General features: G+C 35.7%; 35 protein-coding genes, 4 pseudogenes and 1 CRISPR repeat array (2 of these 40 cut by a window edge). Of the genes and pseudogenes, 15 read left to right on the plus strand and 24 right to left on the minus strand.

Features of this window, described 5'->3' with window-relative positions:
* Positions 1 to 988, plus strand: a pseudogene (locus LEP1GSC049_RS2000000226995) (WG repeat-containing protein) (it extends 930 nt beyond the left edge of the window).
* A gap of 302 nt (positions 989 to 1290) precedes the next feature.
* Positions 1291 to 1691: a CRISPR direct-repeat array (repeat unit 36 nt; unit sequence GTGCTCAACGCCTTACGGCATCAAAGTTAAGTTCAG).
* A gap of 366 nt (positions 1692 to 2057) precedes the next feature.
* Here the strand turns inward: LEP1GSC049_RS2000000226995 and cas2 are convergent.
* Both cas2 and LEP1GSC049_RS209375 read right to left on the minus strand, forming a co-directional pair.
* Positions 2058 to 2342, minus strand: a complete 285-nt coding sequence (gene cas2, locus LEP1GSC049_RS0207290) for a CRISPR-associated endonuclease Cas2 (RefSeq protein WP_016748530.1) — start codon at positions 2340 to 2342, stop codon at positions 2058 to 2060.
* On the minus strand, positions 2342 to 3967 hold the full coding sequence (locus LEP1GSC049_RS209375) for a type I-MYXAN CRISPR-associated endonuclease Cas4/Cas1 (protein ID WP_004762644.1): 1626 nt from the start codon (positions 3965 to 3967) through the stop codon (positions 2342 to 2344). The genes cas2 and LEP1GSC049_RS209375 overlap by 1 nt, the downstream gene beginning before the upstream one ends.
* A gap of 57 nt (positions 3968 to 4024) precedes the next feature.
* Here LEP1GSC049_RS209375 and LEP1GSC049_RS2000000229175 point away from each other — a divergent pair, with 57 nt between their 5' ends.
* A complete protein-coding gene (locus LEP1GSC049_RS2000000229175) occupies positions 4025 to 4228 on the plus strand; it encodes a hypothetical protein (protein ID WP_004756555.1) in 204 nt (67 codons plus the stop codon).
* A 311-nt stretch (positions 4229 to 4539) separates the two neighbouring features.
* Here the strand turns inward: LEP1GSC049_RS2000000229175 and cas5 are convergent, their stop codons facing one another.
* The 8 genes from cas5 to LEP1GSC049_RS209330 all read right to left on the minus strand — a co-directional run bounded on the left by cas5 (position 4540) and on the right by LEP1GSC049_RS209330 (position 17371).
* Positions 4540 to 5274 carry a CRISPR-associated protein Cas5 gene (cas5, locus tag LEP1GSC049_RS209365; RefSeq protein WP_004755767.1) on the minus strand — a complete coding sequence of 245 codons (735 nt, stop codon included), beginning with the start codon at positions 5272 to 5274 and terminating at the stop codon, positions 4540 to 4542.
* Between the two features lie 4 nt (positions 5275 to 5278).
* Complete coding sequence (gene cas7i, locus LEP1GSC049_RS209360; RefSeq protein WP_004755829.1) at positions 5279 to 6220, minus strand: type I-B CRISPR-associated protein Cas7/Cst2/DevR; 942 nt, start codon at positions 6218 to 6220, stop codon at positions 5279 to 5281.
* Positions 6221 to 6240: 20 nt separating this feature from the next.
* Entirely contained in the window at positions 6241 to 8163 is a 1923-nt protein-coding gene (gene cmx8, locus LEP1GSC049_RS209355) for a type I-MYXAN CRISPR-associated protein Cmx8 (RefSeq protein ID WP_016561177.1), read from the minus strand.
* Positions 8160 to 10457 (minus strand): CRISPR-associated helicase/endonuclease Cas3, encoded by a 2298-nt coding sequence (locus LEP1GSC049_RS209350; RefSeq protein WP_004756542.1) that lies wholly within the window; start codon positions 10455 to 10457, stop codon positions 8160 to 8162. The genes cmx8 and LEP1GSC049_RS209350 overlap by 4 nt, the downstream gene beginning before the upstream one ends.
* Positions 10457 to 11071 (minus strand): type I-MYXAN CRISPR-associated protein Cas6/Cmx6, encoded by a 615-nt coding sequence (gene cas6, locus LEP1GSC049_RS209345; protein WP_016561175.1) that lies wholly within the window; start codon positions 11069 to 11071, stop codon positions 10457 to 10459. Before cas6 ends, LEP1GSC049_RS209350 begins: the two co-directional genes overlap by 1 nt.
* 502 nt (positions 11072 to 11573) lie before the next feature.
* Positions 11574 to 13070 (minus strand): ABC-F family ATP-binding cassette domain-containing protein, encoded by a 1497-nt coding sequence (locus LEP1GSC049_RS209340; RefSeq protein WP_004755856.1) that lies wholly within the window; start codon positions 13068 to 13070, stop codon positions 11574 to 11576.
* Between the two features lie 584 nt (positions 13071 to 13654).
* Positions 13655 to 14491, minus strand: a complete 837-nt coding sequence (locus LEP1GSC049_RS209335) for an aldo/keto reductase (RefSeq protein WP_016750937.1) — start codon at positions 14489 to 14491, stop codon at positions 13655 to 13657.
* Between the two features lie 1113 nt (positions 14492 to 15604).
* Positions 15605 to 17371 (minus strand): GAF domain-containing SpoIIE family protein phosphatase, encoded by a 1767-nt coding sequence (locus LEP1GSC049_RS209330; protein ID WP_016561172.1) that lies wholly within the window; start codon positions 17369 to 17371, stop codon positions 15605 to 15607.
* Positions 17372 to 17522: 151 nt separating this feature from the next.
* Here LEP1GSC049_RS209330 and LEP1GSC049_RS209325 point away from each other — a divergent pair, with 151 nt between their 5' ends.
* Both LEP1GSC049_RS209325 and LEP1GSC049_RS209320 read left to right on the plus strand, forming a co-directional pair.
* Entirely contained in the window at positions 17523 to 18728 is a 1206-nt protein-coding gene (locus LEP1GSC049_RS209325; protein WP_016561163.1) for a metallophosphoesterase, read from the plus strand.
* 122 nt (positions 18729 to 18850) lie between these two features.
* Complete coding sequence (locus tag LEP1GSC049_RS209320; RefSeq protein WP_004755758.1) at positions 18851 to 19510, plus strand: MORN repeat-containing protein; 660 nt, start codon at positions 18851 to 18853, stop codon at positions 19508 to 19510.
* A 992-nt stretch (positions 19511 to 20502) separates the two neighbouring features.
* Here LEP1GSC049_RS209320 and ispG read toward each other — a convergent pair.
* Positions 20503 to 22494: a (E)-4-hydroxy-3-methylbut-2-enyl-diphosphate synthase gene (gene ispG, locus LEP1GSC049_RS209315; RefSeq protein ID WP_004755752.1), complete on the minus strand. Its 1992-nt coding sequence runs from the start codon at positions 22492 to 22494 to the stop codon at positions 20503 to 20505.
* Positions 22495 to 22776: 282 nt separating this feature from the next.
* Here ispG and LEP1GSC049_RS2000000227005 point away from each other — a divergent pair.
* From LEP1GSC049_RS2000000227005 to LEP1GSC049_RS209305, 3 genes and pseudogenes are all read left to right on the plus strand, one after another.
* A pseudogene (locus tag LEP1GSC049_RS2000000227005) lies at positions 22777 to 23006 on the plus strand (hypothetical protein).
* Between the two features lie 4 nt (positions 23007 to 23010).
* Positions 23011 to 23244, plus strand: coding sequence for a hypothetical protein (locus LEP1GSC049_RS209310; RefSeq protein ID WP_004755766.1), 234 nt, complete (start codon positions 23011 to 23013; stop codon positions 23242 to 23244).
* Positions 23245 to 23376: 132 nt separating this feature from the next.
* Complete coding sequence (locus LEP1GSC049_RS209305) at positions 23377 to 24390, plus strand: zinc-dependent alcohol dehydrogenase family protein (protein ID WP_004755748.1); 1014 nt, start codon at positions 23377 to 23379, stop codon at positions 24388 to 24390.
* A 1111-nt stretch (positions 24391 to 25501) separates the two neighbouring features.
* Here LEP1GSC049_RS209305 and LEP1GSC049_RS209300 read toward each other — a convergent pair.
* Positions 25502 to 26869 carry a flavin-containing monooxygenase gene (locus LEP1GSC049_RS209300; RefSeq protein WP_004756549.1) on the minus strand — a complete coding sequence of 456 codons (1368 nt, stop codon included), beginning with the start codon at positions 26867 to 26869 and terminating at the stop codon, positions 25502 to 25504.
* A gap of 1765 nt (positions 26870 to 28634) precedes the next feature.
* Here LEP1GSC049_RS209300 and LEP1GSC049_RS02000000224940 point away from each other — a divergent pair.
* Positions 28635 to 29166 (plus strand): annotated as a pseudogene (locus LEP1GSC049_RS02000000224940) (DUF1564 domain-containing protein).
* A 493-nt stretch (positions 29167 to 29659) separates the two neighbouring features.
* Here LEP1GSC049_RS02000000224940 and LEP1GSC049_RS209295 read toward each other — a convergent pair.
* The 4 genes from LEP1GSC049_RS209295 to LEP1GSC049_RS209280 form a co-directional block, all read right to left on the minus strand.
* Positions 29660 to 30034: a hypothetical protein gene (locus LEP1GSC049_RS209295; protein ID WP_004753758.1), complete on the minus strand. Its 375-nt coding sequence runs from the start codon at positions 30032 to 30034 to the stop codon at positions 29660 to 29662.
* A gap of 10 nt (positions 30035 to 30044) precedes the next feature.
* Entirely contained in the window at positions 30045 to 32378 is a 2334-nt protein-coding gene (locus LEP1GSC049_RS209290; protein WP_016561188.1) for a TonB-dependent receptor, read from the minus strand.
* 42 nt (positions 32379 to 32420) lie between these two features.
* A complete protein-coding gene (locus tag LEP1GSC049_RS209285; protein WP_016561158.1) occupies positions 32421 to 32753 on the minus strand; it encodes an LIC10965 family protein in 333 nt (110 codons plus the stop codon).
* Positions 32754 to 33733: 980 nt separating this feature from the next.
* Positions 33734 to 34567, minus strand: coding sequence for an alpha/beta fold hydrolase (locus tag LEP1GSC049_RS209280; protein WP_004754529.1), 834 nt, complete (start codon positions 34565 to 34567; stop codon positions 33734 to 33736).
* A 77-nt stretch (positions 34568 to 34644) separates the two neighbouring features.
* Here LEP1GSC049_RS209280 and LEP1GSC049_RS209275 point away from each other — a divergent pair, with 77 nt between their 5' ends.
* Positions 34645 to 35019: a DMT family transporter gene (locus LEP1GSC049_RS209275; RefSeq protein ID WP_004755198.1), complete on the plus strand. Its 375-nt coding sequence runs from the start codon at positions 34645 to 34647 to the stop codon at positions 35017 to 35019.
* 1294 nt (positions 35020 to 36313) lie between these two features.
* Here the strand turns inward: LEP1GSC049_RS209275 and LEP1GSC049_RS209270 are convergent.
* Positions 36314 to 37390, minus strand: a complete 1077-nt coding sequence (locus tag LEP1GSC049_RS209270) for an NHL domain-containing protein (protein ID WP_016561168.1) — start codon at positions 37388 to 37390, stop codon at positions 36314 to 36316.
* A 543-nt stretch (positions 37391 to 37933) separates the two neighbouring features.
* On the opposite strand from LEP1GSC049_RS209270, the gene LEP1GSC049_RS209265 reads away from it, so the two are divergent.
* The 4 genes and pseudogenes from LEP1GSC049_RS209265 to LEP1GSC049_RS209255 all read left to right on the plus strand — a co-directional run bounded on the left by LEP1GSC049_RS209265 (position 37934) and on the right by LEP1GSC049_RS209255 (position 43030).
* Positions 37934 to 39034, plus strand: coding sequence for a CaiB/BaiF CoA transferase family protein (locus LEP1GSC049_RS209265; RefSeq protein WP_306292769.1), 1101 nt, complete (start codon positions 37934 to 37936; stop codon positions 39032 to 39034).
* Positions 39031 to 39125 (plus strand): annotated as a pseudogene (locus tag LEP1GSC049_RS2000000229180) (ABC transporter ATP-binding protein). Before LEP1GSC049_RS209265 ends, LEP1GSC049_RS2000000229180 begins: the two are co-directional and overlap by 4 nt.
* A gap of 173 nt (positions 39126 to 39298) precedes the next feature.
* A complete protein-coding gene (locus LEP1GSC049_RS209260) occupies positions 39299 to 40462 on the plus strand; it encodes an acyl-CoA dehydrogenase family protein (protein WP_002152868.1) in 1164 nt (387 codons plus the stop codon).
* 1617 nt (positions 40463 to 42079) lie between these two features.
* Positions 42080 to 43030, plus strand: a complete 951-nt coding sequence (locus LEP1GSC049_RS209255; protein WP_004768737.1) for a cytochrome-c peroxidase — start codon at positions 42080 to 42082, stop codon at positions 43028 to 43030.
* Between the two features lie 138 nt (positions 43031 to 43168).
* On the opposite strand, the gene LEP1GSC049_RS209250 is transcribed toward LEP1GSC049_RS209255, so the two are convergent.
* The 3 genes from LEP1GSC049_RS209250 to LEP1GSC049_RS209240 form a co-directional block, all read right to left on the minus strand.
* Positions 43169 to 44131 carry a porin OmpL1 gene (locus tag LEP1GSC049_RS209250; protein ID WP_004753552.1) on the minus strand — a complete coding sequence of 321 codons (963 nt, stop codon included), beginning with the start codon at positions 44129 to 44131 and terminating at the stop codon, positions 43169 to 43171.
* A gap of 1038 nt (positions 44132 to 45169) precedes the next feature.
* On the minus strand, positions 45170 to 46381 hold the full coding sequence (locus LEP1GSC049_RS209245; RefSeq protein ID WP_004753655.1) for an acetyl-CoA C-acetyltransferase: 1212 nt from the start codon (positions 46379 to 46381) through the stop codon (positions 45170 to 45172).
* An 850-nt stretch (positions 46382 to 47231) separates the two neighbouring features.
* The gene (locus tag LEP1GSC049_RS209240; protein WP_004754200.1) at positions 47232 to 48407 is read right to left on the minus strand and encodes an AraC family transcriptional regulator; all 1176 of its coding nucleotides are present in this window, start codon (positions 48405 to 48407) and stop codon (positions 47232 to 47234) included.
* 2128 nt (positions 48408 to 50535) lie between these two features.
* On the opposite strand from LEP1GSC049_RS209240, the gene trhO reads away from it, so the two are divergent.
* Positions 50536 to 51627: an oxygen-dependent tRNA uridine(34) hydroxylase TrhO gene (gene trhO, locus LEP1GSC049_RS209235; RefSeq protein WP_004755431.1), complete on the plus strand. Its 1092-nt coding sequence runs from the start codon at positions 50536 to 50538 to the stop codon at positions 51625 to 51627.
* A 4-nt stretch (positions 51628 to 51631) separates the two neighbouring features.
* Here the strand turns inward: trhO and LEP1GSC049_RS209230 are convergent, their stop codons facing one another.
* The 4 genes from LEP1GSC049_RS209230 to LEP1GSC049_RS209215 all read right to left on the minus strand — a co-directional run bounded on the left by LEP1GSC049_RS209230 (position 51632) and on the right by LEP1GSC049_RS209215 (position 57455).
* A complete protein-coding gene (locus LEP1GSC049_RS209230; protein ID WP_004763285.1) occupies positions 51632 to 52534 on the minus strand; it encodes a bile acid:sodium symporter family protein in 903 nt (300 codons plus the stop codon).
* Positions 52535 to 52538: 4 nt separating this feature from the next.
* Entirely contained in the window at positions 52539 to 53693 is a 1155-nt protein-coding gene (locus tag LEP1GSC049_RS209225; RefSeq protein WP_016561156.1) for a TauD/TfdA family dioxygenase, read from the minus strand.
* Positions 53694 to 55026: 1333 nt separating this feature from the next.
* Positions 55027 to 55935, minus strand: a complete 909-nt coding sequence (locus LEP1GSC049_RS209220) for a DMT family transporter (RefSeq protein ID WP_004755423.1) — start codon at positions 55933 to 55935, stop codon at positions 55027 to 55029.
* Positions 55935 to 57455: a M14 family zinc carboxypeptidase gene (locus LEP1GSC049_RS209215; protein WP_016561157.1), complete on the minus strand. Its 1521-nt coding sequence runs from the start codon at positions 57453 to 57455 to the stop codon at positions 55935 to 55937. Before LEP1GSC049_RS209215 ends, LEP1GSC049_RS209220 begins: the two co-directional genes overlap by 1 nt.
* A 154-nt stretch (positions 57456 to 57609) precedes the next feature.
* Here LEP1GSC049_RS209215 and LEP1GSC049_RS209210 point away from each other — a divergent pair, with 154 nt between their 5' ends.
* Positions 57610 to 57671 carry the 5' portion of a formylglycine-generating enzyme family protein gene (locus LEP1GSC049_RS209210; RefSeq protein ID WP_004759463.1) on the plus strand. 823 nt of this gene lie beyond the right edge of the window, so 62 of the gene's 885 nt are visible here — the first part of the coding sequence; its start codon is at positions 57610 to 57612; its stop codon lies off the right edge, out of view.

Genomic DNA, 57671 nt, shown 5'->3' on the forward strand with positions numbered 1-57671 from the left:
TGCTGATCTTCTTCAAGATATAAAAGAAAAATCGAATATAATCGTTTCGGATTTTTCCAAAAGCGACGAAGTAATACGTAAATCGATTTCTCAACTAACACAAATTTCATGGGAAGAAGTTTTTATAAAGACCGTGGATCAGTTGGATACGAATTGGAAAGAGTTAGGGACGGATCTCTCCGGAGAACTAAGCGGTGTTCTTTTCTTTTGGGATGATACGCAAGGAGATATCGGTCTTTCTGTGTGTTTTGCGACCGACAACAACGATCTGGAGGATCTACTCAACGAATTCGACGGAGGCGAAAGTGCGGTCGATTTCGATTTCGTTTTTTCCAAGGTTGTTCCCGCGTGCGAAGAATCGGAACGGATTCATTTACAAGTTAAAAACGAACTGCTCGATATTCTTTTTGAAAAAGCGGTCGCACATTCGCTGACGCGAACCGAGTTTTTAAAGATCAAAAAAACGGATCCGCTTTATATTTATCGAGCGTATGCGCACGACGAACCGCCAACGATCCTGTTCAAAGTGGGGAAAGGAGAATCCAAAATACTCGGCGCTGAAGAGTTCATCCAACGGAGAATTCTGAAAGACCATCCGTATTTTTCCAAAATCTTCGGCAAAGAAGAATGGGTCGAGCACTACGAAGACGAGTTCAACGAAATATCACAGGACGATCTCGCAGAAACGTTGAATCTTTTTTTATTCATTTATTGGAAAGAACAATCAAAACCGGAGTATATCGAAACGATCGCCGAACGCCTGCCTCGCTCGTCGAAGACGGTTCGAACCAACCGTTTAAGACTCGTGCTTGCCGGATATTTTGCGATTAACAAACAACCGGAACTGGCACTACAACATTTGCGGGAACTCCAGGAGGAAGAGTATTTAAGCGCTCATTTCTTATGGACGAGAGAATATTTTTCCTCCCTCGAGGAAAATCCTGAATTCAAAAACATTGCACATTGGGTTGCGACCATGAAACGTTAAAAAATACGATTTGATTCAAGGTCGAAAAACATTCTCGATCAAAAAATAAAACGAAGGATTTTCCAAGAAGAAGTTCCTATTTTTATAATATTCGAATTGCGGTATAATTCTATTCAGCTTTCGGTCATTCGGAAAATAAAAGGCGGGGCGAATTTTTCTTCGCCTCCGCGAAGAAAAACCGCGCTCTCCGTTTCAATCTGCAACGCAACATGTTATAAATTCAGTATATTCGAATATTTATAGTGAAATCATGTTGCATTGCAGGAGATCGCTTTCGCATCGGCCGATTTTTCTGTCCTTTTGTGCTTAGCGCCTAACGGCATCAAAGTTAAGTTCAGAATACCCTTTGAACAAACTTCCATGGCTGATCGGCCCGTGCTCAACGCCTTACGGCATCAAAGTTAAGTTCAGAAATTACAAACCACTATAGATGAGGCTGTGAGTTCAATGTGCTCAACGCCTTACGGCATCAAAGTTAAGTTCAGAAATTACAAACCACTATAGATGAGGCTGTGAGTTCAATGTGCTCAACGCCTTACGGCATCAAAGTTAAGTTCAGGTTAGAGATATTTGATAGAATCAAAGACGAACTGAGGGTGCTCAACGCCTTACGGCATCAAAGTTAAGTTCAGTTATTATTAACAGTTTTCGTTAGCAAAATTGTTGTGTGCTCAACGCCTTACGGCATCAAAGTTAAGTTCAGAGCATTTTAATCTTATAGCTTTTAGGTGTAGAGATTGTCGATACAAAGGAAATTATAGAGGGTGAACAAGAATATTGCTTTTTATAACTTTTTTTCATTTCGAATTTCTTTAATAAATTATATTTTGAGTCAATCCGCCTTTACGATTAGGAAATAGCAATTCAAGTATGTTCTGATCCGTATTTGATAATAAATTGGACCAGAATTTTCGCAAGAAAGAAAATAACTTCAACTAACTGCTATTAGAATGCGGTTATTTCTGAATCTCTATAAAGATGGACGAATACGAAGTTATGTTTGGACTAAGACGCTAATTTTGATGCTAAAAAAAGGGAATTATGTCTATGCCATAAATAGATACTTGAATTATAGAATTTTGAGTGTTTTGGGAGCCTCTGGCCAGGCCGATTTTTTCTCTTGGGTGTGAGCTCCGGAGGCACATTTAGCGCAAAGAGTCAGGTAAAATACGTCGTCTTCTTTTTCGATAACTTTAGCCAATTTCCATCTAAGTTTTTCTAACTCTCTATCGGTAGAGTGGATTCGAAAAACACTATATTGAATTCGTTCTCCGAACCCTTCCATAATTTTGGCCACTTGTCGAAGTCGCTTCGGTTCTCTAATATCGTAAGTCACCAATCTCCAATGTTTCATTATCGTAACCTCGCTTGAGCAAATATTCCTGCTTCACCATTCCACTCTTTTTCTAAAAGCCTTGTTTCCAATTCAATCATCCTATAATAGGAAAGTGAATAGTTTACGACGGGATGTTTCCATGTGTCGTCTAACCTCGTTTCGTAAAGTTGTGTCGCTTTTTTACGTCCGGACTCAGATAACCATACTTTATTTTTTGAGATTTCAAAATCTTCATCGATCCATGATTTACGATTGATGCTTCCGACAAGAGGGATATCGCAAACACTAACTCTAAAAAGTTCCATTAAGTCCAATACAAGAGGTTCTGCGGAAGATCGTGGAGTATGATAAAAACCAAAACTTGGATCGAGGCCAACCGAAATGATCGCCTGACGAACGGACTTATAAAGTAAGGAGTATAAAAAACTTAGAGCAGCGTTGAAGGGATCTTTAGGAGGTCTTTTACTTCTTCCATTGGGAACTAAGGAAGAATCGGAATTTTTAATCAATGTTGGGAGAGCGGAAAAATACGCCCTTGCGGATGAACCTTCGATCCCTAAAAGTTGACTTGCAGAATCCGCAAGTTCAATATTTTTAAGTCCGGATCGAATCGTTTCTAAATAACCTTCCGTTTTATTTCTGATTTCGTTGTTACCGCGGGTGGATCTGAGTAAATAACGGAGTTGAGATTCACATTTTGCGAACACTAATTTTTTCGCCAAACTCAAACGATTTGTATCTACAGTGAGAGCTTTAAATTGTCTGATTCTTCTTTGAACGCCAGAAGGGTTGATGTTAATCCCGCCGATATAATTTCCTCCACCCGAAAACCAATGCACCGGAATTTCTTCCGAAGCTAAAAACTTGATCATTTGACTTGAAATTTGACAGTTCCCATGGATATTTACGGATTCAATTTCTTGAATAGGAATCTTTTCCGATTTCGATTTTTCTCCGGTTTCAGAAGCCTTTTCCACAAGAAGGACGTTCGCCGATTTTTTGATTCTTGAATCGTGACCAAAAACATGTATCGTAGCTTTTTCCCTTTTCTCCGGGAAAAGTCGAACAGGTTCATATTCATCTTCTGTAATAATCCGTGTTTCTTCCGGTAAACAGACCGGAGCTAAAGAACAGTTTTTACATAAATTTTCATTTTCCGCGATAGGAGGTCTTTCCGTGCTGCCGGATAACTCTTTCGCGCGGTCGATTGCTTTCAAGGCTTTCGAACGTAATTCTTCGTTGATTTCGATTCTTACAAGATCTTTGCTTCCGTGGTATCGAATCTTTCCTTCAGTAATGGTCCTTCCGCTCGCTTCTTCTAAAAGCAGAGCGTAGACCGCAACTTGACATTGATCCGATTCCCAAGCCTCAGGACCGTCCTTACCGATTTTGGCTCTGCCACGTTTATGTTCGTAAGGAATCCAATCGCCATCTCGTTTCTGAATGCGATCTACTTTACCGGAAATTTCCAATGTTTCGCTCGTATAATGAAAGGATTCGATTCTTCCGGAAGATTCCTCATTGGGTTCTAATTCTTCGTGTAACGTTCGTCCCGCAAAAACACGATCGTCCGCGATTAAGACTCCTTCGACTTCTTCTAAATAAAAAAGCCTCTCGCAGTAAAGTAGGGAATGAATCCCCATTGCTCTTATGTTACCGTATGAATCCATAATCGATACCAATTAACGTGAGTTCAAAGGTTGAATTTTGGGCGAATCCGGCCTCGGGAAGGCCGGACCGCGCTTTCCGCTCCGATCAACAAATTGATCAAACGTCTGAAAAACCGAATCTTTTCGCAGTTTCAATTTGTTGATCACGCTTCAATCGCTTTCGCGTTGTTTAACAACGCTCAAGTTGTAATAGTATCGATTTTGAATATTCTAAAAATGAGTATAAATTTATAGAATATTCAAAATTTATTTTATAATAATAAAATACATAATTTGAATTCAAGGTTCTTAGAAATCGTTTGGTTTTAAAATTGATTTATGGATTTTATGAAAGTCAGAGGATGAGAAATCGCCTTACGGCATCAAAGTTAAGTTCAGCTCGTCGAAATGCCAAACATAAGATTTAAGTGTGACGTGCTCAACGCCTTACGGCTTTCAATGAAGAATCGAAGTATAATTCTCGCAATTAGATTTTAAGTCGCTCTTTACGGAACCATTGTTCGGAAATCTGAATGGACCGAGGGTTTCTGAAAACCTTGTAATCCTCAAATTGATTCGGGTTCTTTCGGCGTCCAAACCCACGCGTTAGGTGGAGGTTGGAGCGATTTCTCTTTTGTAGTGGCAAAGAGAGGGGCGGTGGTTTTGCTATTGTTCAGTCGATCAATTCCAACCGTCAAACGAACCGTTTCTGTTTCAGGAATTTCATCCTCTGTGACGGGATAATACCATGTAGCCGGATAAATCGCTTCCTCATAAATCTCTAAAAAATTAAAAAGTAAGTTATTATCTCCTGCAAAAGGAAGACCGTACCGATTTTCAATATCTCCATTCAGTCCACTCTGAATTTTCTTCATGAATCCAGATAGATTCGTTCGAACTCCGATCATCGTATTCAAGCCGACTAAAAATTCTCGTCGTGTTGGAATGATATGGTATTTTGCTCCTTTCGTACCTTCCCTAAATCCTTTGCTTGCATCACCTACTGGATAAGTATGCAATTGTTGATACACTGATCCTTTCTTCGCGTTCTCAATATCTCCAATTGCGATTTCTAAAGAGGGAATGAAATCCTCGTTTTCAAAAGAATAGTCTTTAACTACATTTTTTATAAGAGTAGTCATTTCATTTACCGCTGTTCTCATTTCAATGCCGGCAAAGTTGAGAATAAGACCATACGCTGCAGAATGCGGTATCGTGGGCATAGTCGTTCGATAATTTCCTGCCTGAAAATACCGATAAGCGGCAAAAGGAGCTTTTATATGAATGAAAAATTCTTCCATTACGTTAACCTAAAAAATCAGTTTTGATTTTTTCGATTAAATGATCCGGGTTTTCAAAAAGATTTTTTGGGTTAAGTCTTGCTTTATCTGCTTCCTTCATATTACGAACTATTTCTCCGGCAAAATAAAATTCGTCACGAGGTAAATCGTTTTCATTGATTCTGCTTAATTCGCTCCAAGAACCATCTTCTTTAAATCCATAAGTATCATATCCTGCTGCAAGTTTTGGTGTTAGTCTAATCACTACACTTTTTGGGGCAAAGTCATATAAGTTTCTCGTATGACCTCCTCCTACATTGTTTAGCTCCCCGATAGAATCTAACAAAGTTTTAACCCATTGAATCGTTTTTTCATTTTTTCTACAGTCATTTCCCGACAAGGCGAAAGGATACTGCACCGCAGTATGAGAAATTTCTTTATTTAAAAGAATCGAATTCTTTTTTTCGGTATTACTCCAAGGACTGTCTACGTTTCTCGGAGATTGATGAAAGGTTGCCTCTATTCTAAAAGGACTTAAGGCCACAGCGTTATTTCCCTTAAAAACCGAATCTTTTTTAGCAACCCATTCTTTACCATGTTTTTCAACTGCTTTTACAATATCTTCTTTCATTGCAATCATATAACCGAATAGAAAATCATCGGCATATAAATCTGCATTACAATAGTCATAGAATTGAACGGATAATTGTGATTTACCGTCTTCATCGATTAGATCGTCGCGTCTTTTGCGGTTGATGTCTTTTCCCCAACCTTCTAACTTTGTCGCGACAATTTCTCTTAGGGCAAAACGAATGGATTCTGAACTAAAAATAATGTAGTCTTTTCCGTTTTTATTAATCCTTTGGAGTACCGGGCGATTTTCTTCATTTTCTCCTCTGTAATTAGAAGTTGGAGCAGCATGAGTAAGAATGGTGCAGAATAAATTTTTATTGTTTTTCGTAGTCATAATTTTTTCCTTTAATTTGGTTAGCTATTTGCAGATAACGCAAGCATAGATAATGCTCTTATTTTTTCCCAGCCTGTATCTTCTTCTGCGTTATACAAAGATTCCGCTAATTTAATATATTCCTCCTCACCAAGTTTGTGCGGAACAGAGCATATCGTTGAAGTGAAGTAATTTATAAAATCTTCTCTATCTTTTCTACTTCGAATTGCAAGAAAGGCGTCCTTTGCAATTTTAGACTTATTTTTGTAATCGTCATCGTTTGCGGGTGTGTTCCTTGACTTTGACCATAATACTTTTTTATCTTTATCCCAAATTATTTGATGTTTAAATTCCAGTTTACTAAAAATATAAGTTCTAATAATTTGATGAACTAACAGTTCTATTGTTTTTGGAACATTTCCATCCTCTGACATTTTCTGTTCTCCTTTAAATTTAATTTCCTGTTCTTCAAAATATGTCTTTGCATCTGTTTTAAATCCGATTTCACCACGCACATTGGCGCCAAATTTAAAAAATTCTTCATATGGATAATTCTTAAATAGTTCATAGAAGCCATTAAGTTCTGATTTGTTTAATAAGAGATTTTGAATAATCTCCTTTTGAAAATGATAATTATGATAAAGCTTTTTATATTGCATGACTTTATTCTCAAAGTCAAAGTTTGGCTTTATGCGGATACTATTTCGTATTCTTATATTCTTATCATCTTTTTCGCAATGTATAATGTCTTGTGCATGAAGAATTTCATGAAACGAATTACCTAACGTTCTCTTTAAGATTAAATGAAATTTGTTTAAAGAATCTAAGCCTGCTATCTGCGGTAGAAATGTAATGGCTTCTCTGGGCCTGTATCCCGCCTTATCCAAACTTCTCTGATTCATATAATCGGGGAAATATTCGCAGAATGATTTCAATCTTAATATATCTGGAATGCAGACAATGTAACCATTATCTGCTAACTTATAGTCTTTAATATTGCTATCATATTCCATTTTTCGGGAAGCATAGGTTTGTATAGTGAAAGGAAAAAAATTTAGTAAAAAGAAATGTTTATGAATATCTTGAAAATTTATTGATTCAGCATTTACTTTCTGAGCACCTATGAAATATTGACTTTTAAGAGTTTTAAAATCAGTTAAACTAGATAAGATTTTCCACTGTTTTATTATGTTCGGATCATTCTCTGATTCATATTTTTTATATTCGTTTCTAGTGGTAGGGATACCTCTAATTGTACTCCACATCATATCTCGCCAAAGTTTAATCCAGAGACCATTCTCTTTATTCTTATCATATTGAGAAAGAAATGAGCCAAACGGGTATTTGTCGTCATAAATATAAACTATCTTTTCTTCTTCTATGGAATAAGTTTTTATTGGTTCAATATCAATATTATTTGGATACTTTCTTTTCTTTTTAGTTTCTTCTTCGTATATATATAGTTTTCTATTTTTTTTAGAGCTGGGGTTTGGATTATCGATTTCTTGAATTAAAACTTTATTAGGTTCTAATTTTGCTTTTGGTTTAGATGGATAAATAAAAATTTTTGTTTCGAATTTTTTAGAATACAAATCGAGAGGAGGAATATCTTTTTTATTTTCTCCTTTACCTTTAGTTCTGATTTTATCATCTTCCACTCTTATAAAAATAGGCTTATAAATCTCATCAAACAAGTCCTTCACATCTTTTTTCGTAAGAGTTACCTTGAGTCCCGCCTCGCTAATTTGCGTTCTTTTTATAAGCTCCTTATTTATATCCTGTTTATCTAACCAATCTATGATTAGATAAAGTCCGGCAAGCCCAGCTTTGTGTTGAGAGGATGGGAGTTCATGAAGTTTATATTCTAAAGTAATTTCTTTCAGGTTTTCTTTAGATTCTTTTTCATTTTTGAATTTTGGAGAGGAAGACAAATTTTCATTATCCTTAGTCATTTGCTTTTTCATAATGCAAACCCTCTTTTATTATTATAATATTTCCTGCTCACTATCTTTAAGTATTTGGGTAAAAGCGAATGTTCTTCGTTACGTAAATTGAGTTCCCGCTTATCGGGAACGGGTAGAATATAGGGGTCAATCGGTTTCTTAGATTGTAAAAGTTGACTTACTTCCGGAAAATCTTCATCCAAAATAGCCTGCGCTGTGAACTCTTCGATGTCTCTGTAGTCGCTGGGTAAGGCGAAATATCCTCCGTCAATAAAGGATGCGGATGGAAGTGTTTTATACTCTTGTGCGGAACATTCCTCTAATTTCGTCGCTAATAAATTTTGACTTATATCTTTTTCTGGAAGATTGTTTAAGAAATTTTTTGCCGCATTTATTTCATCCGAAGAATATGGTTTTAAACTTCCGACTACTTCGTATAAATAAAGTTCTGCCCTAAATTCGTCTCCTTTTTTAAGGTGTCGATTCGCTCTGCCGAATCTTTGAACCATAGAAGACACCGGTGCAAACTCGGAAATCAACACATCTGCGTCTAAATCCAAACTCATTTCGCAAACTTGAGTAGTGACCGCGATAGAATTTAGGTTGCTACCTTGAAAAGCATTTACCGTATTTTCATGAACAGTTTTTCTGTCTGATAATTTAAATCGGCTATGATAACAATGAACTTCTGTTTGTAATTCTTCCGTTAATTCTTCATACGTTTTTTGGCATCTATCCACTGTATTCAAAACCCAAAGGACTCGCTTTCCTTCTCGAAAACTTTTAATTGCAATTTCTTTTGCTTGTTCTGCATTTTCTAAAACGGTTTTATTATATCTAGGATGATTTTCTAAGTTTATTAAGTTTTCTAGTTCTTTTCTATCTTCTTCTTTAGGATATTGTTCTAAATCTAGTTCTAATAAACTTTGTTTATTCTTAGGTGTTAAAGTTGCAGTCATGCAAAGAATTGGTAAGTCAAAATACTTTAAAAAACTAAGTAGCGATGAAAACATTGCTTTGTCGAAACTATGGACCTCGTCTACTATCAATGCGCATTCAGAAAGAACGGGTAATAGGCATATGCCTTTATAATTATTCTGTAAGAAACTTAAGAATTGATCCGCTGTTGCGCTAAAGAATTTCTTTGACCAAAAAGCTATGGCAAATAACCGTTCATCCGCCTCTGAAATACGAAAATCTCTTTTTGATTTTTCATCGTCAGGATTTTGAAACATAGAATCCAATTCGTAGTCGGAAGTTCCATGCATTAAGGTTGCATCCGCTTCTGGAGCCCAAGATGCGTAGTCCTTGAATCCTTCTGTTGCAGTTCCGCGAGTAGGATAAAGAAAAATGACCTTGCTAATTTTTTGCTTTTTAGAAACTTCATTCGCCCAATTCCAGGCTGCTAATGTCTTACCCATGCCACAACCGGCCATCAGTAGGACTCGATCACCTTTGGTTGCTACTTGCTTTTGAAACTGGTGAAGTTCGAGAATTTTTTTATCATCCATTCTTTTTTGAATGATTTCTTTTAAAATTTCATTTTCTTTAATTTCATCGGAATGAATGGCCTTTGATATCCACTTTTCGATTAAATGATTTTCTCTTACAAGACCGGACGAGGCGCTATCCGAAACAATCAGCGCTGCCTTAATTGCAAGGTGAAGTTGTTTTCTGTTTTCATCCAATCTAAAACCAAGTATTCCAGATTCTTTTGCCCCAGATTGAAATGTTTTTTTCCAATTTTCGTCTTCTGGACTGAAGGTTTTATAGTTCAACTGAGGAATGTCTATATCGCTTTTTAAGAACTGGTTTACTTTTTTTAGAATTATTTTTACTTCTTCATGGAAAAGATTTAATATTACAAAATCACGAAGTGGATCTGTTAACCATTTATATTGATGGTCGTTTTTATCCGTGGCTTTTAAATGGTGGCACAGTACTGCTGATGTAATTATTGGAATATCTAAATCTTTGTTTTGAGAAAGCCATTTTCTAATTTCAGGTAAGTGCAATACAAAAGCGCTCAAATGCTCATGTCTGATCCCTTGATGAAAGAATCCTTTCTCCCTTACTGCTTTCTGAAAGTCATCGTTCGCTTTTCCAATATCATGAAAAAGACAAGTCACACGAAGATTTAAAAGAAATTTTTCTTCGTCTTCTTTTCTTATTTTAAAAAAACGAAGCCAGTTATTTAAGAATCGCGATTCTTTTCTAAAAATTGAAATCGCCGCATTTTCCGTATCAAACGAATGTTCTTGAAGGGAGATTTCTCTTCCGTCTTGAGTTCTACTCTTCGCCAGCAACTTCTCCATCAAACCCTGATTCCTACAAAGTGGCCGCAACCCATCTTTCTTCTTCCGCCTAAACCTTGAGTTTGTAAAAGAATCGAAGCTTCCGGTGTTAAATTGTGTAATAGAACTGGAAAGCCGACGACTTCCTTATCGTGAATGCGAATCGTTTTGCGTATGATTTTTTGATTGTTCTCAGAGATCCTTCCCCTAAATAAAAGAACTTCACAGGATACTTCAAGTTTTTGTAATTTATCTTGAACCGACTTCAAAAAGGCGTCTTCTTCCGTATAACCTTTGATCGTTACTAAGCGACTGTACAAGATTTTATGAGGTTTCAATAGGTTAATCGTAGGAATTCCCAAGCGTATTTTATCTTGCGATAATTCCAAACTTTTGCCGGCCAATTTTAATAAGTGAGGCAATAAAGATTGTGAAGCGCGAATTCTTAATTTACTTGCAACGTTTAAATGTAAGGTTCTATTTTTATCGGGAATTCCAGATATTCCGCAGATCGAAAGGGCTTCCGTTTCATGGATAATTCTTTCCTGTTTGCAAAGTGCTGAATAGAGTTTATACCCGTGATCTGCCGGAATGGATTTGCCATGCACCGGAAATTTAAGTTCAAGATATTGCATATTTTAATTTACGAAATTATGATTTTACTAATTAAGAGAATGAATTTGTAAAATTCTATCTCATTTTTGAAAGTAGAATAAAAAATTTCAGAACAAACACGGGACGGACATAGAATGAATCCAAGAACAATTTTGGTGCTTTCTGCTTGCAGTAGTTGGAAAGGCGAAATATAAACTGAGAAAACGCAGATCAGGTTTGTTCCGCATTCCGAATTTTATTAGAGTTGTTGAAAAGTGAATTTTTCATCTCTGTTTTACGGAAACGTTTGATTGAAGTATAAATTATTGGATTGGGTGCTTTATATTAATAGTTTTGAGTAATAAAATCATTCTAGTTGGAGTAGAATCGATAATTTTACTTTTATTAAACTCTATTTTTACATAAAAGAATATTAGAGTTGTTGAAAAATTCCATAGTGAAGATTCGTAAAATTGCTTCAATTGTCCATTCAATCCAATATAAACAGATCAAGAATTAATTTTTCAACAAATCTATTCTATTTTAATAGTGTTCGTTGGACCATCCTACGTCGTTTAGAAAGTCGTCATAGGAACCGTCGAAAATTTGAATCGAATCGTTATCGAATACGATCAGTTTTGTAGCAACTGCACGAAGATGTAGTTCGTCATGAGTCACCATAATGATGGAACCTTCGAATTCATCTATGGCTTCTATCAGAGAATCGCAAGACTGCATATCTAGGTGATTTGTTGGTTCGTCCAGATAAAGCAGATGACAAGGAGTCACTAATATTTTGCCGAGAAGCACTCTGCTTTTTTCTCCTCCGGAAAGTACTTTGATTTTTTTCAAAGCTTGATCTTCTGAAAACATCAATCCACCTGCGATTGTTCTAGCCTTCCATTCGTTGCAGGAAGGGTCGGAACTCATAATTTCTTCCACCACAGTTGAGTTTTCGTTTAGATTGAGTTTGTTGGTCTGGCCGAAGTAACCTTCTTTTAAAACCGGATGTTTTTTGATCGTTCCTTGAGAGGTTTCTAATTCGCCCGCTAAAATTTTGAGAAGTGTGGATTTCCCTTTTCCGTTTTTACCGATGATACAAATTCTTTCTCTATTGCCTACGCTGATGGAAAAATTTTCTATCAGAAACGGTTCCTTGCCGTCATAGGAAAAGGTAAGATTTTCCGCAGACAACATCTGATTTGCATTGAATGGAGCGCTGTTGAAATATAATTCCAGATCTTCTATTTTTTCTAAGGCTTTCATTTCGCCTTGTTTTTCTAATTTTTTGACTCTGGACTGAGCCCGGCTCGCAAAACTCGCTTTTGCTTTAAATTTTGCGATGAATATCTCTTCTTGTTTTCTTTTTTTAGCCTCGTTCAAACGAGTTTTTTCGTAAATTTCTTCGGATTGATTGATCTGATTGTAAAGTTTATCTGTATCACCTTGAACTTTGATTGCTTTAGTTCTATGAATCGCAATTGTATGAGTGACTACTGCATCCATAAATCCTCTATCATGAGTTACTAATATGATTTCTCCTTCCCATTCCCTTAAAAATTCTTCGAGCCAGCGGATTGTTACTATATCTAGATAGTTATTCGGTTCGTCTAACATCAGCATGTCGGGAGAGGAGACTAGAAGTTTTGCAAGATTCATCCGAATCTGATAACCCCCCGAAAAATCGTTTGGATTTTTTTCCATGTCCTGTTCGGAAAAACCCAGACCGAAAAGGATTTTTTCTACTTTCCAAGTTTCGTATTCTTCTCCCTCGGGAAGTCCAAGAGAACATTCTTCTAATACAGTTGGTTTTGTAAAATGAAGGTGCTGTTGCAGATGTCCAATTTTATATCCTTTAGGTGTGGAAATCGTTCCTGAATCCGCTTCTACGTTTCCAAGTATCATCTGAAAAAGAGTGGATTTTCCATGTCCGTTGCGACCTACAAGTCCGACTTTTTCTCCTCGATTGATACTCAAGTTCAAGTCGTCAAAAAGAACTTTAGTTGTAAATGCCTTGTTCAGGCCGGAAATTTTTATCATCTGAAAACCAAAATTTCAGACACAATATAAGGGTCATTCTAAATGTATCCGTATTCTATTTGAAAAGTCGGATCTCTGCCTATGTTATTCTTTTTGATCAAGATCTTAATTTTAATCCAAGGGTCGTAACAACGCCCATGTTTGGAAAACGCGGGAACTCTTACAGTTACGAGATTTTATCAATCAAACTTTGGGTCGTAACAACGCCCATGTTTGGAAAACGCGGGAACTCTTACAGTTACGAGATTTTATCAATCAAACTTTGGGTCGTAACAACGTCCATGTTTGGAAAATGCGGGAACTCTTACAGTTACGAGATTTTATCAATCAAACTTTGGGTCGTAACAACGCCCATGTTTGAAAAACGCGGGAACTCTTACAGTTACGAGATTTTATCGATCAAACTTTGGGTCGTAACTACGCCCATGTTTGGAAAACGCGGGAACTCTTACAGTTACGAGATTTTATCAGTCAAACCTTGGGTCGTAACAACGTCCATGTTTGGAAAACGCGGGAACTCTTACAGTTACGAGATTTTATCAGTCAAACTTTGGGTCGTAACAACGCCCATGTTTGGAAAACGATTAAACAACTTCCGAAGGATCCCAACAGGTTCTGAAATTTTCGTCCAATGAATTTAGAATTTTCATATCTTCTTCCGAAATTGCAAAATCAAAAACTTTAGAATTTTCGATGATTCTTTTTTTTTGAGTGGATTTTGGAATGACTACAATTTTTTGTTCAATGGCCCAACGAATCAAAATCTGAGCCGGAGTTTTATCGTATTTTTGCGCAATTTTAGAGATCGTAGGATCTTCTATTTTTTGACCGTGTGCCAGCGGGCTATAAGCTTCGAGTTGGATTTTATGTTTTTTACAATATTCTAATAAGTGAATCTGATTTAAAAACGGATGAAACTCAACTTGATTGACTGCGGGAGTAATTTGAGAATCTTTCAATAATTCTCCGAGATGGGTGATCGTATAGTTGCTGACTCCGATTGCTTTACAGAGTTTATCATGGTAAACTTTTTCCAATTCTTTCCAAGAATTCATTCTTTTAGAAGTTACCGGAAAATGAATGAGATAAAGATCCACAAAATCGATTCCTAATTTATCAAGACTGTTTTCGAGTGCCTTTCTAGTTTTATCCGGCCCTTGATCTGCGTTCCAAAGTTTTGTAGTGATAAAAATTTCTTTTCTTGGAATTCCGCTTTCTCGAATCGCTTGACCCACATCTTTTTCATTGTCATAAATTCTGGCCGTATCGATATGACGATAACCCGCTTCTAAAGCGTTTAAAACCGCTTCTTTGCATTCTTTGCCGGATTTAGTTTTCCAAACTCCAAGTCCTAAAATCGGCATAGAAATTCCGTTATTGAGCGTTACCGTTTGTTTAAGCGAATTCTCTTTATTATTCATCTTTGCCTCTTGATTTGATTTTGGATTGTAAAAAGAATAAAACGCAACAACTTAAGAATGAAATTATGAATTTCTATTACACACTTCTATCAAATCAGGTACCTAAACTTTTATCCCAAAGTATCGTTCCTTGTAAGTTCAATAAAATCTAATGCGAAAGGGATCGATGAATGAACTAAAGCACAACACTTCCTATGAGGCGCGTTGTAAGTTCAAGTTATTGGTATTTTATAAAAATTGAATCTGTTTTTGGAATTTCACAATAACTTGACCAGAGCTAAGAGCCCGGTCCGGCGATGCCGGATTCGCCCTGGTTTTCTTTCTCTGAATTTATAGGATGATTGGATTGGGTTCTTTATTGTGTAGTTCTTGAGTAAAGTAAAAATAAATTCGTATTAAAATCGGTATTACCCTAAAACGATTCGCTAGAGCCATTGTGTTAATCGCAGATATGGATTTTTTTAATGTGAGTTTGTTACGTTTCATTTTTTTGAAAAAAGTTGGATCTAAACTTTGCAGATCGATTCCTTAAATTGTGGGAACTATCACAAATCTAGATTTTATAGACTGACTTTGAATTTGTGGGAGCTCTTACAAATCCGGGTTTTGCAGACTGACTTTGAATTTGTGGGAACTATCACAAATCTAGATTTTATAGACTAACTTTAAATTTGTGGGAACTCTTACAAATCCGGGTTTTGCAGACTAACTTTGAATCTGTGGGAACTCTTACAAATCCGGGTTTTGCAGACTAACTTTGAATTTGTGGGAACTCTTACAAATTCGGGTTTTATAGACTAACTTTAAATTTGTGGGAACTCTTACAAATCCGGGTTTTGCAGACTAACTTTGAATCTGTGGGAACTATCACAAATCTAGATTTTATAGACTGACTTTGAATCTGTGGGAACTATCACAAATCTAGATTTTATAGACTGACTTTGAATTTGTGGGAACTATCACGTTTTCAGTGATAGAGATTATAATTTCTTTTTAGATTTTGAAACAACCTATTTATAAGATTAGAATATTCCATTTATCAAGTAATGTGGGAACTACCACGTTTTCGAGATATTACAGTAAAACATAAATTTGTGGGAACTACCGCGTTTTTTACTTTAAACGATCGACTACAAGAAGAGTAACATCGTCGTCAAACTTAGAACGGTTGCAAAATTCGATACAATCCGAAATAATTTGAGACGCGGCTTCCTTTGAAGTTTTAGAAACGGACCTATGAATCGAAATAGAAATCAACTCTTCGTTATAACGTTTGGTTCTGTCCTCGGAATAATGTTCGGAAATACCATCCGTATACAATACCAGTCTGTCACCGGAGTCGAAATCAACCCGGTTCTCCTCGAAAAAAAGATCCGGAATGACTCCGATCAATTTACCCTTCGTTTCTAAAGGAGTCAGATTGTCGGTAGAGTTTTGTAAAAGTAAAGGATGATTGTGTCCTGCGTTGGAATAAAGAATTGTATTTTGATCGGTGTTGATCACACAATAAAACGCGGTTACAAAATTTCCGACCATCTTATTATAAAGAGCGTGATTGAGTTCTGTAAAAAATTGAGAAGGACTCGAAAGAATTTCTTTATCGTAAGTGGAAATGATTGTGTTCATCATCGCAGCGATTGCAGAAGCCGAAAGACCGTGACCGGAAACGTCCGCGATTAAAAACCCGGTTCGTTCTGGATCCAATCTAAATATGTTATAAAAATCTCCTCCTACATTCGAATAGGGAATATACTGTGCGCTAACTTCCAAATTTTTTATATAAGGGATTGCAGTTGGAATGAACTTAGACATGACTTCTCTGGCTCTTTGCAACTCACGATCCGAATCTACTACTTTGTGAAATAGATCTGCATTTTTAATCGTTAGAGCAAGCCTATTGGCAATCGTGTCCAACATTTCCAAATCGTTTTGATGAAACGCAAAACCGGACTTTTTACTATTAACGCTAATAACTCCTAAAAGTTCGTTTCTATAAATTAAAGGAGAAGAGATGAGAGAATTTGCTTCGAACTTATATCTTGCGTTCTTATCGTAACGATTGTCTTCCTCCAAATTCTGGATAAGAAGACTTTTCTTCTCTTTGGCGATCCAACCGGCAACACCTTCTCCAAAAGGAACCGTAATTGTTTGAACCGCTTCTTTCGGAATTCCTTTGGCTGCTAAAATTCTTAGGGTTTGGTTTGTATGATCCGCAAGATAGATGGTCCCGGTTCTTGCTTCTAAAAATTCTAATATTCTTTGTAAAACCCAATTGCCTAATTCATGAATACTTTTTTCGGAAACGATTCGTTTTTCAAATTCATAAAGAAGGGAAAGTTCTAAAATTCTCTTTTTGAGATTATCGTGTATTTTTGCGTTCTGTATCGCGATCGCTGCCACTTCGGAAAGAGAAGTAAGATAATTTAAATCGGAGGAATCAAAAGAACGGTTTTGCGTTTTGTTTAGAATTTCAAGAGTTCCGATAACTTTATTTTCCACAAACAAAGGAACACATATTAAAGAGCGCGTTCTATAACCGGTTTTTTGATCCCAAGAAGGATTGAATCTAGAATCCAAATAAGCGTCTTCTAATATGATCGTTTTTTTCTCTTTGGCGACCCAACCCGCAATTCCTTCTCCTAAATTAAGACGTCCATATTTTTGAATGATTTCTCCTTTTTCGCCGAGAGTCACTTCGCAATATAAAAATTCTCCGGTTTCATCTAGAAGAAATAAGGAACTTGCCTCCGCTTCTAGAAGATCCTTGGAATAAAGCATAATCAAAGGTAAAAGTTGATAGAGATCTAAGTTCGCTGTAAAGATCGTACTGACGTTTAAGATACTTTTTAGTTTTTGAAATTCCAAAACGGTCTGAGGCATAGATATTTGCGTCAAGACTGGAGTGAACAGAAAGATCGTCAAGGGTTTGGAAGGATTTAAAAAAAAACGAAAATAAAAAGAGAAGTTTTGCGCCGAAGAAATTGAATTCAACAAGAAACTTTAAGAAATTTTTTAGGTCTTATATAAGATCATGGAAAATCAAATCTCTCGTTTTCTTATTTTTCTTACGGTGTTTACGTTCATTATCGGGTTGGGTTATACGTATACAGGCTTTCGTTTAATTCCAAATTTAAGTAATCAAGGATGGATTTCTTGGTTAGGGTGGACTCTGATCGTATTGTTCACCTTAAGTATTCCGGTGAGCTATTATATCAGTCTGACTTCCAAACGAGAAGGAATTCAAACCGCTTTTTCCTATCTGGCGTTTACTGGACTCGGTTTTTTTACGATCTTATTCAGTTTGGTATTGTTAAAAGACATTACCACCGTGTCTTTTTACGGACTTAGTAAATTTTTTCCGAGTCAGAATACCATAGAAAGTGAAACCGCAGAATTGATACAAAGAAAAGAATTTCTAAATAGGGTTTTAAGTTTTTCGGTACTTGGACTTGCGGGGGGATTGACCGGAATCGGATTTTATCAGGCGCATAAAAAGTTAAAAGTGATTTTGGTAGAAGTAATAGAAAAAAATCTACATACGTCCTTAGACGGATTTAGAATTGTTCAGATTTCTGACGTTCACATAGGACCTACGATTAAAAAAAGTTTTTTAGAATCTGTAGTTAAAAGAATCAATGAACTGGAACCGGATTTGGTGGCAATTACCGGAGATTTGGTAGATGGGCCCGTAAGTAAACTAGGGCATCATATTACACCTCTTGCAAATCTAAAATCTAAACACGGAACCTTCTTTGTAACTGGAAATCACGAATATTATTCGGGTGTACTTTCTTGGATTCGGGAATTGGAAAAACACGGAATCCGAGTATTGTTAAACGAAAATAAAATTTTAGAACACGGTAAGGCTAGCCTAACACTTGCGGGAGTTACTGATTTAAAAGCGGGAACAATTCTTGAGGAACACAAAACAGATCCGTATCGTGCAATGAAAGGTGGGGAAAAAACGGATTATAAAATATTACTCGCTCATCAACCCAATAGCGTCTTTGAAGGGGCGGAAGCCGGATTTGATCTACAGTTGTCCGGACATACTCACGGAGGACAATACTTTCCGGGTAATCTACTAATCTATTTGGCGCAGAAGTTTGTAGCGGGACTTCATAAACATAAGGATACTTGGATCTACGTAAGTCGTGGAACCGGATATTGGGGACCGCCGATACGACTCGGAGCGCCTTCCGAAATCAGCGTGATTCAATTGAAGAAAAATTCTTAAATAATCTTCTAAAACGGATTTTTAATTTTATAATGGCCGCAAAACGGCGATTCTGTGCAAAAATTTGATTGGACGATGTTTCTTTTTGGATTTTATAGAACCTACTTTAAAATACGAACCTTTTGAAACCTAAGCCGGATTCCGATATAAAAACAAAGGAGGCGGCGATGGTACTTTTCGGGATCGATCGAAAAATAATCTTCGCGTTAGGAGTTATTTTACTTTTGTTTTTTGTGTTCTTAGATTGTGGAAAAAAAAACAAAGGAACTACTAAGAAAGAAAACGTTAAAACTCCGAACTCACAGAAAAAAAATAAAGAATTAGAACTGGAACCGGATTTAAAGGAAAGAAAATTTTTTCAAGAAGACGCATTAGGCCAACCTAAAAAATACGTAGAAGAAGCCTCGGAACCAAATCGACCTTATCGGGAAGAAACTAAATCCATTTCCTCTTATCTTGGAACTGCTCCCGGATGTAAAAATGGAAATTGTAAAAATGGACAGGGTATATACGTATACGATACCGGAGAAGTATATTCCGGAACTTTCAAAAATGATAAACGACATGGATACGGAAAGATTCAATACAAAGACGGTGATTTATATTCCGGATATTTTCAAAACGATAAGAAAGTGGGAACCGGAACGTATCGATTTGCAAACGGGGCCGTATTTAGCGGAAGGTTTTACGACGACGGAGAAAGTGCAGAAGGACATCTGATTGTGGGAAAAAGAAAAAAAGAATGTTCTATTATCCGAAACAAACTAAGTTGTCACGGATAATTTTTCACACACGATCAATGATTCAGTGTTAGGTGGGTAGTCTTGAGTGAGTTTTCAACATTTTAAAAAAAACATTATAAGATTCAAAGATAAGAATCTTAAAATCAAATTTTCGAATGAAATTTTAATTCTGTAAATTTTGTATAATAAAATAAAGGCGAATCCGGCTTGCCATAGGCAGCCGAACCGGGCTCTTAGCTCTGGTCAAGTTATTGTGAAATTCCAGAAACAGATAGATTCAATTTTTATAAAATACCAATAACTTGATCCTAAAACGCTTTCGTAAAAAGCGTTTTGCTGAGTTAACGCGCCTCATAGGAAGCGTTGTGTTTTAGTTCATTCATCGATCCCTTTCGCATTGAATTTTATTGAACACGCGTTAATCTACGTTTTGTACAGTACTAGGGGTCAGTAAAATTATTTGTTAAACGGAATATTCTAATGTTGTAAATGAATCTCTGTAAAACTGAATTTGTGGGAACTCTCGCAAATCTAGGTTTTACAGACTAACTTTTAAAATGTGGGAACTCTCGCAAATCCGGGTTTTACAGACTAACTTTGAATTTGTGGGAGCTCTCACAAATCCGGGTTTTACAGACTAACTTTGAATTTGTGGGAACTCTCACAAATCCGGGTTTTACAGACTAACTTTTAAAATGTGGGAACTCTCGCAAATCCGGGTTTTACAGACTAACTTTGAATTTGTGGGAACTCTCACAAATCCGGGTTTTACAGACTAACTTTTAAAATGTGGGAACTCTCACAAATCTAGGTTTTATAGACTAACTTTTAAAATGTGGGAACTCTCACAAATCCGGGTTTTATAGACTAACTTTTAAAATGTGGGAACTCTCACAAATCCGGGTTTTGCAGACTAACTTTGAACTTGTGGGAACTCATATTCAATAGTTTGTCGGACCAAGTTTTAAATAAAGTCTTGACGAATAAAAAACAAAAAAGCCGCGGATCAAATAACATAAGATTATGAAATTCTAATCATTAGAGGGATCCGACCAAAGTCCGTTGTCTTTGATGAGTTGTACTAACTTTTCATCCGCGATTTCACTGGGAACGTTTTTTAGAACGATTTCTTTTCCTCGATAGAGATGGACTTTGCCCGGACCGGCACCCACATAGCCGAAATCTGCATCTGCCATTTCACCAGGACCGTTTACAATACAACCCATCACCGCAATTTTAACACCCTTGAGATGACCGGTTCTGGATTTGATTCTGGCCGTAGTTTCCTGAAGATCAAAAAGGGTTCTACCGCAAGAAGGGCAGGAAATATATTCCGTTTTTGTTAAACGAAGTCTGGTGCCTTGTAAAAGATCATAAGAAAGTTGGAATATTTCTTCGATGTCTTTGATTTTGGGAGTAGAGATTCGGATCAGATCTCCGATGCCGTCTATCAAAAGTCCGCCTATGCCGATTGCGGAATTGTACAAAGCTTCTTCCGGATTGGAAAAAGAGCCGTGAAGAAGAATCGGAAATTCAAAATTACTTAGAATGTTTCCTAATTTTCTATAGTCGTATAAAATTTCTTTGGAATCCAGAGAAAATAAAACGTTTTTGATTCCTATTTCGGATAACGTATCTGGAAGTCCTCTGAGAAAATCAATTTTATCGCCACTCGTGTGAATTTCCGAAAAAAGCCCAGCGTATTGTCTTTCTTTCAGAAAAGATAACATCTTTTCTCCGTCTTGAAATTGAAGAAACGGATCGAATACGATCTTAGGAAAACTAAGAAGTTCTTTTTGAAGTTTCTCGTTTAAAGAAACGTTTTTAGAAAGAAGGATCCCCACCGGAATAGACAACGCCGCCGCCGCTTCAGAAATTTCTTTCAATTGATCGGGTAAGGGAGAATCAACTAAAATGCTTTCCGGTTCTATTGAAAGAGGTTTTCCATACTGATAAAGTTTTGCAACGTTTGCTAAAAATGAGTTTGAATTTTCGAAAGGTAAAATCGTTTCCACTCGTACCGGATGATTTTCTCCCGCTTCGAACTGGGCGAACTTGATTTCACTGCTATAAAATCGATTATAAGAGAAAGGATTTCTAAATTCGGAATAACCTTTTGCGGAATTTTGGTTCGAAGTTTTTTTGTTAAATTTGTCTGCAAGAAGTTTTGCAACCGGCACTTCTAAAACAGGATCTTCTGTAAGAGAAACCCGAATTGTATCTCCTAGGCCGTCTTCTAAAAGAGAACCGATACCTATGGCAGATTTAATTCTTCCGTCATTACCATCTCCCGCTTCGGTAACTCCTAAATGTAAAGGATAATCCATTTTTAGTTCGTTAAATCTGGAAGCGAGCATTCTATAGGCTTGAACCATGACCTGAGGATTGGAAGCTTTCATACTTACAATAATATCATAATATCCTAAACTTTCTGCGATATGTATAAATTCGAGAGCGGATTCAACCATACCCAGAGGAGTGTCGCCGTATCGGTTCATGATCCGATCGGAAAGAGAACCGTGGTTGGTTCCGATCCTCATCGAAACTCCTAATTCTTTACAACGTAAAACGAGAGGGGAAAATACTGTCGAAATTCTTTCCAATTCTTCGTTGTATTCAGAGTCCGTATAATCTCTGACTACAAATTTTTTCTTATCTGCAAAATTGCCAGGATTGATTCTTACTTTTTCCACATATTCGACAGCTTTCATCGCGACGCTAGGAGTAAAGTGAATGTCCGCAACGAGAGGAACTTTACTACCCGCTTTTTTCAGTTCTTGTCGAATCGAAGGAAGATTGTCTGCGTCCGCTTGAGAGGGAACTGTAAGTCTTACAATTTCACAACCGGCTCGTTCCAGTTCCAGAATTTGTTTTACGGAACCTTGTGTATCCGTGGTATCGCTATTGATCATAGATTGGATGACGATCGGATTATTTCCGCCTACTTTGACGTCTCCTACTTTGACTTCTCTGGATCTTCTTCTTTGATAACCGAAAGGTGTTTGATTGTATCTAAAATTCATTATCGTTTAGAATACTCCCTCTTACTTAACGTGAGTTCGACTTAATAAAATCAGGGCGAATCCGGCTTGCTATAGGCAGCCGGACCGGGCTCTTCGCTCTGGTCAATAAATTGCATAGAGGAAACATAATACAACAATTGTCTTTAGTTTCAATTTATTGACCTCGCATCGATCCCTTTCGCGTTAATTTACGTTACTTAAGACAGTTTTGTAGAGAATTATAACCTCGTCATTCTCCTTTTTATCAGAGTAAAATCGATTTCAAAACTAAGTAAAAAACAGATATTTAAGCAAGTTCTTCATAAAATGGAGTTTCTATCGCACTTAAGAGAACCGTCAAACTCTGTAAATTTCTTTCACGTATTTTTACGGGGCGAATTGATTTTGAGCCTTCTCAATCCGATAGTACAAACACATCTTTCGGAAATAAATCAATCAATCATGGAATTTTCTTTTTCGAAACCAACAGAGACATACCGTATACGGGTTACGGTCGCTATTTATCGGAATAATATTTTGTCTTATAAGAACGAAGTAATCATACCTTCCGAATATTTAAGAAGAACTGAAGCGAGAGCGCATATTCAAAAAGAAATTTCGGAAAGACTTGTACATTCTAATTTTTTTCGTTCTCATAGGCCCGATTATGATCTAGTTCGTTACACGGAAGAAGCTACGTGTAATACTTTTTTGCGCTATAGAATTCTTTCTCTAAAATCGGGAGAAGGATTGATCCGAGAAAGGATTTGATCAATTCTAGTTTCTGTTGTTTATCACAGAAAACTTTTTGAAAACACTTATAAAATTCAAAGATAAAGATTTTCAAATTCAATTAAAATGAATAGAAAAAAATAAGCCGTCTAACAGGGATAAAACGAACTTATGAAAGTTTACGAAATTCAAAATCAATTTGGCCTGGAAAATTTAAAAATTTCAGAACGCCCCGATCCGGTTCCAGTACAAGGAGAAGTGCTCGTTCGTTTTAGGGCCGCTTCTTTAAATTATAGAGATTATTTAATGGCGATAGGTAAATACAATCCTAAACAAAAACTACCTTTGATACCTCTTTCCGATGGAGCGGGGGAAGTAGTTCAAGTTGGTCCAGGAGTTACTCGTTGGAAGATAGGGGATAAGATATGTGCGAATTTCGCTCAGACTTGGTTCGATGGCGCTCCGGAAAAAGATATGTTAAAAAATACTCTAGGGGGTCCGTTAGACGGAACACTCTGCGAATACAGAATTTTTAAAGAGGAAGGTCTGGTTCCAATGCCTGAAAATCTTTCTTTTGCAGAAGCTTCTACACTTCCTTGTGCCGCTCTGACTGCTTACACCGCGATTGTAACTCACGGAAACATACAACCTGGAGCTACCGTAGTCGTTCAAGGGACCGGAGGTGTTTCTATCTTTGCATTACAATTTGCTAAAATGATGGGATGTAGAGTCATTGCTACTTCTTCAAGCGAAGAAAAATTGGCAAAAGTAAAAGAATTAGGGGCAGACGAAGTCATCAACTACAAGGAAAAAACAAACTGGGATAGAGAAGTTCGTAAAATAACGGAAATGAAAGGCGCTGATCTTGTCATCGAAGTGGGAGGTGCGGGTACTTTACAAAAATCGATTTCTAGTACAAAACCTTGGGGAACGATCGCATTGATCGGGGTTTTAGCTGGAGGAGAGAGTAATAACTTATCTCTATTTCCGATTTTGATGCAGGGAATTCGGATTCAGGGAATTATCGTAGGAAATAAAAGAAACTTCGAAGATATGAATTGTGCAATCGAGACAAACAAGATCAAACCAGTAGTGGATCACGTTTATTCTTTTGAAGAGGTTCCTAAAGCTTTTGAAAGCCTAAAAGCAGGAAAACATTTTGGAAAGGTTTGTATCGAAATTTAGAATTTACTGCAAAGTCTTAAGAAGAATTTTGAATTCTGGCGTTTTATCAATAGAGTTGTTGAAAAATCAATTCTCCATCTCTTTCTGTTCCATTGAAACGGGCAATTCAATTGAAGCAGTTTCGCTAATCTCCACTATAGAATTTTCGACAACTCTAATAAGTAATATGAGTTCGGCGTAATTCAATGCGAAAGCGATTGAGGCGTAGTCGATAAATTGTAATTCAAGATAATATATTGTATTACGTTTCTTTTATGCAATTTATTGACTGGAGCTGAAAGCGCGGTCCGGCAAAGCCGGATTCGCCCGATTTTTTCCGCGAATTTACGTTAAGTGTATTTTGTAAATTAAATATAGTTTTATTATAATTATCTTATGTGATTTGATTTTATTGATCTCTATGAAATTGAACGTTTCGAGTTTTTATTGCAAGATCCTTTTCTAAAATAAAATTTAAGTATTCTGTTATTGTATGTACTTCTGAACGATAGTTCGACAAGTTTCAAAGGATGGAACTTATTTCTCGAACAATATGATTCTTAGGCCTGTTTCAAAATTTAAAATGTGGGATCTCACACAAAAAGGCCAACGATTTTAAGTTAGATTTACTACTCGGACGCATGAAAATAATACCAAGTTATTAACGGCCGAACTTGCGTTATTTAACGTGAGTTCGGCATTAAGAATTTTCTAAAAGTGGTAGTTCCCACATCCATTTTTCACGATAAAACGAAATTTTAGGAAACAGATTCCTTATACCGAATTCACGTTATTTATGTGTCTGAGTAGTATATCTGATTTTCCCGTAAAAAATAAAACGTGGGAACTCTTACGAACCCAAATCATGAAAAATGAATATTTTATGTGACTTAATCTGTGGGAACTCTCACAAATCCATATTTTACGGTAAAATTTTAAAATGTGGGAACTACCACAAATTAAAATTTCGCAGTAAAACTTTCAAAAGTTCGAAATTTTATTGAGTTGGTCTCTAAAAATAAATGTAGGAACTCTACGTTTTTAGAAATCAAAAATAGTAATCTCTATAAATTCTATATTTATTATAGTTTTCGTATGAGTTCCCACAAGATGAACGGTTTTTAAACTCGTCTTAACCCGCGGCTTTCGGAAAATTTTTATAAAGAGATTTATTTCCGCCGGGAGGTTTTCCAATATCAACACCCGCTTTTAGAAGTTCCAGCCTAAGTTCTTTACGGAAAGAGTGATAGTCTACTTCTACCGCGTGTCTTTGGCCTCCTTCAAATGTAAAGTGAGGATGATCAATTTCGTATTGAATTGAGGCCTTCAAATTTTTGGGACGTTTATATTTTCCTAAAATTTCCAAACAAGCTAATTTGGCTTGATAATCTGCCATCGGCCAGATACAACCCACGGGTTGAAACAAACCGATAAAATATAAATTTTGATAATCGTTGTGTATCATCTTGCGAAAGAGAGGAATTTTTTCAACGTGTTGAAAATCGATAAACGATTTATCAAAAAAAGGAAACGTAGTCCAAAAACCGGTACAAGCACAGATGATGTCGAAACGTTCTCTGGTTCCGTCTATAAATTCCACTTCTTTACCGTGTAATTTTTTGATCGCAGGACGAGGGTTGATTCTACCGTGACGGATAAAATCCAGAAGATCAGAATTTAAAGTTGGATGATGACTGAGCGCTAGATTTTTGTTTTCTGGAAGGCCGTAGTTTTTATAAGAACCTTGTAATATATAAATTAACTTACTAAGGGCGAATTGTTTGATAATAGATGGAATCCAATTGGGAGTTCTTGCGGCAAATACGTCGGAAGGCATACCAAAAAGAAATTTCGGAAAAAACCATTGGGGACTTCGCATTGATAACTTTACGCTGTTTGCAACTCTTGCCGATTCGACCGCAACGTCACAAGCTGAATTACCGGCTCCGATGACTAAAATATCTTTTCCTTTCCATTCGTTTGTAACACCTTTGAAATCATGAGAATGTAAAAATTTACCGGTAAACTTACCTTCATATTCTGGATATTTAGGATCCCAGTGATGTCCGTTTGCAATCATAAGGACATCGAAAAATTCCACCTTCTTCTTTTTAGAAGCGTTCGTGTATTCTACTTTCCATTCTTCGTTAGGCGTTCTTGTAATTTTTTGAATGGTATGATGAAATCGAATTTTCTTATAGACTCCGAAGTGTTTTGCATAAGATTCAAAATAAGCTTGAAGTTGTTTGTGATTTGGATATTCGGGATAGTCTTCGGGCATTGGAAAGTCTTCATATTCGGACCAAACCTTAGAGCTGATGATATGAGTATTTTCGTAGACGCTGGAATGACCGGTTTTGGCGTTGAAAACCCAGTTCCCACCGACTTTATCGTTTTTTTCGAAAATTACTACGTCTAAACCGTATTCGACACAATTCTTTCCAGCGGCAATTCCGCTTGGTCCAGCACCTACTACACAAACTCTAGCGTTCGATTTCATTTGACCTTTCCTTGACGTTTTAGAATCATTCGTGAAATCAATTAGAATATCAACGAATACTATATTTTCGAAAGATCCTATTTATGTAGAATTTAGATGCAAGAAATTTTAAGTAAAAAAATAGGAAGAATTTCATTTTTCAATCTTAGTTTGTTTCTTCTTAGATCGGCTAAAATTAGATTTTTTTTCTATACTTATATAAGAACGTCTGTATAAACTTTAAAAATACGGATTTATATTATTGATAGTTATATAACAACATACTCAATATTTTGCACTTAAACGCTTTTGCGATAAAAATTTGTGGCACTCTATTATATAACTCTGAGTAGTTTATTTAAAAATTATTTTTACTTCTCGTACACATAGAAATCATATTAAAAATGAAAGGTCTATTTTACCAAAGATGTGGAAGTTTTTTTACAAATCGAATATAGATAGGATTTTTTTTAAAGTAGATTCATATTTTAACTTTTAGAAAAAGTTTATACTGCCCAGGTTATAAAAAGTATATTCTGGAATATTGATGTTTTTTGGTTTTTTAAGTTTCACATTTTTCTGAAACTTAAATGTCTAGCTCTATGATCTCTCAAAGACTCTTTTATAATAGAATATCATAATTTTATACAAATATTTTTTAGTTTTTTTATAAGTATTTTATTATATTTTTATGTATTTTGGAATTAAAAATGAATCAGTCATATGAATTTTTAGTTTAGATCATTGCTATGATAAAATAAAGAGGAGAGTCCAGATTTAAAGACATGTAGAATGATGAAAATTTGTCTATTGATCTCTATAAAAAAATGAGTACTATGGATTTTTATCGCAAAATGCTCTTTCAATAAGAAATTTTGGCGCTTTTTTACATAGCTTTTAGGTTTATTCCCAAAGTTTAGGACCTATAAAATGATGAAAATCCTTCCGATGTAAATTGGAAAGGATTGAGCTTTAACTTCCTTCGAAAAAATACAGGGAATTGCAAATTTTTATAATTTTGTGGGAACTATTTGTTGAGAAATATATAATAAAGTACCTAATCCAATAGTTTGAACTTCGATAATATAGTTATTTTAAAAAAATGAATTTTTCGTCTGTTTTATGGAAACGGTCGATTGAAACAATTGCCACTATGGAATTTTTCAAACTCAATATTGCTCTCTGTGGATCACAGTATAATATCGCTTTCGCGTTGGATTCTATCGGGCTCATGTAAAAAACACTTTGTGATAATCATATTTAGATACTCAATTTGATAGGGATGAGTAGTTTACGTGAATTTGTGGAGAAATTCGTTTTATTCCTAGGTCAATTTTTTCGTAAAAAGATAAATGTGGGAACTCTCACAAATGCCAGTTAAACTTTGAGAATTGTAGGAACTACTAGGAAATACAAAAAGAATCATTGCCCAATCCGATTTTTGCACAAAACTACTGTTTTATGGTCATCTTTAAAATTTGAATCCCATTTTAACGTGAGTTCAGCTGAAAAAGAATTTTCTAAAAGTATGAGTTCCCACAATTTTAGAATTCTTTCGTAAAACTGTGATTCGCAGTAGTTCCCACATTTTAGAAATCGATCTGTAAAGTTCAGATTCCAACTTTTTTCAAAAAATGAATCATAAATTCTCACGCCTAACTCATGTTATTTTATAAATGGCTCCTTTGGAAAAATTCACTATTACTCTCGAAAAATTTTTTGAGATGAGTGATTTTTTTTGATTCAAATTTGATCCGTTCCACTCTTTACGAGAACCGTAGTAGGTATGGGCGCTTTATTACTAAACTCTGATCATGAAATTAGTTCTACACTTCAAAAAAATCCTTCCGAAACGGTCACTCTTTTGATTCCGGAAGATACTTGGCTTCTTTTTTCCGAAAAAGATGTAAAGCTGCTTACTAAAAAAATTCCTGCACTTTTAAAAATTTATGGGAAATATATTTCTTCTTCGGAACGTCTTGGCAAAAAAGCGGACAGAACTTTGTATCAATCCAGTCCGGGTAAATCAAAAATGAAACGAATAAGCGTTCGTGTTCCTTCTGCAAGTTGGACTCTTTTGGGAACGTTGGCTCAAGGCTCAAGCTCATGGTGTGTCTAGGTGTTATCTTTTTAATTATCTTTTGAAGTTGGAAGCCCTCGGGGTCGGTGATTCTATTTTGAATACGGTTCGGGCGGGAGTTCCCACGTTTCACTGGTCTTACAGTTATATCCTACACTTAGATCTGCTAAACAATCGAGTCACCCGAAAACTACACTGTGAACCAGAATCTTATTTTTACGCCTTAGACCTAGAATAGTTTTCAACATAAAATCACTGTTTGGTGATCATTGAAAAAATGAAAAACATATTCATAATATATAATATTAAAATTCAAGTAACTCAATTTTATGGGGATCGGTAAAACCAAATTTAAAAAAAAGTTGTTCTAACAATATTAGAGTTGTTGAAAAATTCCATAGTGAAGATTGACAAAATTGCTTTAATTATCCATTTAAATGCAAAAAAACAGATGAAGAATTTATTTTTCAATAACTCTAATATAACGTGAACAGGGCGTAAGAAAACCGGGGCGAATCCGGCTTGCCATAGGCAGTCGGATTGGGTTCTTTGACTCTGGTCATAAATTGAATACAGAAAACATAATACAACAATCGTCTTTAGATTCAATTTAGAACGCGATCTAAAACACGATCCATAGAAAGCGTTTTACTTTAGTTTCAAACGCGACCTGCTTAGTTTCCCCCGCATCTATTCCTTTCGCGTTATACCGAATTCACATTATATTATATTCAAAAACCGTCAGGAGTAAACGCTGCTCTATAAGCTTCTGGTGGACAGGATAAAAAAGAACAGGATTTGGCTCCTTGGTTATCCGAATCTTCAAACCAAACTCCTTTCGAAGTCAAGTTTTCGCAGGAAATCCGGATCGAATTTGATTTTTGACGACCCGAAGAATAACCTTGACAACTCCCAACAGGAATGTTCGAAAAGCAGGAACAGTTTCCTTGAAAGGCCTGAGTATCCGTGCAATAGACGCAGTCTGAACGGGTTTCGTTGAGAGAGTTTGCAAGTAAACGGATTATCAGATCTTGGTTTTGTTTTTTCTCTTCATTCTGACAAAAAAGAATCGGAATGATTAAGAATATTAAAATATACTGTTTCATAAATGACCTCCTACTGAATTGCAGTGAACGGAAAGGAAACCTTAAAAATTGCGTTCAAACCTGGGTTGAGAGCGTATTCCTTGTATCTACTGAGATGATCTACATAAGAAACATTGAATACGTTTTGAATGCTCAAGTCTACAGTAGGATTTGAAGTTCCGTCTCCGAAATGAGGAAGTTCAAAACCGAGCCCTATGTCCATAAGATTATAACCTTTGGTGGGGGTTTCTTTAGGATCGACTCTATATTGTGAATCGTAAAATCTGCCGTTGATGGAGAAATAGAAATTTTTTAAGCCCAAAATAGAATCTTCCGTCCATCTAAGACCGGCACGGGCTCGGTTCGGAGTAGTTCTAGGAAGGGGATGAGTATCGTTTTGATTTCTAGAATGAATAATATCGATTCCACCGGAAAAAATGAGTTTACGGAAAAGTTCAGCTTGAATCGAAAATTCTCCTCCTTTTAAAACCGCGTTCCCTTGTTTATACTCGTATTTTGGTAAACCAGAATCTGGGTTTATTTCGGCTATACTTGCAGCATATATGAAATTTTGAATGTGATTTTGAAAAACGCTAATCTCAGTTTGGATTTTAGAAGAAGCAAATCTTAGAGAGAAATCCAGATTATTTGAATATTCGGGTTTTAGATGATTGTTCCCGATTTCAAACTTACCAGTTCCTTCATGGACTCCGTGTGAAAAAAGTTCAAAGGGAGAAGGGGCCCTAAAACCGCGTCCATAATTAAAAACGGCGGAGAAGGATTTATGGATCCTCCATACAAGACCGGTGGAACCGGTTGTCATATAATAATTTTTGGTTTGTTCGGAGACATCAAGGGTTTGGTTATTTCTAACGTCGACGGATCGTTTATCGCCTCTAATCCCAGCACTGAAAGTTAAGGAACCCAATTTGAGTTCTTCTAAAAAATAACCGGCAAGGTTAATGATGCCGTAAGAAGGAATCAGCGGCTCTGTACCAATCGTTCTGTTTTTTTGTTCCAGACCAGATATTCCGATGGTTCCTTTCAAAAAATTGAATATAGGTTTATGATGAAATTTAGCATCCGCTGTGGTTGTATCTAGAAAAAGATTTAAACCTTGGTATTTTTCTTTGGAAGTAACTTGGTAGAACTGGAAAGATTTATCTAAAACGTCTGCATTTTCGTCTAAAAGAACGTTTTGAATTGGCAGAAGTTTATTTTTAGATTCAATTTCTCTTCGATTGTTTCTCTGATAGGAAAAGTCAAGTTCCAAGTTACCTGCGGAGAAAATAAAAAACGAATGAAAATGAGATTTCTCGTGAAAAAGTTTTTGAGAGACAGTAGCCCCAGGATTTTCGTTCGGATTATCCAATAAGTCTTGAGTTTGTTCTCTTCGAAAAGAATCCAGATAAAAATTACCCCAATCCCCGTCCAAACCAATGGACGCACTTTGATTTTTTTCCATCATCCCAGTATTACGAAGGGTTCCGTTCGGGGTAGTCATTCTACTCGCTTTTCTGGAATTGGAACTGGCACGATAACCGAAACCGTTTAGATTTCCATAGATTGCAAAGTTGCCAGCATCCTGTTTATTGTTGGAATAACTGTTGGAATTGAAAATGCCGGCCATCCTAGGAATTCCTTCTCCGGAAAGAGGTGCTTTGTCTCGAATTACGTTTACCACACCTCCAAGAGCGTCCGAGCCGTAGAGTAAGCTGCCCGGGCCTCTAATAATTTCAATTTTTTGAATATTAAAAGAATCTAATTCTACTGTGTGATCGTCTCCAAATTGTTGTTCTTCCTGACGAATACCGTCGGTCATAACTAAAACCCTTTGTCCGGTAAGACCCCGGATGATCGGTTTAGAAGTTCCTGCACCTGTTGTAAGATTGGAAACTCCTGGAGTATTGTTGATGGCAGACATTGCAGTTTCTCCTCTTTGACGATCTAGTTGTCTACCCGACAAAACGGTAATTGGTTGAGGAGCGGTTAAAAAGTCCGAATTTGTAGATTTAGCGGTGACGTTGATTGCGGATTGGTCCAAGGAACTTTCTAAAAGAATAAATTGTATCTTTTCGTCTTTTTCACTGATAGTAATTGAAATAGTTTCGGACTGATGATCTCTTGATGTTGCGACTAATGTATATTTTCCGGGTGGAACGTGACTTAAAATAAATTCTCCTTTGTCATTTGTAGTTGCGATTTTTCTAGATTCTTGGATTGTAATTCTTACATTGGAAATAGGATTTCCACGTCTATCTTTAGCTATACCCGTTAGTGTGACGTCTAACGCTAAAATTGAAATTGGAAAAATAAATGTCGAAAATAAAAGTATTCTAAAATAATAATATGTCTGCTTTTTCAAACGAAACTCCCGGACCGAAGTCCATTAGATCAAAAAATTGATTTAAGAAAGTGGGAGTAAAATAGGAGGAGCCCGTCCGTATCTATTTTGATACAGGTCGAAGGGTGAAATGAAAATTTCAAATGAGGTTCTAATTTTTTTGAGAAAAATTGAAGGTAGATTTCCGGTTAAAAAATCCAGATTCCAAAAAGAATTAGATTCCCTTTGAAACTGACAGATCGGACAAGAGACGGTTTGTTTTGTATCCTTATTTGTAGAAAAATAGACGCCGGAAAATTTTTGGATTTCTTGTTCTGTGTGGGTATGAAGGCCCGAACTCACGAAAAGTATGAGTAAGATGGAGAGAAATCCGGATTTGAGACCTTGTAGGATCATCGTATAGTTGCTAATGATAAATCAATATTAATAGGATCAAGTAGAAAATCAAATCGTCATTTGAAATGTGGGAACTACCACTTGAGTATTTCAAAATTTTGTTTGTAAGAACAGTTAGTCTTGGTTCCGACCTTGTTTGATTTCGGAACCAAATCCAGATGTTTATGAAACCTACTATTTCCGCAAAAAATAAAATGTGGGAACTCATACAAATTTAGATTTCGGTCAAACTTTCAAAAAATTGTTAAAGAACGTAAAAACTAAATTTGAAAAAACTAATTACTGATCTCTATAAAATTGAGTACCGTTAATTCTAACGTGAGTTCGACGTAAGAAAATTGGGGCGAATCAGACTTGTCACAGGCAAGCGGACTCTTTAGCTCTGTTCAATAAATTACATAAAAGAAACTTAATACGATATTTTGTCTTTAGATTCAATATAGAACGTGGATCCATAAGAGCCCATAACCAATCCCACAAGTTGAATAGGATTTTAGAATCAAAATTGAACTCATGCAACGCTCTCTATGGATCGCGTTCGTAACTCAGCAAAACGCTTTCCTAAGGGTCGCGTTCGTAACTCAGTAAAACGCTTTCCTAAGGGTCGCGTTCGTAACTCAGTAAAACGCTTTCCTAAGGGTCGCGTTTTAGGATGAAAGCGCACGTTTTTCAAATGTTCCGATAAGAATGAGGTTTTTTACTTGCAAAAAGTATGTTTTTCTGATAGAGAAAAGTCCCCCAAGCCTTTCCTCTTCCCAAAATTAGAAAAAACTCATGCAACGCTCTCTATGAATCGCGTTAACTCAGCAAAACGCTTTTTACGAAAGCGTTTTAGATATAAGTTTTACAGGGGATTTGTAGTAATTCCGACAGATTTATATTTAGATCCAAATACTTGTGTGGGTTGGTTATGGTAGAGAGCGTTCTGCTTTAGTTCCTCTCACATCGATCTCTTTTGCGTTATACCGAACTCACGTTAACTAACCAAGAACACGTAGAATTCTATCCAAAGTTTTATTCTTTTCTTCAAAGGGAAAAAAATGAGAGGTTTTTGGCCAAATTTCTAAAGAAGATCGAATATTACCGGAAATAATTTTTTTTGCTGTACTGGGAGAACAAACTTCATGTGGATCAGGAATCGTAATATGTGTTTCGGTTTTAATTTTCCCAAACTGAAACAAACTACGATAACTTACCGAATCGAAAATTTTTGCTTCCACTTCGGGAGCACAACGAAGGATCGCCTCCCCGTTAACACCGAATCGAAAACAACTTTGAATATAATCGTCGTAAATTCCATCGTCCCAACGTGAAAAGGAAGGAGTTCTTTTATAAATTTTACGGACGGTATCAAGATTTTTGAATTCTCTTCTGCGTTTAATTGCTACTTGAGCCAGAGGGTTATGAAAAATACGAGAATACGTAATTTGCAGAAAATTTAATGTAACAGGATCGTGAGCAATTACCTTTTTAAATCGATGAGGAGAATGATACGAAGCTAAAAGAAGACTTGCACCTCCAAGGGAATGTCCGATTCCAACTACGTTATCAAGATTTTCAGTTTCAATCAGAGAGAGAACTTGGTCTCTGAAAAAATACCAATCTTTAAAATTCAAAGTAGAATCGGATTCTCCGTGACCTGCAAAATCCAGAGCAATTATTCTGTGTGAATTTTGTAACGACTCGATATAAAATTTATAAGTAAACGCGCTGTATCCATTAGCATGACAAAGAAGGATTGTAGGTTTGGATTTAGAGTTGGTATCTATGTAGGAAAGATTGAGTCCTTGAAAGTGAAACGTTTTTCTAAACATAATAAAAAAATTTGACCTTGATCTTTCCAAATCCCTAGGTGGACTGGTTTTCGTAAAGTCAAAACCGGAAACACAATATGCAAATTCAAGTTTTAGTTGTATTTATAGTGGCACTTGTATTCAACGCACTTGCCAATATTCTAATAAAGGCAAGTGCTTTAAAAGACCTTTCAGAAAAACCGGATGGGATACAAGTGATCTTCAATCCAATGTTTATCGGAGGATTGGCATCCTTCGGCCTTGCATTACTGGGGTATCGTTTTGTATTGGGAAAAGGATTAAAACTATCACTCGCTTATCCAGTATTTACGAGCGCTGGTTTTATTCTGGTGTTGATCGTATCTTCCATTGCTTTTAAGGAAAGATTGACCTGGTCGCAATGGGCGGGAATTATACTGATACTCATAGGGGTATGGTTATGCGCCGCAAATATGTTCGAAACAAAATCTTAAATTACTTTTACCAATAATCTTCTATAAAACGTTAGAAAATGTGATGATCATGTTGAATTTATTGTCAAATTTCAATCAAAGATTTTTCAATTAAGAATTGATGCTCTAATTGATAATATTTTAATCAGAACTATATAATAAGATTCTAATTTAATAGTTTATACTTCAGTAATAAAATTTTTGAAAAGTTAATTCTCCATCCGTTTTAATGTGACGGAAACAGATAGAGAATTCATTTTTTAACAACTCTATTGTATTTTTATTATGCAATTGTCAGTAAAAAAACAGAAGAATAGTATAACGTAAGTTCGGTGTAAAGAATCTGTTTATCCTAGGTCAATTTTTTTGTAAAAAAATTGATGTGGGAACTCTCACAAATTGTGGATTTACAGTTAAACTTTGAAAATTGTGGGAACTACTATAAAATGTCAAAAGAACACCGTTCAATCCGATTTTTGCACAAAACTGCTGTATTGCGACCATCATCAAAATTTAAATCCCATTTTAATGTAAGCAGGGCTTAAGAAAAAATTTTCTAAAAGTATGAGTTCTTACAATTTTAAAATTTGTTTGTAAAATCGTGATTAGCAGTAGTTCCCACATCATTTTACAGACAAACCTAAATTTTGTAATAGTTCCCACACTTAAATACGACAGGTTATAAACTTCTATTTTTTATTGAGGTAGTTCCCACATTTAAAAAATCAATAGAGTTTTTGAAAAAATCCATGTCTACAAACGATATTATACATTTATTTTAACGAACAAAACGGAAGAAAATTAACTCTACTGTAATCAAAAATGTAAGTTTGAACTTTCATGAAACTTACTCAGAACTATAAAATAAAGTTCCTTTCATTTTGCTTTGAAATGATGCTTTGCAATAAAAATTTATGGTAATCAATTTAGTAAGGATCAGTGATAAAACTTTTTTACTACTAACAGCTACATAACGAAGTACCAGGTATTTTGCACTCAAATGGGTTTTTGCAATAAAGATTTTAGGTACTCTATATATAGTTCTGAGTAGTATTTCTCCCTAAAAATTGAAATTAGAGTTGTTGAAAAATTAATTCTTGATCTGTTTGTATTGGATTGAATGGACAATTGAAGCAATTTTACGAATTTTCACTATGGAATTTTTCAACAACTTTATTATAGTAGTCAATAAATTATATATAATAAAAACTTTATGTAACATATCATTTAAGTATTCAATTGATTGACTCTAGTTCGATTTCTACCGATGCGCGGAACGCTTAAGTTTTCGGAATGAAAATTAAACGCAAAAAAATCATTCAAACTTAACTTGGAAAATTTGATTCGCACTAGAATCGGCTACGAGCAGTCTTTGATTCAAACAATCAACTTTAACCACACCTATATCCATAAACGTATGATCAATTGTAGAAACGTTAAGTAAAGGATCCACAATACGGATTCTATTAGAGTTAGCGTCCGATACAAACATATAATCCCTGTTATCTATAGAAATGAAAGCGGGACCAAAAAACGAAGCGCTCGTTCCGTTTCCATCTACGTCTGCTCCAATTCCGTTTCCCAAAAGAGTGGATACGGTAGAAGTTTTGAGATCTATTTTTCGAATCCTATGATCTTGAATATCCGCAGCCAATAAACTATCCGTTTTACGATCATAAGCAATTCCTAATGGAGATTTAAAACGAGCCGAGGTTAGATCTCCGTCCAAATAACCCGAAATTCCTCCGGAAAAAGTGCTTACCATACCTGAGTCTAGATTGATCTTTCGAATTGTATGATTGCTTAACTCTCCCACGTATAAGTTTCTTTCTAAATCTATGTCCATAAAAAAAGGGCCGTCAAACAAGGAATTGAGCCTATCCCCGTTTTGAAGACCGCTCAAGTTGGAAGAACTTCCGGCAAACAAAGAAAATTGTTCCGTAGGATCTATCTTATAAATTTGATCACTGTCTTTGCAGGAAACATATTTGTCTCCAGTAAGCGGATCGAACTTGATACCGGAAGGATCTTGTAAAGGTAAGTTTGTAGAAAGAGTTTTTACATTTCCGGAGGGATCAATTTTGCGAATCAGGTTGGTCATCTGATCACTCACAAAAATATTTCCGGAAGTATTTACTTCTAAGCCGAAAGGGGTTTTGAAAGAAGCTGTGGAAATTGTACCATCTATACTTTCTGCAACACCAGTACCGGCAAACAAACTAACAACAGGTTTGTCTGTAATTTTGAGAGAACAAAGATAACATTCTTTAAGAATACAGTCCAGGATCGTGTTTTCAAACCAAGCCTGACTCATAAAAATACTAGGATTATAAACAGAGGAAGGGGAACAGGAAACCAATACTAGAACGGAAATCAAAATTCTAGAGAACATAATTATCTTTCATAAGAATTAGAATAAATTTTTTTCTAGAAAACTACAGTGGGTTTTTACGAAAAAATAGAAGTTGTGTCTATTGCTTAGGACTTATAAAAAGAACCTAGTCCAATCATTTACACTTTAGTCCTGTGAATTCAGCGAAAGAAAATCGGGGTGAATCCTGAGTCGCAGACTGTGCTTTCAGTTCCGATCATGAGGTTCGATTAAAAACAAAATCTTTTTTCTGAATTCAATTTATTAGATATAAAACGCGATCCGTAGAAAGCGTTTTGCTTTAGTTACTTCGAATGATCATAAAGCAAGACGTTTTAGTTTGAAAGAGCATTCTGCTTGAGTGCTTCAATTGCTTTCGCATGGAACTACTTAGAATTTGCAAGTGGATCGTAGTGCGGAAATCCTAAGTATAAAAAAAGGTATCTCAAATAGATCTTTTTATCCGAATGGGAGAAGAGAGGTCGTAAATTAATGAATCAAGGTCCACTTTCCGGAATCAAAGTAATCGATTTAAGTTTATTACTACCGGGTCCGTTATGTTCTATGTATTTGGGAGATATGGGAGCCGAGGTGATAAAGGTAGAAAATCCCAGGGCGATGGATGCAACTCGAATAATGTTTAAAAAAGAGAACGGAGCCCCTTCTTTATATTTGATGCTCAATCGAAATAAAAAAGCAATTACTCTCAATTTAAAAAAAGAGAAATCTAAGGAGATACTTTTTAAATTATTAGAAAATGCTGATATACTTTTGGAGGGATTTAGACCGGATGGACTTGCCAAAATGGGATATGGGTATGACGATTTAAAGGAACGTTTTCCTAAATTGATTTATTGTGGAATTTACGGATATGGAACGGAAGGAAAATATAGAAATTTTGCGGGACACGATGTAAATTATCTCTCACTTTCCGGAGTACTTTCGCAGACCGGAAAAACACCTCAGATTCCAGGATACCAACTTGCAGACATAGGAGGGGGGACTATGACGGCTCTTTCTTCAATTTTGGCGGCATTGTACGCGAGAGAAAAAACAGGAAAGGGACAAAAGATTTCTGTTTCCATGATGGATTCGTCATTGCCATTTTTATCCTTGTATGGAGGGATTTACGGAGCCACCGGAAAAAATCCAGAAGGGGGAAATGAACTGCTTTCCGGTAAATTACCAAATTATAATGTTTATCAGACTAAGGAAGGTCGTTGGGTAGCATTAGGCGCTCTTGAAGATATGTTTTTTAAAACTTTTTTACGGCAGACTGGGTTGGATAAACATTTGGAAGAATTACCTACAGAGGAAAAAAACTTTCCTAAATGGAAAGAAATACTTACTTCCTATTTTTCCGCAAAAACATTCGAAGATTTGAATGCTCTTTTTGAAAATGAGGATTCTTGCCTGACTCCCGTAAAAACAATAGAAGAGGTGATTAAGGACCCGGTATTCCAGGAGAATGGAATGGTTAAGGAAAAAAAACATCCGGATTATGGAGATTATTTTCAGTTTGGAGCCCCTTTTTCATTTTCCGAAACTCCCGTAACATATCGTTTGGATCCGCCGAGTCACGGGGAACATAATGAGACTATCTATCGAACTTTAGGGTATACTATGGAAGAAATAGAAACGATGAAAAAAGAAAAAGTGATTTGAATTTCATCGATAAACAATTGAAAGACATCTCGATTATAAATATTCTAGAAATTGTGAACAGAACGTTCGTTCTTTGAAATTCAAAAAGTAAACTAGTTTTAGAAAGATTTTTTGAGGGCTTGAAAAGTTCTCAACGTGGAATGAATAAAAAAAATAAAAAACAAACAGATCCTTGGTTTTTTACTTTATATTTTGGTTTGATCTAATCACTGTAAAAAAAAAGTAGGATTAGAATATTCTCTTAAGATAAGAAGGGCAAAACCGATGTACCAGGAATTTACCGAACAACAGCTCGAGATCAGAGACCAGATTCGCAATTTCGTGAAAAAAGAAATCACTCATGAAGTTGCTATCCACTGGGACGAAGAAAATAAACATCCAGAAGAACTCATCAATCGTATGCGAAAAGAACTAGGAGTGAATGGTTTAACCATTCCCGAAGAATATGGTGGTTGGGGACTTGGTTCTGTTGAACAGTGTCTTGTCACGGAAGAACTTTCCAGAGGATGTCTCGGAATCTCTCTTTGTTTTGGTTATACGGGGCTCGGAATTCTTCCAATTCTAAAAGGTGCTTCTCACGAGCAGAAGAAAAAATGGCTACAACCCGTGGTCGATGGAGAGTACGGAGTATCTTTCTGTCTTTCTGAGCCTGGTGCAGGATCAGACGTTCCCGGAATGAGTACCACAGCCGTAAAGAAAGGTGATAAGTGGGTTATCAACGGAACCAAACAGTGGATCACAGGTGGAGGTAGTGCAGGAGCTTATACAGTATTTGCATATACTGACAAAGGAAGAGGAACCAGAGGAGTAAGTTGTTTCTATGTAAAAAGAGATACTCCCGGACTGACCGTTGGTAAAAAAGAAGATAAACTTGGAATCCGTGCTTCTGACACTCGTCAGATCATCTTTGAAGATTGTGCGGTAGAAGAAGCAAATATGATCGGAAAAGAAAATTTAGGATTTATTTATGCGCTTCAAACATTGAACGCTTCTCGCCCTTATGTTGCGGCGATGGGAGTGGGGGTTGCTCAAGCGGCTCTTGATTACGCTTCCAAATATGCAAGACAAAGAGAGCAGTTCGGATCTAAGATTTCTAGTTTCCAAGCGGTGCAACATATGCTCGCGGATATGTCTATCGGTTTAGAAACTTCCCGTCAAGTTACTTATCTCGCAGCGAGAATGTCCGACGCAGAGGATCCTAGGCTTCCAAAATATTCCGCAATTGCAAAGGCTCACGCGTCTGAAACTGCGATGAAATGTGCTTTAGACGCGGTTCAAATTTTCGGAGGATACGGTTATACAAAAGAATATCCGGTCGAAAAACTAATGAGAGACGCGAAAATTCTTTGTATCTTTGAAGGAACAACTCAGATTCAGAAAAACGAGATTGCCGCTTATGTAATTCGTGAGGCAGCATCTGCTAAATAAGAAAATTAGAATTTTTGAAAGTATGTTCCGATTGGAAACAATTTGATAAAATTGAATTTCGGATCGAAACGAAAGTTTAAAAGTTTCGACCAGAGAGAACATAGGCGTTCGGTATTATCATCGAGCGCCTTTTTATTTTGTTTGTGGACTATGATCGAGCCATCTTGCGACTACAAAATAGATAGATAGCTTAATTTCTTTTCCTATTTAACGTGAGTTCGACATAAGAAAGCTGGAGCGAATCTGGCTTGTCACAGGCAAGCCTCTCAACTTTGGTCAATAAATTGTATTCATAAAACATTATATAACAATCGCCTTTAGTTTTAATATAAAACGCGATCCGTAGAGAGCGTTTTACTGAGTTTCAAACGCGATCCAAAACGTACATTTTTTCAAGTGTTCCGACAAGAATGAGACTTTTTACTTGCAAAAAGTATGTTTTTCTGATAGAGAAAAATCTTTCAAATTTTCCCACCACCTCTCTTCCTCCACCCAAAACGTGTACGGTGGGGCCCGATTTTTTACAGAGGATTTGTCGTAATTCCGACAGATTTATATTGAGATCCAAATACTTGTAGGGTTGGTTATGGTAGAGAGCGTTCTGCTTTAGTTTTCCCGCATCGATCCCTTTTCGCGTTAGGCCCTGCTCACTTTATTTAAAATAAATTCGGTCTAGGGAAATCTGGGGGAATTTCTGTCGTCATGGATAGGCCTCAGTTCTGGTCAAGTTCCTGAAGATTATAAAACTATATCCTATTTTTCTAAAATACCAATAACTTGATCCGATATTGTGATTCATAGAGAGAAGCGTTTAACGTGAGTTCGACGCAAGGAATTCATAATTCTGAAAAAAGTTGGAATCTGAACTTTATAGATCGAGTGGAAACTACTGCAAAATTTCATTTGGAAAAGTATGGTTTAAAATCATAAAAAAGATAAAAAGAAACGTAATTTGTCGGAGCTACTACAATAGAGTTGTTGAAAAATTCCATAGTGAAAATTCGTAAAATTGCTTCAATTGTCCATTTCAATCCAATACAAACAGATCAAGAATTAATTTTTCAACAACTCTAATTTATAAAATAGAAGTTTATAATACTTGGATCTATCGTATTCAAGTGTAGGAACTATTACAAAACTTAGGTTTGTCTATAAAATGATGTGGGAACTCTCACAAACCACGATTTTACGAGTAAATTCTAAAGTTGTGGGAACTACTACTTTTAGAAAATTTTTACTCGCGCTGAACCCATGTTAAAATGGGATTTAAATTTTAGTGATGGCCGCAAAACAGCGGTTTTGTGTAGAAAATCGGATGGGCGATGATTCTTTTGACGTTTCATAGTAGTTCCCACAATTCCCAAAGTTTAACTGTAAATTCACGATTTGTGAGTTCCCGCAGATTAAGTCGTATAATAAATTTTTAAACATTTATTTTTTGTGATTCTAGTCGGGGAGTTCCCACATTTATTTTTATGGAAAAATCAGGTTTTTATAAAACAAATCTCTTATGCCCTGCTCACTGGTTTTTCAGAATTGAATGTGTAATTAAAATTGTTTTAAATTCGAATTGACAGTGTAGGTTCAGACCCAAACCATTGACTCAGGATGGTCCAAATGAATAGGATTTTGTCCATTTTCACTTTTATCTCGATTCTATTTCTACTGAGCGTTTGTAAAGAACCGGATCGAAAAATAGAATTAGAAAGTTTCGTCGTAAAAAATGTAATTCATCCTAATAACAATCCATATAATAAAGATAAGGTGGAGTTGGGGAAACTGCTTTATTTTGATAAACGACTTTCACTCAAAGGAGACACGAACTGCGCCATTTGTCATTCGGTGGAAATACTGGATCTAGAAAAAAATTCTCTGCCTAAAAATAAGATTCATAATTCTTCGGCTCCTTCTCTTACCAATGTAGGTTTGTATAAAGACGTATTTATGGACTCTCAAGCAAATGATTTGGAAGAGATCGTAAAAGAAAGAATTCATACGACTGTAATGCTTAAAGATGAAAAAACTATCGTAGCCAGACTCAATCGTGTTCAGGTATACAGAGAACTTTTTGAAAAATCTTTTGGTTCTCCTGAAATAACCATGGATCGGATCGTAAAAGCGATTTCAGCATTTGAAAGGACGATTCTATCTAAAAATTCTAAATTTGATCGTTACGTGATGGGAGAAGAATCCGCGCTTTCTCCGGCCCAAAAAAGAGGATTAGACGTATTTATGAACAAGGCGAAATGTTTTCAGTGTCACAAAGGACCGAACTTTTCGGATTCCGAAAAACATACTACTGGTCTAAGTGGAATCACTCAAAAGGTGAGAACTCCAAGTCTTAGGGACGTTAGCAAGAAAAACAAATTCATGCATAACGGAGAATTTACAAATTTAGAAGACGCAGTAAATCATTTCGTAAATGGAGGGGCAAAAAATTCGATCCAAGACCCACTTCTAAAAGAATCTACAATTACTGAAGAAGAGAAAAAGGATTTAGTTGAATTTTTAAAATCTCTCGAAGGTGAATTTCAACTATTAGAAATACCTAAAATACCAAAGGCATAAAAATTTTTTAATATAACTATATTTATAAAAACTGCTTTAGAATAGTCGTTGATAGGTTATAAGAACAGGTTTAGAAAATAAAAAGGCTCTCTAAAAGAGAGCCTTTTTAAATTAGAAATCGTTATTATTGATTGAATCTTAGAGTTCGTGTTTATAACCGAATCTGTAGATTTGCCCACCGACAACGATCGGATACGCTGGAAAAGGAGAAAGATTCGTGGCTCCTCCAGCAGATTGAGTTTTACCAACTGCATACGCAGCAGACATGATCGTTTCTAATTCAAGAAAAACGTGTCCTTTGTCGGTTACTCTGGCTTGGGTTCCAATTAAAAAGTTAGGAGCAATTCCAGAAGTTCTAAAACGAACGTGCTCACGAGTAGTGATTGGATCCGTTCCGTCTGCGATTAAGTTTGCAACACTTCCTGCTCCCGCTGCGGCTAAAATGTCATGACCTCCTTTGAGGTTATTGGATCCGTTTAAACTCCATCCACCGTTAAAGTAGTTCAGACCGGCTCCCATATACACAGCAGCGTCTTCAGTAACATTCAATTTAATACCAACAGTTGCAGGAATGACGATAGAACTAAATCCCCAGGTCATGTCTACAATGCTATAACCAGCGATGTCCGCTTTTGTAATACCACCGGAAATTTTTTGAGTATATTCTGCAGCAACTCTCCAGAAAAAATATTTACCAAAGTCGGATTCGTAACCTACCATCAAATTTCCTCCGACCATGGCTCCTTTGGTGCTTCTCGCATTGATCAAACCGCCAGTAGTTCTATCGAGGGTAATCAATTTATTTTCAGCGGGAATCGCTTTTCTAGGAGCAACTCCTAGATAATTTCCTTCACCTGCAGGTTTTCCTGGATTTTGTACACAAGTAGGATCGTTTGGACCTACTGTACAAGTATCTGTTGATCGGACTGGACCATAATAACTCGCAGCGTCCAAACCGTCTTTAGTGATGGTTCCTCCTAATTGTCCCAGGTCTAACTGTAACCCAAATCCTACAATTGCATATGTTTTTGCACTTAGGCTTGCAGCCGAAGATAGTGCTACGGCTAAAATGAGCAATGCCTTACTTATGTTACGGATCATTGATAACTCCTTACTCACGATTCGATTGGAATTTGATTGTGTTTCCGGCAAGATTTGTATTTGGCTCTTGAATCCGGATACAGGGGGAACTTTAGAAGTTCATAGATTAGTGTCAAACAGGTTTTCGTAAAAAGGTTGAAAAGTTCCTAAAATTCTACAAAGGAAAATAAAAATGAATTTTCTTTTTTATATCGTTTGTTATATGTCCTTAAAAAATCCTGAACGAATGTTATGATAGAAGTTATATTCAATTTCTTGAGTGATTGAACATAAATCTTATTTTTATTTTTTAATTTTGATTTTAGCAATATAAAAAATATCCATTCTTCCGGATAAAAATAGAAGGTTCTATTTAAGTTTTACTAACAAATTATCCAATAAACATTCAATATAAAATACAGACGATTTTTAAATTCAAAGATAAGAATTTTAAAATCACTATCTGCGTAAAATGAATGTTTTGCGACTTTGAAAACTCATTTTTATAGAGGATTTTCGAAACATAAAATCAGCAAGTTAGAGGAAAATTCTATCCGTTGATTTTTACTCAGGACTCTAAATAACGTGAGTTCGACGTAAGAAAATTGGGGCGAATAATAAACTCAATGCTGCTCACTATGGATCGCAGCATAATAATCGCTTTCGCATTTCTTACGCCCTGCTCACGTTAAATAATAAAGTAACCAGTCTTTTATACTTCAATAATAGAGTGTTGAAAAATTCCATAATGGCGATTAACAAAACTACTTTAATTGTCCATTTCAATGTAACGAAAAACAGATGGAGAATTCATTTTTCGATAACTCCAATAACAAAAGAATGTTAAAAAACTATAAATCGTACAATACAACGATTTCTATCGGAATTACCACGATTCAAAAAGATTCATTCTAAGTTTTTGAGACAGACTCTTTACAAAAAGTAATTTTAATATCAAATTGAATTCTTTTTGAAAGTTTATTTTATGCGGTAGGAAAAATTTACAAGACAACAAAAACATCCGGGCCAAAGGAAAAAAGCCCGGATGAAGTAAAGAATTTATATTCTTTCAATGATTGTGGCGATCCCCATACCACCGCCGATACAAAGAGTAATCAACGCATAACGTTTTTGTCTTCTTTCAAGTTCGTCTAACGCGGTTCCTAGAAGGATTGCGCCGGTTGCTCCGAGAGGGTGTCCAAGAGAAATGGAACCTCCATTGACGTTGATTTTTTCGAGAGGAATTCCAAGAGATCTTTGAGTATAAAGAACCACTGAAGCGAACGCTTCGTTAATTTCCCAAAGGTCTATATCTTCTGGTTTGAGTCCTGCCATTGCCAACGCTTTTTTAGAAGCGGAAACAGGTCCCGTTAACATAATCGTAGGGTCTTCACCGGTAGAAGCCATAGCGGCGATTCTTGCGCGAGGTTTTAAGCCGTATTTTTTAATTCCTTCATCAGAAGCAAGAAGAACGGAAGCGGCTCCGTCTACGATTCCAGAAGAGTTGCCTAACGTGTGGATATGATTGATTTTTCCAATTTCCGGATAAGATTTAAGAGCGATTGCATCTAATTCTTTTTCTCCGATCGTTTTAAAAACGGGAGCCAAATCCGAAAGCCATTCAAATGTAGATTCGATTCTAGGATTTTCATCTGTATCTACTACGGTTCCATCTTCTGTTTTTACTGGAATGATCGATTTTTTAAAGTAACCTTCTTTGATTGCTTTGTCTGCTTTGATTTGGGAAGATTCTGCAAAACGATCCGCTTCTTCGCGGGAGATTCCAAACTTAGTGGCGATTAGATCCGCAGAAATTCCTTGAGGAACTAAATTATAATGTTTTTGAATATTCGGATTTCCGATATTAAAATCTCTTCCGTTCATATCGGCTCCCATTTTGACTCTGGACATGGATTCAACTCCTCCACCCAGAGCAATTTGCATAGAACCGGATTGAACGTGATTTGCTGCGTTGTTCACTGCTTGTAGACCGGAACCGCAAAAACGGTTCACGGTGTAACCAGGAACTGAGTTTGGCCAAAGAGCTGACATGACAGCATAACGTGCAATACAAGCCGCTTGGTCGTCTACTTGAGATACACATCCCATGACTACTTCTTCTACAATTTCAGGTTTGATTCCGTTTCTTTCCTGAATTGCATTTAAGGTGGCGGCGGAAAGTTCTTGCGGATGAATACTTGCAAGTGTTCCTCTTTTTTTACCTTTTCCTCTTGGAGTTCTAACTGCATCGATTACATAAGCGTTTGACATTGTTCTACCTCGCTGCTTAATTTCGCCTTTCGGCGATTTCATGAACAGCTGTTTAGTGAATTTGGGTATTTCGGTTTCCATTTTGAAGAGGCGGGGAAGTTTGCAATTCTTTTTGTTGGAACTTTATGAAGGATCGTTCAAAGTATATTGGAATGAATTGTATAATAATACCATAAATTTTGAAACAAATCTTGGTTTTAGAAGTGAAAATTCAGGCGCGGTTATTCAGAAACTATAGATTAAACGTGAGTTTGGCGTAAGAAAATGAGAAAGAATTTTCTAAAAATATTGAAGAAGCCTTGAGGATTGGAGAAACTTCTACAATTCAGAGAGGTCACACAGTTCTCTCGGAGGATTTACTTTGCAGGAACATTTAAAGACCAACACTTTACACAACACTAAAAATGTAAGTTTTTCACATTTTAAAATTGATTCGTAAAATCATGGTTTGTGTTAGTTCCCACATTTTACGTTAAACAGTACTTTATAATAAAAAATTATTTTTTATATACTACTCGGATGTATAAAAACAGATCAAAAATTAATTGTTGACTTTGTAAAGATGTGGAAGCCATTCAAAAAATGGTGTTTAATCCTGATTTGTTGAAGGAGATCCCACATCAGAATAAGTATTATTTTTATACGTCTGAATAGTCAGTGGGAATTTAAAAAAGAATCTTTTTTAAGATTTAAAGATAGCTATCTTCAAATTCAAAAATTATTTCTTAAAGGTTTTTAAAAATAGTGATTCCTACATTTTTTAAAGAGATTAAATTTAAAATTTGTAAGAGTTCTTGATAAAAATTTAAATGAATTCGTTCCATCAATCCAATAGGATGGAACGCAAAAGTTATCCTAATTGGTTTTGGAGTTCCAAGGTTATAGAAGGAATCGTTTGATGAAGTACATAGTTTCTAAATTCTTTTGGAGGTTTGCCGGTAAATTTTAGACAAGCTCTTCTGAAAGAAGAAGGAGAATTGAAGCCACTCGCCAAAGCCACTTCTAAAAGATTAATATCCGGTCTTTGTTCGATCATACGTTTAGCTTCTTCTAATCTATGAAAGCTTAAAAAATCCGTAAAACTGAGATCTTTATAATTGTTCAAATAGTAAGAAGCTTGGTGAAGTGAAAGCCCGATATAAGCTGAAAAATCGGACAAACGAATTTCTTCGTCCAAATATTCTCTATCTTCCACAAATTTTTGAATTTTCTCTTCGATACGCGAGATGTCTAAACGTTCGACTAAATTTTTAGGATTGGTTTGTAGAGTTTGTGTTTTACTATCTTCCGATTTAACTTCCATCAGTTCGCTAGAAAAACTCACTTTCCAAAATTCAGGATGATTGTATTCTAATATGAAAAAATAAATAATGAAAAATCCCGTAAAAGAAAGTGCAAGGATCATCAAGTTCGGAGCATCTAGCCACATTCCGATCGAATGTATGATGAGTGCCGTACAAAGTGTAAAATTTTGAACCGGATAATTGAGATAGATTTTTTTCATCTTATTTTTAATTGCATAATAAAGATTAAAAATCCCAGCGGAGAATTGTAAGGTAAAAAGAACCGATTTTCCAAAATAAACGATCGAAATTAAGTTTTCTATCATTAGAGAAATGAGAAAGATTATTGGAAAAGAAAGAAAACTATATAGACTCAGACGTAGAGGATTTTGTAATACACCAAAAAGATACATGACGTAGAAAGTGGAAGATAAAGAAGCGCAAACCGCAAATCCATAGTAATAGGAAAAAAAGACGCGCTTTTCGAGATTTAACATTCCATTTGGATCCGAAGTCATAAGTGAAAAAGCTTTGCTATGTCCGATAATTAAAAAGCAAGCGCTCATTAAAAAAATTCCTCGAACAAAATTTAAACGATTTTTAGTTGCTTTGTAAAAGCCAGAAAGGCCGGTCAGAAAACTGATTACTATGCTTGCAGAGTAAAGATATTCTAGATACCGGTTTAATACTTCCTTTAGAAAAATTAAATAATCAATAAAATTCAGATCCGGAAAAAAATCCATTCTACTCTCACCTCTAACGTTTTTTTGACCTAAGATATTTGGAAATTTAAAAATCCATTTGTTAAGTCAAGACGATCAAAATAAATATTTTATTTCCTAAAAATATAAACGGACTCTTGTACTCAAACCAAATCGAAGGATTTTTTCTCTTAAGATTGGAGGAATCAGTTCTAAATAAAAGTACTATCTACTTAGCTAAAAGTCTTTTCAGGATATAAAATGAAATAAAGGAGAATTCCGGACCCATTGAATTATAAATAGTTTATAAAATGAGAATGGATTGATGGTGTAATTTTTGTGTCAAATTTTGTTAAACGAAATTAAATTGCATTAGAAAAGTATTAATTATTTTTAATTTATAATTATTCTAAAACGTTTATAAGTACGATCGGAGATACTCAGAGAAATTAAAATTTTGTTTAGGACCATTCAAATGAATTTTGAAGCTTGGATCGAATTCGAATGAATTTTATTTTATATTCATATAGAAATTAAGGAATTTTAGTTGGAAAGATTTTTGGATTGGTCCTAATAGAATTGGATTTTTGGGAGAGACATTTAACGCATGTTGAGTGTAAGAAAATAAAAAAGAATTTTTTAAAAGTATGAGTTCCCACATTTTAGAATTTGTTCGTAAAATTGTGATTTGTAATAGTTCCCACATCATTTTATAGACAAACTTAAGTTTTGTGGTAGTTCCCACACTTTGAATACGATAGATTCAATTGTTATAAACTTCTATTTTATAAATTGCGGTAGTTCCCACATTTTAGAAATCAATTTGCAAAATTTAGTCCTCAACTTTTTTCAAAAAAATGGAATCATGGTCAAACTCACGCTATTTAACGCGTGTTGAGTGTAAATATCTGTAAAAAGTTTTTATTCCAAAGTTCTTATTATTTTACATTTTAGTTACAATGATTTTTTTCTATTTTAACGTGAGTTCGACGTAAGAAAATCTGAGCGAATCCGGTTTGCCACAGATATCCCGGCCGGGCTATCTGTTTTGGTCAATAAATTGTATGAAAGAAACGTAATATACTACTTCACCTTAAGTTTTAAACGCGACCTGTCGAACGATCCATAGAGAGTGAGACGCTGAGTTACTTCGAACGACCCTTAGGAAGCGATGCATTGAGTTCAGGAGAGCGTTTTGCTTTAGTTTAATTTTGATTCTAAAATCTATTCAACTTGTGGGGCTGGTTATGATAGGGAGCCGTTTTGCTTTAGTTTCCTTTCGCATCTATCCTTTTCACGTTATTTTATGAGAAACGGTTCTTTACTACTCGGACGCATAATACATGAGCTTGTTTCAAAAGTTGGAATATACAACTTCCTTTAAAAACGGCCCACAATTCCGGATTAGACGTAATTTTTGAGAACCTCCGTATTTTTGTAAAATCGATGGGTTAATTTCGGGTATTATTTTTATACGTTCTGGTAGAATTCATTTGATAACTTGGGAGTTTGTAAGACACATAGAATTAGATAAATTAGAAGTTGTATAATAAAATTTAATATTCAGAAATCTTTATGAACTCTAAAGACAAAAATATTAAGAGTTGAACTTTTGTATCTTATGTAATTCGGATTATCAATTATCAAATTCATTTTATAGAATCCCCTTTGAAAATGTGGGAACTATTACATTTATAAAAAGTTTTTTATAAAACGATTGCAGAAGGCATTTTACGCTAAACTGTAATTTGTTCGGACAAATCCTCTCATTCAAAAATTGGATTGAAATTGTGATAAAGTTTATTTCAGAATGATTGGCTTTTCGCATTCTAACTTTTAAAACAAGTTGGCATAGTATTGTTTTCATTCATCCAAGTAATAAAAACGCTGTTTCAGCACAAAATATTAAAAATATATTATATACATAGTTCAGATTACTAAAATTAAAAGTTTTTACATCAATAAAGTAACATGGATTTTAAGTCTGATTTCCGTTTAGAGACAGAATTTTAGAAACTCTATTATATAATTCTAAGCGATCATCAAAATGGATGAAAAATTATCTAAGATTTGTGCAGCTTTGGTTTTTGAGATCAAAACAAATTTAGAGGTTTGCGAATGGGGAAGAAACGCTTGTCAAGAAAAGTCTTAATTTCAGAGTTAAGAATGTATGGCAAACCAAGGTGATTTTCCGAAAAAGACTGAAATGAAAAAACGTCCACTTCATAATATCTATGGAAAAGAGATTCTTCGCAAGCGTCTTGAAGAAGAAAATTTTTCCAGAACGACTCTTTCTTTTTATCGTTATGTGATTTTAGAAAACGTTCAGGAACTCAGAGATCAACTTTACGCCGAATGGGAAATACTCGGAGTTCTGGGAAGAATTTATATCGCAAGAGAGGGAATTAATGCGCAACTATCAATTCCTTCTCACAATCTGGATTTTTTTAGAAAAAATTTAGATTCCAGAAATCAATTTAAGGATATGCCGTTTAAAATTGCGGTGGAAGACGATTCCAAGTCTTTTTTAAAACTCGATTTAAAAATAAAAAAGAAAATTGTAGCCGATGGATTGGACGATGATGCCTTTGATGTGACTAACGTTGGAAAACATCTTTCTGCGGAAGAATTTAATCTTCAGATGGAAGATGAAAATTCTATCGTAGTGGATGTTAGAAATCATTACGAAAGTGAAATCGGTCATTTTGAAAACGCGATTCTTCCTCAGTCGGATACGTTTCGTGAGGAACTTAGGATTTTGTTGGAGTTATTAAACGGAAAAGAAAATCATAAAATTCTAATGTATTGTACCGGAGGAATCCGTTGTGAAAAGGCGAGTGCCTGGCTTAGGCATCATGGATACAAGGACGTCAATCAACTTCATGGAGGAATCATTTCTTATGCCCATGAAGTTTCTCAACAGGGACTTAAATCTAAGTTTAAAGGCAAAAATTTTGTATTTGACGGAAGGCTTCAAGAGACGATCGGAAATGAAGTTATTTCTTCTTGTCATCAATGTGGTGCTAAATGCGATCGTCACGTAAACTGTGAAAATCCTGGATGTCATGTACTTTTTATTCAGTGTCCATCTTGTTCCGAAAAGTTTGAAGGATGTTGTACGTTAGAATGTAAAACAGTTTTACATCTACCCAAAGAAAAACAAAAAGAAATTCGAAAAGGAAAGTTGAACGAAAATCGCTTTTTTTCGAAATCTAAAGTTCGTCCTAAAATTGCAGAACTCTATCGCAAGGATATGGCTTAAATTTTTAAAGTGTAGAAGTTCTTTTAGACCAAAACCAAGCCAGAGTTACTCCTGCAATTGCGTGCCAAATTCCCCAGGTCGCCGCTATAATTGCCATACTTCCCTGACCTTCAAAAAACGCGAAGATCAAAACAAGTCCTAGTCCCGAATTTTGAATTCCGGTTTCTATAGAAATACAACGGGAATCCCTTTCGTCCAAACGCATCAGCTTTGAAAAATAATATCCCAATAAAAATCCAACCGCGTTCATTAGAAAAACGTAAAGGAATACTTTATGAATTACGTTCAAAAAAATCTGAAAGTTTGCAAAAAGTGCAATGAATAAAAACGCGGCAAAGATGAGAGCCGAAAGTATTCGGATCGGTTTAACAATTTTTGCGGTCATTTTTGGTAGAATTTTTTTTGTCAAAAGACCCAGTAGGATCGGGATTATTAATATCATTAAGATTGCTTTAAATACGTCCCAGGTATTTAAGGAGATTGTTTTTAACGTTGTTTCTACAGGGGGATATAAATTTCCCCAGAAGAAAAAATTAAACGGAGTAATCAAGATTGCAAGCGCAGATGAAAACGCAGTAAGCGAAATGGAAAGAGCTGTGTTACCTTTTGCGAGTAGAGTGATAAAGTTTGAAATGTTACCTCCTGGACAGGCAGCTACTAAAAGCATTCCAAGTGCGATTCCGGGAGAAGGATTTAAAATCCAAAGAAGTAAATAAGTGGCAAACGGAAACAATACAAATTGGGACAGTATTCCGGTGATGGAAGATCTGGGTTTATCAACTAACAGTTTAAAATCTTCAAATTTAAGTTCTAAGGCGATTCCGTACATAATCAACCCTAAAAGTAAATTCAAAAAAGCTAAATTACTTTCATTGAAATGAATCCGAACGGAATCTAATTCCTGCATGTTTTTAGTCCGCCCAAGCTACAAAAATTTTCCTTGGTCCGGTAAACGGATGTCTTCCGTGAGATACAGAATAGTTGTCTATCACTAATACGTCTCCGTCTTGCCAGGAAAAAAGAGAGATGTTGCTCCAAAATGTGTTTTGGATCTGTTTTAGTTCGATGCTTGAAATTTCTTGACCGTCTCCGTAAGTGCAATGTGTGTCTAAGTATTCTTTTGGAGTAGTTATTTTTTTGATAAAAGTAAGAAGTTCGAGAGTAGTCGCTACTAAAAATCCTCGGATCGTTTTTTGGCGTGCAAATATTCTCCAGTATTCCTTACGAGCCGCATCTATATGAAACACTTGAGAATGATTATGCCATGCCGATGTGTTGAATTCGGGATGTTTACGAATTGCTAATGTAGTATTTACAAGTCTTAGGTCATCTTTGCCAAACCATTCTACTTTGAAGTTCTGTTTTTTAGAAATTTTTTCGACTTCGTTTTTATCTTTTGTTTGGAACATTTCGTCCCAACGTTTGGTTTTCCAAAATTGAAAACGGGATTGGCTGGAAGGTCCGTCGTAAACTCTAGAATATCGTATTTTTTCTTTTTCGAATTTTTCTCGTATATAAGTCGGAATTTCTTTTAATACTTTTCTAAGATCGGTGATAGGTGTTTCTCCAAACTTACTCGGAGCTTTTCCACAATAGAAAAAAAGTTTTTTAGGTGGAGAATCTAAAAAGCTCATCTCTGCGTGTTGCATGATAGGATAGGCCGGTGGAAGTTCCGTGGCAGTAAACGTGTATTTTGTCACCTGATTACGGGGAGACGTTCCGAGATAATTGTTTTTTAGATTGGGGTCTACGTTTAGAATTACTTCTTCAAAATCTTGAGGAGAGGTCACATTAAATCCTCTAAAAAGGATTGCCCCATATTGTTTAAGATCATCAGTTAACGCGCGTTTGTTGCTTTTAATCCATTGGATTAGGATTTGTTTGCTTTTTTGTGTAGTAGAGTTTGGTTGATAAACTACAGGAAGCGGATTTTCTGGATCTAAAAAACTTTTTGATAATTCGATCGAAGAAGATGTGGTTTTGAGTTTTGTTTGTTTTTTAGAAGCGCTTTTAACTGAGGTTTTTCCCTTTTTTATTTTGGGTTTAGAAAAAGTTTTGGCTGCCATAAATTCTTGTCCCCCGAATGTTTTCCAGATATTACTTCAAAGGGCGGATCTGGAAAAGGCTTTTTAAATACCTTGAAGGATGGAATATTCTGTTTGCAAGAAATATTTGATATAGTAGATATAAATTTAATAAATTGAACTTATGGAGTTGTAATTACTCTATTTGTTTATAGGGTTTAAATGATAAAATGTAATAAAATGATTTAAAAATACATTTTGAACATACTTAGACATAATTTGATCTTTTGTTTTAGTGAGAGGTGTAATATTTGAATTCTGTTTTAAAAGAATTATGTCTGCTAAGTAAAACAATTGTTTCTAAGGTTAGGATTTGAATTTTCCTTTTTTGGAGTTTATTTTGATAACAAGTTCAAATATAAGTCCGTATATTGGCACTGTATTTTGAGATAAAGGTTTCTTTTTTAGGTGTTGGTATAAAAATGTTTGGCCGGAATTCATTTTTTGACTTTAGTATTTAAGAATAAAATAAAATTCTAATTTTATGATTTATTCGATTGTATTTTGAATTCATTCCTGTTTGTTTTGATTGCGGATGGAGTTTTAATCATGACACAAAATTGTATTTATTATTTCCTGTTTTACTTGCGAATGGATCTTAAGTTTGTTGTAAATATTTTTTAAATGAGATCATTTGTCGGGACAACTAATTGAGAACTATGTAATAAAATCCCAAATCGTTTATGCTTTAGTAATGTGAAATTCAGTGTAAAAAAGTTTGGGTGAATCTGGCGTTGCCGGACCGTGCTTTCGGCTTCAGTCAATAAATCGCATGAAAGAAACATAATATGATATTTCATCTTTAGTTACAATTTAGAACGCGATCCGTAGAGAGCCATAACCAACCCCACAAGTTGAAAGAAGATTTTAGAATCAGAATTGAACTAAAGCACAACGCTTTCCTAAACTCAATGCATCGGCTCCCTAAGGGTCGCTCTGCAGGTCGCGTTGGAAACTAAAGCACAACGCTCTCTATGAATCGCGTTGTGGGGTGGGAACTCAGTTTTACAGAGGATTTGTCGTAATTCCGACAGATCTATATTGAAATCTAAATACTTGTGGGGTTGGTTATGGTAGAGAGCGTTCTGCTTTAGTTTCTCTATACCTCAATCGCTTTCGCATCGAATTATACCGAACTCATATGAAACGATACTTTGTGATAAACTTTTAGATACTCAATTTTATGGAATAACCACCTAACAGACGATAAATCCAGATGGAAAAGTTTTTTCTAAAAGTGGTAGTTCTCACATTGGACTGTTTTGGGCGAACTCTAAATAGAAACAGATGGAGAATTCATTTTTCAACAACTCTATTATTGATTTGGATTTTCTGTTGATAAATCTTGATCTTTTCCGATAGATTCCGCAAGAATGAGTCCTAAAAATACGATTGTACATCCTACGATTCGTACCGGTCCGGACGTCTCACCTAATAATAGAAAGGCGATAATCGAAGAAAAAACGGGTTCCAAGGAGAAAATGATTCCCACTCGAGTAGGTGACACATAACGTTGAAATTTGGTTTGTAGAAAAGTAGTCAATACGGAAGCTAAAAGTGCGTTATATAAAACTCCCGGAATTAATCTTATACTTGGATTTAGTCTAACTTTTTCAATTCCGACAAAATGTAGTACAATTATAGAAATCAACGCGAAAAATCCCGCCACAAAGGACTGATAAAATACGGAAACCCGGATCGGTATTTGAGTACTTACTCGATCCATTTGTATGATATACAACGAAAAGAAAATTGCTCCACCTAACGTGATCCAGTCGCCGCTCGTAATTGTTAGGGTGCCTTCCATTCCGATTTCTCCGGCAAATATCAGACATATTCCGGTAAAAACCACAAAAGCACCTAAAAGATTTCCTTTTCCGGGCATTCTCTTTTTTAAAATCGCTTCAAAAATTGGAGTAATAACGACTAACGTTCCTATTAAAAAAGAAGATTTGGTTGCAGTTGTAGTTTTGAGTCCTACTGTTTCACATGCAAATCCGAGATATAAAAACATCCCGAGTAAAAACGCCCCCGGATACCAAATTTTACCATTTCTAAATTCTTTCCAAGCAATCGGTAAAAAGATCATACTTGCGATTCCGAAACGAAGTCCCAGAAATATAGAGGGCGAAGTGTCCCTAAGACCAAAAATAGTCATCGTAAACGTTCCTCCCCATATCAAAGTGCAGAGGATTAGATAGATTTCGTGTCTTATGATAAACATTATATTCTATTTTTCTTAAGTATGATTTTTAGAGGTTCCCATTTGCCGTTTGGTCTGGTTTGTATTTCCACCGTTTCGTAACCTTCTTTCAAAATTTTAATTTTGGTTTCCTTTCGATCTGGAAACAGTTGAAAGTAAAAACCGTTGATTGGATTAGAAACTCTAATTTCTTCCTGAAAATATTTTACTCTTTCGATTTCTACTTTTGCTTCGAGCGGGGTTCCGAATTCATCCGTGATTTTTAGAAAAATCTTTTTTCCTTCCAGAACTTCGTTTAACAATAGGTTCCAAGCTTTCCTCAAGGATACGTTTACCTTTTCCACTTCCTTGTATTCCGGATTGAGATGTGTGGTTTCCAATAGATAAGCGAGTGTTCCGTGTGCAAAGTAGAAATAGTCCTGATCGACTCCATCTATCGGATAGATATTTTTTTTTGCTTCAAATTCCTTTTCTGGATTTAAACTATTCACCGAAGCTGCGATTTTTTTTCCTAACTCCTTTGCTACGTCCGGTTCCGGATTATTTAAAGAATCGATCGAATATGGAATTAACAGACAATTTGCATATGCATGATAGCTAATGGACGCCGCAAACCTTTCCCGATTTGCAAGATCCATCATCGCTTTTGTTTCCGATTCGGATCCAGGCGAGGGACCTCTATAAAAGTAATTAGAAGGATTAGAAGAAGAATATCCTCCTCCAGCTTTTCCCCAATAAAACGGATAGTTGCGATTGATATCCACTCCGGGGTTTAACTTGTCGTTGACCGGACCGGAACCCGGATAGCCGTTTTTTCTTCCCATCAGATTAGATACGTGCCAAAAATGTCTGGCACCGTCCGGATTTACGATGGGTACAATCCAGATTTTCATCTTATTTAGGATTTCTTTATATTCTTTTGGTCTAGATAATATGGAATAAATTATATCGTAGCAGTGTTCAATGGATATGACTTCGTTTGCGTGATGGGCGCAGTTGAAAAGTACGGAAATTTTCTCTTCGTCCGGAGTGGTTGTGTTTGTAATAAGTAGGGCCGGAATTTCCCTGCCTCTGGCGGTTTTGCCGATCACCTCCATTCTGGCTTGTTCCGAATATAAATTTGCGATTCCAAGTAAATAATGAATATTTAATATATTATCTTTATAACCCTTTTTTAAATCTTCAAGACTCGTAAATCTTTCGTTGATCAATTCCTGATAATTGCCTGAATAATATTTAAATGGAAGATATTGTTTGACGACGGAAATTCCGGGAGATGGAAATCCGAACTTATCTATGTCTTGTTTATTGATTACGGAATAATAAGAATCAGATTCCTGATAACTGATCTTATACTTTCCTCCGGTTTTTTCTTTAAATTCTCCCAGTCGTCCCGGATCAATTCGAACGAGTAACATTTTTCTTGGATCATTTAAGGGAGAATTTGGAATCTTTTTGTGGAAGAAACCTGCGCAGGAAACAAATAAAAACAGACAGATGCAGACTGTAAATACGGTATTTGAAGGAAGATACGATTTCATTCTTTATAAAATATTGGAACTAGTTTGTTCTTATCGCTTTCAGAATCCAGAGATTTTTTTTAAATACTTGATTGATTTGTCCGTTTCGTTTTTCAGTCTATCCTCATTCTAAAAGATTCTTTTTAGTTTTAAATCTTTTTGGTTAGGATCTTATATGAAATTTGAAATTCGAAATTTTCTTTTTTTGGTGGTGATGATTTTGATCGCCTACCGAGG

It is taken from the genome of Leptospira kirschneri serovar Cynopteri str. 3522 CT, from assembly GCF_000243695.2.
GTDB lineage: Bacteria > Spirochaetota > Leptospiria > Leptospirales > Leptospiraceae > Leptospira > Leptospira kirschneri.

What these genes read in the sequence shown, in the direction of transcription:
- cas6 (WP_016561175.1), bottom strand. Translation starts at nt 11,071, where the DNA reads ATGCAATATCTTGAACTTAAATTTCCGGTGCATGGCAAATCCATTCCG.
- cas7i (WP_004755829.1), bottom strand. Translation starts at nt 6,220, where the DNA reads ATGACTACGAAAAACAATAAAAATTTATTCTGCACCATTCTTACTCAT.
- LEP1GSC049_RS209295 (WP_004753758.1), bottom strand. Translation starts at nt 30,034, where the DNA reads ATGAAACAGTATATTTTAATATTCTTAATCATTCCGATTCTTTTTTGT.
- LEP1GSC049_RS209270 (WP_016561168.1), bottom strand. Translation starts at nt 37,390, where the DNA reads ATGTTCTCTAGAATTTTGATTTCCGTTCTAGTATTGGTTTCCTGTTCC.
- LEP1GSC049_RS209245 (WP_004753655.1), bottom strand. Translation starts at nt 46,381, where the DNA reads ATGTCAAACGCTTATGTAATCGATGCAGTTAGAACTCCAAGAGGAAAA.
- LEP1GSC049_RS209375 (WP_004762644.1), bottom strand. Translation starts at nt 3,967, where the DNA reads ATGGGGATTCATTCCCTACTTTACTGCGAGAGGCTTTTTTATTTAGAA.
- LEP1GSC049_RS209225 (WP_016561156.1), bottom strand. Translation starts at nt 53,693, where the DNA reads ATGGCAGCCAAAACTTTTTCTAAACCCAAAATAAAAAAGGGAAAAACC.
- ispG (WP_004755752.1), bottom strand. Translation starts at nt 22,494, where the DNA reads ATGAATTTTAGATACAATCAAACACCTTTCGGTTATCAAAGAAGAAGA.
- LEP1GSC049_RS209215 (WP_016561157.1), bottom strand. Translation starts at nt 57,455, where the DNA reads ATGAAATCGTATCTTCCTTCAAATACCGTATTTACAGTCTGCATCTGT.
- LEP1GSC049_RS209300 (WP_004756549.1), bottom strand. Translation starts at nt 26,869, where the DNA reads ATGAAATCGAACGCTAGAGTTTGTGTAGTAGGTGCTGGACCAAGCGGA.
- LEP1GSC049_RS209240 (WP_004754200.1), bottom strand. Translation starts at nt 48,407, where the DNA reads ATGGATTTTTTTCCGGATCTGAATTTTATTGATTATTTAATTTTTCTA.
- LEP1GSC049_RS209230 (WP_004763285.1), bottom strand. Translation starts at nt 52,534, where the DNA reads ATGCAGGAATTAGATTCCGTTCGGATTCATTTCAATGAAAGTAATTTA.
- LEP1GSC049_RS209275 (WP_004755198.1), top strand. Translation starts at nt 34,645, where the DNA reads ATGCAAATTCAAGTTTTAGTTGTATTTATAGTGGCACTTGTATTCAAC.
- cas2 (WP_016748530.1), bottom strand. Translation starts at nt 2,342, where the DNA reads ATGAAACATTGGAGATTGGTGACTTACGATATTAGAGAACCGAAGCGA.
- LEP1GSC049_RS209220 (WP_004755423.1), bottom strand. Translation starts at nt 55,935, where the DNA reads ATGTTTATCATAAGACACGAAATCTATCTAATCCTCTGCACTTTGATA.
- LEP1GSC049_RS209280 (WP_004754529.1), bottom strand. Translation starts at nt 34,567, where the DNA reads ATGTTTAGAAAAACGTTTCACTTTCAAGGACTCAATCTTTCCTACATA.
- LEP1GSC049_RS209255 (WP_004768737.1), top strand. Translation starts at nt 42,080, where the DNA reads ATGAATAGGATTTTGTCCATTTTCACTTTTATCTCGATTCTATTTCTA.
- LEP1GSC049_RS209330 (WP_016561172.1), bottom strand. Translation starts at nt 17,371, where the DNA reads ATGCCTCAGACCGTTTTGGAATTTCAAAAACTAAAAAGTATCTTAAAC.
- cmx8 (WP_016561177.1), bottom strand. Translation starts at nt 8,163, where the DNA reads ATGAAAAAGCAAATGACTAAGGATAATGAAAATTTGTCTTCCTCTCCA.
- LEP1GSC049_RS209260 (WP_002152868.1), top strand. Translation starts at nt 39,299, where the DNA reads ATGTACCAGGAATTTACCGAACAACAGCTCGAGATCAGAGACCAGATT.
- LEP1GSC049_RS209340 (WP_004755856.1), bottom strand. Translation starts at nt 13,070, where the DNA reads ATGATAAAAATTTCCGGCCTGAACAAGGCATTTACAACTAAAGTTCTT.
- LEP1GSC049_RS209335 (WP_016750937.1), bottom strand. Translation starts at nt 14,491, where the DNA reads ATGAATAATAAAGAGAATTCGCTTAAACAAACGGTAACGCTCAATAAC.
- LEP1GSC049_RS209305 (WP_004755748.1), top strand. Translation starts at nt 23,377, where the DNA reads ATGAAAGTTTACGAAATTCAAAATCAATTTGGCCTGGAAAATTTAAAA.
- trhO (WP_004755431.1), top strand. Translation starts at nt 50,536, where the DNA reads ATGGCAAACCAAGGTGATTTTCCGAAAAAGACTGAAATGAAAAAACGT.
- LEP1GSC049_RS209325 (WP_016561163.1), top strand. Translation starts at nt 17,523, where the DNA reads ATGGAAAATCAAATCTCTCGTTTTCTTATTTTTCTTACGGTGTTTACG.
- LEP1GSC049_RS209285 (WP_016561158.1), bottom strand. Translation starts at nt 32,753, where the DNA reads ATGATCCTACAAGGTCTCAAATCCGGATTTCTCTCCATCTTACTCATA.
- LEP1GSC049_RS209265 (WP_306292769.1), top strand. Translation starts at nt 37,934, where the DNA reads ATGTATTTGGGAGATATGGGAGCCGAGGTGATAAAGGTAGAAAATCCC.
- cas5 (WP_004755767.1), bottom strand. Translation starts at nt 5,274, where the DNA reads ATGGAAGAATTTTTCATTCATATAAAAGCTCCTTTTGCCGCTTATCGG.
- LEP1GSC049_RS209350 (WP_004756542.1), bottom strand. Translation starts at nt 10,457, where the DNA reads ATGGAGAAGTTGCTGGCGAAGAGTAGAACTCAAGACGGAAGAGAAATC.
- LEP1GSC049_RS209250 (WP_004753552.1), bottom strand. Translation starts at nt 44,131, where the DNA reads ATGATCCGTAACATAAGTAAGGCATTGCTCATTTTAGCCGTAGCACTA.